This is a genomic window from Dongia sp. (assembly GCF_041905885.1).
GTDB lineage: Bacteria > Pseudomonadota > Alphaproteobacteria > Dongiales > Dongiaceae > Dongia.
This window is the reverse complement of sequence record NZ_JAYRKD010000034.1, coordinates 1-53319: the sequence shown is the minus strand read 5'-3', so window position 1 is coordinate 53319 and position 53319 is coordinate 1. Positions and strand designations below refer to the sequence as shown.

62 protein-coding genes and 1 tRNA gene (1 of these 63 only partly in view) are annotated in these 53319 nt (G+C 66.9%); 23 read left to right on the top strand and 40 right to left on the bottom strand.

The genetic code is table 11. From position 1 onward, the window contains the following. The 5 genes from ACH2CY_RS24845 to ACH2CY_RS24825 all read right to left on the bottom strand — a co-directional run. Positions 1-466, bottom strand: partial view of a sugar-transfer associated ATP-grasp domain-containing protein gene (locus ACH2CY_RS24845; RefSeq protein WP_395022504.1) — the beginning only. The gene continues 809 nt to the left of window position 1, outside the view; 466 of the gene's 1275 nt are visible here — the first part of the coding sequence; it begins with the start codon at positions 464-466; its stop codon lies beyond the left edge, outside the window. A gap of 32 nt (positions 467-498) precedes the next feature. Further along, a tRNA-Lys gene (locus tag ACH2CY_RS24840) sits at positions 499-573 on the bottom strand. A 59-nt stretch (positions 574-632) separates the two neighbouring features. Further along, a complete protein-coding gene (gene coaD, locus ACH2CY_RS24835) occupies positions 633-1151 on the bottom strand; it encodes a pantetheine-phosphate adenylyltransferase (RefSeq protein WP_395022502.1) in 519 nt (172 codons plus the stop codon). Further along, positions 1138-3918 (bottom strand): DNA gyrase subunit A, encoded by a 2781-nt coding sequence (gene gyrA, locus ACH2CY_RS24830; RefSeq protein ID WP_395022500.1) that lies wholly within the window; start codon positions 3916-3918, stop codon positions 1138-1140. Before gyrA ends, coaD begins: the two co-directional genes overlap by 14 nt. A gap of 215 nt (positions 3919-4133) precedes the next feature. Next, the gene (locus ACH2CY_RS24825; RefSeq protein WP_395022498.1) at positions 4134-4403 is read right to left on the bottom strand and encodes a hypothetical protein; all 270 of its coding nucleotides are present in this window, start codon (positions 4401-4403) and stop codon (positions 4134-4136) included. 275 nt (positions 4404-4678) lie between these two features. On the opposite strand from ACH2CY_RS24825, the gene ACH2CY_RS24820 reads away from it, so the two are divergent. Then, positions 4679-5572: a LysR substrate-binding domain-containing protein gene (locus tag ACH2CY_RS24820; protein ID WP_395022497.1), complete on the top strand. Its 894-nt coding sequence runs from the start codon at positions 4679-4681 to the stop codon at positions 5570-5572. 190 nt (positions 5573-5762) lie between these two features. On the opposite strand, the gene ACH2CY_RS24815 is transcribed toward ACH2CY_RS24820, so the two are convergent. Further along, positions 5763-6602 carry a hypothetical protein gene (locus ACH2CY_RS24815; RefSeq protein ID WP_395022496.1) on the bottom strand — a complete coding sequence of 280 codons (840 nt, stop codon included), beginning with the start codon at positions 6600-6602 and terminating at the stop codon, positions 5763-5765. 462 nt (positions 6603-7064) lie between these two features. On the opposite strand from ACH2CY_RS24815, the gene ACH2CY_RS24810 reads away from it, so the two are divergent. Beyond that, on the top strand, positions 7065-7430 hold the full coding sequence (locus ACH2CY_RS24810; RefSeq protein WP_395022494.1) for a hypothetical protein: 366 nt from the start codon (positions 7065-7067) through the stop codon (positions 7428-7430). Positions 7431-7475: 45 nt separating this feature from the next. Here the strand turns inward: ACH2CY_RS24810 and ACH2CY_RS24805 are convergent, their stop codons facing one another. After that, the gene (locus ACH2CY_RS24805) at positions 7476-8975 is read right to left on the bottom strand and encodes a hypothetical protein (RefSeq protein WP_395022493.1); all 1500 of its coding nucleotides are present in this window, start codon (positions 8973-8975) and stop codon (positions 7476-7478) included. A gap of 185 nt (positions 8976-9160) precedes the next feature. Further along, a complete protein-coding gene (locus ACH2CY_RS24800; RefSeq protein ID WP_395022492.1) occupies positions 9161-10438 on the bottom strand; it encodes a cystathionine gamma-synthase family protein in 1278 nt (425 codons plus the stop codon). 185 nt (positions 10439-10623) lie between these two features. Here ACH2CY_RS24800 and ACH2CY_RS24795 point away from each other — a divergent pair, with 185 nt between their 5' ends. Both ACH2CY_RS24795 and ACH2CY_RS24790 read left to right on the top strand, forming a co-directional pair. Next, on the top strand, positions 10624-10962 hold the full coding sequence (locus ACH2CY_RS24795) for a hypothetical protein (protein WP_395022491.1): 339 nt from the start codon (positions 10624-10626) through the stop codon (positions 10960-10962). Positions 10963-11094: 132 nt separating this feature from the next. Beyond that, positions 11095-12402 carry an NAD(P)/FAD-dependent oxidoreductase gene (locus ACH2CY_RS24790; RefSeq protein WP_395022490.1) on the top strand — a complete coding sequence of 436 codons (1308 nt, stop codon included), beginning with the start codon at positions 11095-11097 and terminating at the stop codon, positions 12400-12402. Here the strand turns inward: ACH2CY_RS24790 and ACH2CY_RS24785 are convergent. The 5 genes from ACH2CY_RS24785 to ACH2CY_RS24765 form a co-directional block, all read right to left on the bottom strand. Continuing rightward, positions 12399-12677, bottom strand: a complete 279-nt coding sequence (locus ACH2CY_RS24785; protein ID WP_395022489.1) for a DUF2277 domain-containing protein — start codon at positions 12675-12677, stop codon at positions 12399-12401. The genes ACH2CY_RS24790 and ACH2CY_RS24785 overlap by 4 nt on opposite strands. Before the next feature lie 12 nt (positions 12678-12689). Beyond that, positions 12690-13031, bottom strand: a complete 342-nt coding sequence (locus tag ACH2CY_RS24780; RefSeq protein WP_395022488.1) for a YciI family protein — start codon at positions 13029-13031, stop codon at positions 12690-12692. A gap of 107 nt (positions 13032-13138) precedes the next feature. Continuing rightward, positions 13139-15154 (bottom strand): amidase, encoded by a 2016-nt coding sequence (locus ACH2CY_RS24775; protein ID WP_395022487.1) that lies wholly within the window; start codon positions 15152-15154, stop codon positions 13139-13141. Further along, positions 15154-16035 carry a polysaccharide deacetylase gene (locus ACH2CY_RS24770; protein WP_395022485.1) on the bottom strand — a complete coding sequence of 294 codons (882 nt, stop codon included), beginning with the start codon at positions 16033-16035 and terminating at the stop codon, positions 15154-15156. The genes ACH2CY_RS24775 and ACH2CY_RS24770 overlap by 1 nt, the downstream gene beginning before the upstream one ends. A gap of 69 nt (positions 16036-16104) precedes the next feature. Next, entirely contained in the window at positions 16105-17358 is a 1254-nt protein-coding gene (locus ACH2CY_RS24765) for an Hsp70 family protein (RefSeq protein ID WP_395022484.1), read from the bottom strand. 165 nt (positions 17359-17523) lie between these two features. On the opposite strand from ACH2CY_RS24765, the gene ACH2CY_RS24760 reads away from it, so the two are divergent. After that, on the top strand, positions 17524-17883 hold the full coding sequence (locus ACH2CY_RS24760) for a hypothetical protein (protein WP_395022482.1): 360 nt from the start codon (positions 17524-17526) through the stop codon (positions 17881-17883). Between the two features lie 19 nt (positions 17884-17902). On the opposite strand, the gene ACH2CY_RS24755 is transcribed toward ACH2CY_RS24760, so the two are convergent. From ACH2CY_RS24755 to ACH2CY_RS24730, 6 genes are all read right to left on the bottom strand, one after another. Next, positions 17903-18310: a DOPA 4,5-dioxygenase family protein gene (locus ACH2CY_RS24755; RefSeq protein ID WP_395022480.1), complete on the bottom strand. Its 408-nt coding sequence runs from the start codon at positions 18308-18310 to the stop codon at positions 17903-17905. A 54-nt stretch (positions 18311-18364) separates the two neighbouring features. Next, positions 18365-18565, bottom strand: a complete 201-nt coding sequence (locus ACH2CY_RS24750) for a hypothetical protein (RefSeq protein ID WP_395022479.1) — start codon at positions 18563-18565, stop codon at positions 18365-18367. An 8-nt stretch (positions 18566-18573) separates the two neighbouring features. Then, positions 18574-18732, bottom strand: coding sequence for a hypothetical protein (locus tag ACH2CY_RS24745; protein WP_395022478.1), 159 nt, complete (start codon positions 18730-18732; stop codon positions 18574-18576). Between the two features lie 106 nt (positions 18733-18838). Then, a complete protein-coding gene (locus ACH2CY_RS24740; RefSeq protein ID WP_395022476.1) occupies positions 18839-19018 on the bottom strand; it encodes a hypothetical protein in 180 nt (59 codons plus the stop codon). Then, entirely contained in the window at positions 19015-19197 is a 183-nt protein-coding gene (locus tag ACH2CY_RS24735) for a hypothetical protein (protein WP_395022475.1), read from the bottom strand. Before ACH2CY_RS24735 ends, ACH2CY_RS24740 begins: the two co-directional genes overlap by 4 nt. Before the next feature lie 104 nt (positions 19198-19301). Beyond that, entirely contained in the window at positions 19302-19493 is a 192-nt protein-coding gene (locus ACH2CY_RS24730) for a hypothetical protein (RefSeq protein ID WP_395022474.1), read from the bottom strand. A gap of 217 nt (positions 19494-19710) precedes the next feature. Between ACH2CY_RS24730 and pyrB the strand changes: the two genes are divergently transcribed. Beyond that, positions 19711-20757: an aspartate carbamoyltransferase gene (gene pyrB / locus ACH2CY_RS24725; RefSeq protein ID WP_395022472.1), complete on the top strand. Its 1047-nt coding sequence runs from the start codon at positions 19711-19713 to the stop codon at positions 20755-20757. Positions 20758-20764: 7 nt separating this feature from the next. Here the strand turns inward: pyrB and cax are convergent, their stop codons facing one another. Then, entirely contained in the window at positions 20765-21823 is a 1059-nt protein-coding gene (cax, locus tag ACH2CY_RS24720) for a calcium/proton exchanger (RefSeq protein ID WP_395022470.1), read from the bottom strand. Further along, positions 21820-23544 carry a SulP family inorganic anion transporter gene (locus ACH2CY_RS24715; RefSeq protein ID WP_395022469.1) on the bottom strand — a complete coding sequence of 575 codons (1725 nt, stop codon included), beginning with the start codon at positions 23542-23544 and terminating at the stop codon, positions 21820-21822. The genes cax and ACH2CY_RS24715 overlap by 4 nt, the downstream gene beginning before the upstream one ends. Positions 23545-23715: 171 nt before the next feature. Between ACH2CY_RS24715 and ACH2CY_RS24710 the strand changes: the two genes are divergently transcribed. Next, positions 23716-24615 (top strand): DMT family transporter, encoded by a 900-nt coding sequence (locus tag ACH2CY_RS24710; protein ID WP_395022468.1) that lies wholly within the window; start codon positions 23716-23718, stop codon positions 24613-24615. Positions 24616-24730: 115 nt separating this feature from the next. On the opposite strand, the gene ACH2CY_RS24705 is transcribed toward ACH2CY_RS24710, so the two are convergent. After that, a complete protein-coding gene (locus ACH2CY_RS24705; protein WP_395022467.1) occupies positions 24731-24985 on the bottom strand; it encodes a DUF1127 domain-containing protein in 255 nt (84 codons plus the stop codon). A 164-nt stretch (positions 24986-25149) separates the two neighbouring features. Between ACH2CY_RS24705 and ACH2CY_RS24700 the strand changes: the two genes are divergently transcribed. Next, entirely contained in the window at positions 25150-26094 is a 945-nt protein-coding gene (locus ACH2CY_RS24700; RefSeq protein WP_395022466.1) for a LysR substrate-binding domain-containing protein, read from the top strand. Positions 26095-26103: 9 nt separating this feature from the next. Here the strand turns inward: ACH2CY_RS24700 and ACH2CY_RS24695 are convergent, their stop codons facing one another. The 3 genes from ACH2CY_RS24695 to ACH2CY_RS24685 all read right to left on the bottom strand — a co-directional run bounded on the left by ACH2CY_RS24695 (position 26104) and on the right by ACH2CY_RS24685 (position 28409). Next, a complete protein-coding gene (locus ACH2CY_RS24695; RefSeq protein WP_395022464.1) occupies positions 26104-26568 on the bottom strand; it encodes a PAS domain-containing protein in 465 nt (154 codons plus the stop codon). Positions 26569-26660: 92 nt separating this feature from the next. Beyond that, positions 26661-27800 (bottom strand): FAD-dependent oxidoreductase, encoded by a 1140-nt coding sequence (locus ACH2CY_RS24690; protein WP_395022462.1) that lies wholly within the window; start codon positions 27798-27800, stop codon positions 26661-26663. A gap of 3 nt (positions 27801-27803) precedes the next feature. Continuing rightward, entirely contained in the window at positions 27804-28409 is a 606-nt protein-coding gene (locus ACH2CY_RS24685) for a HupE/UreJ family protein (RefSeq protein ID WP_395022461.1), read from the bottom strand. A gap of 183 nt (positions 28410-28592) precedes the next feature. On the opposite strand from ACH2CY_RS24685, the gene ACH2CY_RS24680 reads away from it, so the two are divergent. Genes ACH2CY_RS24680 through ACH2CY_RS24670 form a run of 3 tightly spaced genes read left to right on the top strand, consistent with a single transcriptional unit; the run spans position 28593 to position 29773 of the window. Then, a complete protein-coding gene (locus ACH2CY_RS24680; RefSeq protein ID WP_395022460.1) occupies positions 28593-28886 on the top strand; it encodes a hypothetical protein in 294 nt (97 codons plus the stop codon). Between the two features lie 12 nt (positions 28887-28898). Further along, on the top strand, positions 28899-29306 hold the full coding sequence (locus ACH2CY_RS24675) for an OsmC family protein (RefSeq protein WP_395022459.1): 408 nt from the start codon (positions 28899-28901) through the stop codon (positions 29304-29306). Then, the gene (locus ACH2CY_RS24670; RefSeq protein WP_395022458.1) at positions 29303-29773 is read left to right on the top strand and encodes a TspO/MBR family protein; all 471 of its coding nucleotides are present in this window, start codon (positions 29303-29305) and stop codon (positions 29771-29773) included. The genes ACH2CY_RS24675 and ACH2CY_RS24670 overlap by 4 nt, the downstream gene beginning before the upstream one ends. A gap of 14 nt (positions 29774-29787) precedes the next feature. Here the strand turns inward: ACH2CY_RS24670 and ACH2CY_RS24665 are convergent, their stop codons facing one another. The 3 genes from ACH2CY_RS24665 to ACH2CY_RS24655 form a co-directional block, all read right to left on the bottom strand. Then, a complete protein-coding gene (locus ACH2CY_RS24665; protein WP_395022456.1) occupies positions 29788-31230 on the bottom strand; it encodes a methyl-accepting chemotaxis protein in 1443 nt (480 codons plus the stop codon). 168 nt (positions 31231-31398) lie between these two features. Beyond that, entirely contained in the window at positions 31399-31698 is a 300-nt protein-coding gene (locus tag ACH2CY_RS24660; RefSeq protein WP_395022454.1) for a hypothetical protein, read from the bottom strand. A 12-nt stretch (positions 31699-31710) separates the two neighbouring features. Continuing rightward, positions 31711-36051 carry a DEAD/DEAH box helicase gene (locus ACH2CY_RS24655; protein ID WP_395022453.1) on the bottom strand — a complete coding sequence of 1447 codons (4341 nt, stop codon included), beginning with the start codon at positions 36049-36051 and terminating at the stop codon, positions 31711-31713. A 137-nt stretch (positions 36052-36188) separates the two neighbouring features. Between ACH2CY_RS24655 and ACH2CY_RS24650 the strand changes: the two genes are divergently transcribed. Together ACH2CY_RS24650 and ACH2CY_RS24645 are read left to right on the top strand one after the other, a co-directional pair. Then, the gene (locus ACH2CY_RS24650; protein WP_395022452.1) at positions 36189-36506 is read left to right on the top strand and encodes an ArsR/SmtB family transcription factor; all 318 of its coding nucleotides are present in this window, start codon (positions 36189-36191) and stop codon (positions 36504-36506) included. Next, positions 36503-36976: an SRPBCC family protein gene (locus ACH2CY_RS24645; RefSeq protein WP_395022451.1), complete on the top strand. Its 474-nt coding sequence runs from the start codon at positions 36503-36505 to the stop codon at positions 36974-36976. The genes ACH2CY_RS24650 and ACH2CY_RS24645 overlap by 4 nt, the downstream gene beginning before the upstream one ends. Before the next feature lie 27 nt (positions 36977-37003). Here the strand turns inward: ACH2CY_RS24645 and ACH2CY_RS24640 are convergent, their stop codons facing one another. The 5 genes from ACH2CY_RS24640 to ACH2CY_RS24620 form a co-directional block, all read right to left on the bottom strand. Continuing rightward, positions 37004-37615, bottom strand: a complete 612-nt coding sequence (locus ACH2CY_RS24640) for a hypothetical protein (RefSeq protein WP_395022450.1) — start codon at positions 37613-37615, stop codon at positions 37004-37006. Between the two features lie 65 nt (positions 37616-37680). Further along, entirely contained in the window at positions 37681-37893 is a 213-nt protein-coding gene (locus ACH2CY_RS24635; RefSeq protein ID WP_395022449.1) for a hypothetical protein, read from the bottom strand. A 117-nt stretch (positions 37894-38010) separates the two neighbouring features. Further along, positions 38011-39468: an aromatic amino acid lyase gene (locus ACH2CY_RS24630; RefSeq protein ID WP_395022448.1), complete on the bottom strand. Its 1458-nt coding sequence runs from the start codon at positions 39466-39468 to the stop codon at positions 38011-38013. A 137-nt stretch (positions 39469-39605) separates the two neighbouring features. Continuing rightward, the gene (locus tag ACH2CY_RS24625; RefSeq protein WP_395022446.1) at positions 39606-39764 is read right to left on the bottom strand and encodes a hypothetical protein; all 159 of its coding nucleotides are present in this window, start codon (positions 39762-39764) and stop codon (positions 39606-39608) included. Positions 39765-39866: 102 nt separating this feature from the next. Further along, positions 39867-41447: a UDP-N-acetylmuramoyl-L-alanyl-D-glutamate--2,6-diaminopimelate ligase gene (locus tag ACH2CY_RS24620; protein WP_395022445.1), complete on the bottom strand. Its 1581-nt coding sequence runs from the start codon at positions 41445-41447 to the stop codon at positions 39867-39869. Between the two features lie 62 nt (positions 41448-41509). Between ACH2CY_RS24620 and ACH2CY_RS24615 the strand changes: the two genes are divergently transcribed. Together ACH2CY_RS24615 and ACH2CY_RS24610 are read left to right on the top strand one after the other, a co-directional pair. Continuing rightward, a complete protein-coding gene (locus ACH2CY_RS24615; RefSeq protein WP_395022444.1) occupies positions 41510-41674 on the top strand; it encodes a hypothetical protein in 165 nt (54 codons plus the stop codon). Positions 41675-41779: 105 nt separating this feature from the next. After that, complete coding sequence (locus ACH2CY_RS24610; protein WP_395022441.1) at positions 41780-42238, top strand: hypothetical protein; 459 nt, start codon at positions 41780-41782, stop codon at positions 42236-42238. A gap of 19 nt (positions 42239-42257) precedes the next feature. Here the strand turns inward: ACH2CY_RS24610 and ACH2CY_RS24605 are convergent, their stop codons facing one another. Beyond that, positions 42258-43331 carry a hypothetical protein gene (locus ACH2CY_RS24605; protein WP_395022439.1) on the bottom strand — a complete coding sequence of 358 codons (1074 nt, stop codon included), beginning with the start codon at positions 43329-43331 and terminating at the stop codon, positions 42258-42260. 82 nt (positions 43332-43413) lie between these two features. Here ACH2CY_RS24605 and ACH2CY_RS24600 point away from each other — a divergent pair, with 82 nt between their 5' ends. Next, on the top strand, positions 43414-44382 hold the full coding sequence (locus ACH2CY_RS24600; RefSeq protein WP_395022438.1) for an isopenicillin N synthase family dioxygenase: 969 nt from the start codon (positions 43414-43416) through the stop codon (positions 44380-44382). 3 nt (positions 44383-44385) lie between these two features. Here the strand turns inward: ACH2CY_RS24600 and ACH2CY_RS24595 are convergent, their stop codons facing one another. Further along, entirely contained in the window at positions 44386-44829 is a 444-nt protein-coding gene (locus ACH2CY_RS24595; RefSeq protein ID WP_395022436.1) for a DUF1330 domain-containing protein, read from the bottom strand. Between the two features lie 163 nt (positions 44830-44992). Here ACH2CY_RS24595 and ACH2CY_RS24590 point away from each other — a divergent pair, with 163 nt between their 5' ends. Beyond that, positions 44993-45631: a hypothetical protein gene (locus ACH2CY_RS24590; protein ID WP_395022434.1), complete on the top strand. Its 639-nt coding sequence runs from the start codon at positions 44993-44995 to the stop codon at positions 45629-45631. Here the strand turns inward: ACH2CY_RS24590 and ACH2CY_RS24585 are convergent. Continuing rightward, positions 45628-46830: a DUF2336 domain-containing protein gene (locus ACH2CY_RS24585; RefSeq protein WP_395022433.1), complete on the bottom strand. Its 1203-nt coding sequence runs from the start codon at positions 46828-46830 to the stop codon at positions 45628-45630. The two genes, ACH2CY_RS24590 and ACH2CY_RS24585, sit on opposite strands and share 4 nt — an antisense overlap. Positions 46831-47045: 215 nt before the next feature. Here ACH2CY_RS24585 and ACH2CY_RS24580 point away from each other — a divergent pair, with 215 nt between their 5' ends. The 3 genes from ACH2CY_RS24580 (at position 47046) to ACH2CY_RS24570 (ending at position 48383) form a co-directional block, all read left to right on the top strand. Further along, the gene (locus ACH2CY_RS24580) at positions 47046-47345 is read left to right on the top strand and encodes a hypothetical protein (RefSeq protein ID WP_395022432.1); all 300 of its coding nucleotides are present in this window, start codon (positions 47046-47048) and stop codon (positions 47343-47345) included. 235 nt (positions 47346-47580) lie between these two features. Next, the gene (locus ACH2CY_RS24575) at positions 47581-47793 is read left to right on the top strand and encodes a cold-shock protein (RefSeq protein ID WP_395022431.1); all 213 of its coding nucleotides are present in this window, start codon (positions 47581-47583) and stop codon (positions 47791-47793) included. A gap of 281 nt (positions 47794-48074) precedes the next feature. After that, positions 48075-48383 carry a hypothetical protein gene (locus tag ACH2CY_RS24570; protein WP_395022430.1) on the top strand — a complete coding sequence of 103 codons (309 nt, stop codon included), beginning with the start codon at positions 48075-48077 and terminating at the stop codon, positions 48381-48383. 15 nt (positions 48384-48398) lie between these two features. On the opposite strand, the gene ACH2CY_RS24565 is transcribed toward ACH2CY_RS24570, so the two are convergent. Then, complete coding sequence (locus ACH2CY_RS24565; protein ID WP_395022428.1) at positions 48399-48935, bottom strand: PAS domain-containing protein; 537 nt, start codon at positions 48933-48935, stop codon at positions 48399-48401. Between the two features lie 107 nt (positions 48936-49042). Further along, entirely contained in the window at positions 49043-49885 is an 843-nt protein-coding gene (locus tag ACH2CY_RS24560; RefSeq protein ID WP_395022427.1) for a substrate-binding periplasmic protein, read from the bottom strand. A 110-nt stretch (positions 49886-49995) separates the two neighbouring features. Here ACH2CY_RS24560 and ACH2CY_RS24555 point away from each other — a divergent pair, with 110 nt between their 5' ends. Next, positions 49996-50529, top strand: coding sequence for a hypothetical protein (locus tag ACH2CY_RS24555; RefSeq protein WP_395022426.1), 534 nt, complete (start codon positions 49996-49998; stop codon positions 50527-50529). Between the two features lie 2 nt (positions 50530-50531). Next, complete coding sequence (locus ACH2CY_RS24550) at positions 50532-50729, top strand: hypothetical protein (RefSeq protein WP_395022425.1); 198 nt, start codon at positions 50532-50534, stop codon at positions 50727-50729. Here the strand turns inward: ACH2CY_RS24550 and ACH2CY_RS24545 are convergent. Then, a complete protein-coding gene (locus ACH2CY_RS24545) occupies positions 50726-52012 on the bottom strand; it encodes a flavin-containing monooxygenase (protein ID WP_395022424.1) in 1287 nt (428 codons plus the stop codon). The genes ACH2CY_RS24550 and ACH2CY_RS24545 overlap by 4 nt on opposite strands. Positions 52013-52234: 222 nt before the next feature. Here ACH2CY_RS24545 and ACH2CY_RS24540 point away from each other — a divergent pair, with 222 nt between their 5' ends. Next, on the top strand, positions 52235-52615 hold the full coding sequence (locus ACH2CY_RS24540) for a hypothetical protein (protein WP_395022423.1): 381 nt from the start codon (positions 52235-52237) through the stop codon (positions 52613-52615). Between the two features lie 7 nt (positions 52616-52622). Here the strand turns inward: ACH2CY_RS24540 and ACH2CY_RS24535 are convergent, their stop codons facing one another. Then, positions 52623-52934 (bottom strand): hypothetical protein, encoded by a 312-nt coding sequence (locus tag ACH2CY_RS24535; RefSeq protein WP_395022422.1) that lies wholly within the window; start codon positions 52932-52934, stop codon positions 52623-52625. Between the last annotated feature and the right edge of the window lie 385 nt (positions 52935-53319).

Here is a 53319-nt window from a genome sequence, read left to right as displayed (position 1 = left end):
GCTTGTCGTTGATGCGCACGAAGCTCGACCGGTCGCCGCGCTGCTTCAGCGCCCGGTAGATCCCGCTCTTGGTCTCGACCCGGGTCAGATACTCGGCCGCGCGCCACCGCAACGCCGGCCGGTGCAGCTCGAAGATGTAGTAGTAGCGCGGCGAGATGCGATGCCAGAGCGAGATCCAGGCCTGCTCCAAGATCTGCCGCGCGACACCCGGCCCGCCGCTGCGCGCGATCGGTCCGCCGAGGCGCTGACCCGTCCGCACCGCGAAGCCCAGGCTGATGAACGGCCAGAGCAGCCAGCCGACCGCCGTTCGCAGAAAATCATGCGGGCCGAACCGGCGCTGCCAGGCGGCGCGATAAGCGCGGCGCAAGCGCGTGATCGGCCATCCGTCTGCAAGGCCCCACAGCACGAGATGCGGCGGTGGGAACTGCGGCACCTTGATCGGGACAGTCTTGTCCTTGTCGGTCACGGAAAGAACCTGTCGCGCATCTGCTGCCGCGTTGGTGAGCCGGGCGGGGTTCGAACCCGCGACCTACTGATTAAAAGTCAGTTGCTCTACCACTGAGCTACCGGCCCATTCGCGGGCGTTGAAATCCCAAATACCGGGCCAAAAAGCAAGCCTTTAGTCCCCCGCCTCAATCCTGGGTCTCGGCGAACTTGCGTTTCAGGGTCTGGACCACCCGGGGCGAGACGAATTGGCTGATTTCGCCGCCCAATTTCCCGATTTCCTTGACGAAGCGGGAGGAGATGAACTGGTGGCGCTCCGAGGCCATGAGAAACACGGTCTCGATCGCCGGGTCCAGCCGCGCGTTCATGCCGGCCATCTGGAACTCGTATTCGAAGTCGGAGACCGCCCGCAGGCCACGGATGATGAAGGTCGCTTTCACGCTGGCCGCGAACTGGATCAGCAGGTTGTCGAACGGCACCACCTGGACGTTGCCGCCGTTCAAGCCGTTCTGCGGATCCTTGATCTCTTCCTTCACCAGCCCGACCCGCTCCTCGATCGAGAACAGCGGGCCTTTCCCAGCATTGGTCGAGACCGCGACGATCAGCCGATCGACCACCCGGCTGGCGCGCCGGATAATGTCGAGATGGCCGTTGGTGATCGGGTCGAACGTGCCCGGATAGACCCCGATGCGGTCACTTGCCGCCATTGCCCTCTCCCCCGGACTCTGACTCGTCGCCGCTGCCGTTCTCGCCGCCCCCGTTATCGTCCTCACCCTCCTCCGCCATGCCGGAGAGATGAGCGACCGCAACCACGCGCTCGTCGTCGGCGACCTTGAAGATGGTGACGCCTTGCGTCTGCCGCCGGGCAATGCGGATGTCGTGGACCTCGGTGCGGATCAGCTTGCCGGCATCGGTCACCAGCATGATCTGGTCGCTCTCCTCGACCGGGAAGGACGAGGTCACGTTGCCGTTGCGGCTGGAGACCTCGATATTGGCGATGCCCTGCCCGCCGCGGCCCGCGGTGCGATACTCATAGGACGACGAACGCTTGCCGTAGCCCTTCTCGGTGACGGTCAGGATGAACTCCTCGGCCGCCTCGAGCTGGGCGATACGCTCGATCGAGAGCGCGACGTTGGAGGTGTCAGCACCCACCTCGCCGCCGGTTTCTCCGTTGCTGTCATCGTCGACTTCCTCGCCGACGCTGCGGCGCTTGGCGGCCGCATAGCGCAGATAGGCGTCGCGTTCCTCGGTCTCGACGTCGATGTGATGCAGCACCGACATGGAGACGACCTCGTCGTCGCCGTCCAGCTTGATGCCGCGGACACCGGTCGAGGCGCGGCCGGCGAAGACGCGAACGTCATCGACCGGGAAGCGGATCGCCTTGCCGCTCTTGGCCGCGAGCAGGATGTCGTTGGCATCGGTGCAGACCGCGACGCCGATCAGGCGCTCGCCCTCGGCCAGCTTCATCGCGATCTTGCCGTTGGCCTTCACATCGACGAAATCCGAGAGCTCGTTGCGGCGGACGTCGCCGCTCGAGGTCGCGAACATGACGTTGAGCTGTGCCCAGCTGCTCTCGTCCTCCGGCAGCGGCATGATGGTCGAGATGGTCTCGCCCTCTTCCAGCGGCAGCAGGTTGATGAGCGCCTTGCCGCGCGCCTGGGGATTGCCGACCGGCATGCGCCAGACCTTGGACTTGTAGACCATGCCGCGGGTCGAGAAGAACAGCATCGGCACATGCGTGTTGGCGACGAAGACCTTGGTGACGAAATCCTCGTCCCGCGTCGCCATGCCGGCGCGGCCCTTGCCGCCGCGGCGCTGGGCGCGATAGGCCGAGAGCGGCACGCGCTTGATATAGCCGCCATGGGTCACGGTGACGACCATGTCCTCGCGCTGGATCAGATCCTCGACATCCTCCTCGAACTCGAGGTCCTGGATGGTGGTGCGGCGCGGGGTGTCGAACTGGGTTTTGATCGCGACCAGCTCGGCGCGCATGATCGCCTGGCGCTTCACCCGGTCGTCCAGGGTCTCCAGGTGATCGGTGATCAGCTTGGCGAGCTCGCCCAGATCGTCGGCCAGCTTCTCGCGCTCCAGCCCGGTCAGGCGCTGCAGGCGGAGATCGAGGATCGCCTTGGCCTGCGCTTCCGAGAGCTTGTAGGTCGTGTCCGGCGCATCGGAGAAGTCCGGATTGTCGATCAGGCGCACCAGCGGCACGATGGTCGAGGCCGGCCAGGCGCGCGCCAGCAGCTGCTCGCGCGCGACATCGGGATTAGGCGCGGCGCGGATCAGCGCGATCACCTCGTCGATATTGGCGACCGCGAGCGCCAGGCCCAGCATGGTGTGGGCCTTGTTGCGGGCCTGGGCCAGCTCGAAGATGGTGCGGCGGGTGATGACCTGCTCGCGGAACTCCAGGAAGGCGACCAGCACGTCGCGGATCGACATCACCTGCGGCCGGCCGCCGTTCAGCGCCAGCATGTTGACGCTGAACGAGGACTGCAGCGGCGTGAAGCGGTAGAGCTGGTTCAGGACCACGTCGCCCATGGCGTCGCGCTTCAGCTCGACCACGACCCGGACGCCGTCGCGGTCGCTCTCGTCGCGAAGATCGGCGATGCCCTCGATGATCTTCTCGCGCACGCATTCGGCCATGCGCTCGATCATGCGGGACTTGTTCACCTGGTAGGGCACCTCGGTGATGACGATCGCCTCGCGGTCCTTGCGGATCTCCTCGATCGTCGCGCGGCCGCGCCTGGTGATCGAGCCGCGGCCGTTGAGATAGGCGCTCTTGATGCCGTTGCGCCCGAGGATCAGGCCGCCGGTCGGGAAATCCGGACCGGGGATATGCGCCATCACCCCTTCGATATTGAGCGAAGGATCGTCGATCAGCGCGCAGCAGGCGTCGATCACCTCGCCCAGATTGTGGGTCGGGATGTTGGTCGCCATGCCGACCGCGATGCCGCCGGCGCCGTTGACCAGCAGGTTCGGGAAGCCGGCCGGCAGCACCGACGGCTCCATGTAGGCGCCGTCATAATTCGGCTGGAAGTCGACCGTCTCCTTGTCGATGTCCTCGAGCAGGCTTTCCGCGACCTTGTTCAGGCGCGATTCCGTGTAGCGCATCGCCGCCGGCGGATCGCCGTCCATCGAGCCGAAATTGCCCTGGCCGTCGATCAGCGGCACGCGCATGGAGAAATCCTGCGCCATGCGCACCAGCGCGTCGTAGATCGCGCTGTCGCCATGCGGGTGATACTTACCCATGACGTCGCCGACCGCGCGCGCCGACTTCTTGTAGCCGCTGTTGGAGGCAAAGCCGCTCTCGCGCATGCCGTAGAGGATCCGGCGGTGCACCGGCTTCAGCCCGTCGCGCACATCGGGCAGCGCACGGGAGACGATCACGCTCATCGCGTAGTCGAGGTAGGAGCGTTTCATCTCCTCTTCGATCGTGATCGGCGCGATGTCGGAAGGCGGGTTGCCGGGGGGCACTGCGGGCGGGTTCGTAGGCGCGTCGGACACTTGCGGGTTACGCTTTCAAATCAATGAGTTATGGCTGGGCCCTGGCATCACAGGGCGGCAGGGGAATCGACCGAAAAAAGATAGCAGATTCCGCCCCTGAAACCAAGCAAATCGGGGACGGAATCGCGTGCCATAACCAACTGAAAAGAAACGCGTTTTTACGCCTTTTTCCGACCTCTCCGGCGTTACTCGCGGAGGAAGAAATGCGGATGCCAATCCGGGCTCCGCAACGGCAGCCGGCGCAGCCAGCGGAACAGCCCCGTGACGGCCTCCAGCAGCCGCTGCGGCTGGCCCGGGCCGACCGGCTGCGACGGGTCCTCGGCCAGCCGCAGCGAGCCGTCCGCGGCCCGCACCAGGCCGATATCCAGCAGCTGCCGGGCGTCGGCATGGCTGAGCTCCAGGGCCAGGCTGCGGCCATGGATCTCCAACTCGAAACTGTTGCGAAAGGTTTGCATCTGAGCCTCCAGCTAAATCCGCCGCCGGACTGAAAATCCTTGTCCGGCGTTCCATAAGCTGTAATTTTGGCGGCTCTCGATGCGAAATCAGCGCAGAAGTCCTGCGATCCGGATTTAGATAAACTAAATCCGCTTTTGAAAAGGCAGTGATCTTGTCGGGGTCCGGTCGGGGTCAGCGAACTAAGAAGGCCCGCGGCAGCTACCAGCCGAGGGAGCGGACGGATCGTGGCCCCAGCCACAAGGCGATCCTCGCCCACCCGACGCGGATGCCGCCCTTGAGCACGCTGCGTGCCTTCGAATCCGTGGTGCGCCTGCAGAGCATTAAATGGGCGGCGGTGGAGCTGCATGTGACACCGGGTGCCATCAGCCAGCAGGTGAAGGCGCTGGAGGCCGATCTCGGCGTGCAGCTGATCGCCCGCCGCGGCAACCAGCTGGTGCTGACGGAAGCTGCGCTGCGGGGCCGCGACTACCTGACCGGCGGGCTGCGGCTCCTGCAGCGGGGCGTCGAGCGGATGCGCCTCAGGCCGCCGCTCCGGCGGATGCGCCTCACCGTCGAGCCGGCTTTCGCGGCGAACTGGCTGATCAAGCGCCTGCCCCAGTATCGTACGCTCCCCGGCGCGCAGGATGTGCTGCTCGACCCGGCCAAGGCGCTGGTCGATATCGCGCGCGGCGAGGCCGACCTCGGCATCCGCTTCGGCCATGGCCGCTATCCCGGCCTGGAATCGATCAACCTGTTCGAGGACGAGATCTTCCCGGTCTGCTCGCCGGGCTATCTCCAGCTGAACCCGCTCGGGGACTTGAAAGACCTGAAGCATCATCATCTGCTGCGTCTCGATTGGAAGGCGACCAGGCCCTGGCCGGACTGGACGGAATGGCTGCAGGCCGCGGGCCTGATCGATGAGAGCGACCTCGCCGACCTCGAGCGCCGCGGCACGGTGATGGGCGATTCCAGCCTGCTGCTCCGCGCGGCGCAGGAAGGCCAGGGCATCGGCCTCGGCCAGGCCTCGCTGGTCGCGGACCTGATCAAGGACGGCAAGCTGGTGGCACCCTGCGCGCCGCGCCTCAGGACGGGCTTCGGCTACTACCTTGTCTTCCCCCACGGCGCCGACGCGAGGCCGGAGATCAAGCTGTTCAAGGACTGGATCGTCGCGGAGGCGAAGACGGGGTAATGCCGCGCCGACAGTATATCACGTTCTGCGATTTCCCCTGACGCCGTTGTGTAAGATCCGCGCGGTCATATCGGCGGCGGAAGTCGGCTCAGAGTCTCGCGCAGAATTCCCCTAGGATTTTAGATGTCTCATGCAGGGACAAGAATTCCAAATGGTCTGCATGACCTGACGCACCCAGTCGATCTATCCGCTATAGGCCAAGCCCCAGGGTAGGCCGCGGATAGTGCGACCATTGCGGATACTCAAAGGTAGGGGTTCCGTAGGCTACGGCTATGGCGGCCAACGCCGCCATTGCGAGAGCGAGCCGTCGCGGAAGGCGTTGTGAGCGCGGCACGAGCAGGATGCCGCAACAGATAACCGCCGCCAGCACCATCGGCAGGTAAATCAGGCGCGGAACCAAGTCAGGGCTTGGTTGCGGCAAGAATCCCAAAATGCCTCGATCCCAGAACGGGTAAGGATTCGGGCCGAGGAAGAAGCGGCCGCCGCAACCATTGGGACCGCAGGTCTGACTCTCGACGGCGAGCTGGAATTGCGCCTCGACCGCCAACACGGCGGCAAATCCCACCATAGCCAGCTTGAACCGATAATCCTTTCCATCGGCATCGACGTACCGGCGCCGGCGAGTTTCGAGAAACCAACATAGAAGCCAGACCGTCACTGCCGGCCCGATGACCGGCCCGTAGTCGGACGGCCAGACCCAGGTGAAGGCAGTCGCTGCGAACCAAGCGCCGCCAATGGCGACGATCGGCACGACGACGCTGCTTCTCTTGAACATTTCCCTGTCGATAGAAGCCGGACCGAATGGCCACAATCGGACAATTCCGGCGACGACAGCCCCGACCATCGTGCCGATGAAAGCAAAGACCAGCGAACCGTATGCGATGCGGCCCGCATCGATTTCGTACCGATAGATCAGGACTCCACCCTCCAGCAGAGCCGCCAAGAGCGCCAGGGTGGGGACGATCAGGAACAGCCACCACCCGTTGCGGAGCTTTGCAGCTGCCGCGCCACTTCCAATAATAATGACCAACCAGTCGATCGCGGAATTCCTCCAAATGGGCCGCCGTAATCTTACGGAGTCGGCGCAGATCCGGAAAGGGCATGCGTCAAGTCTTTCCCAATCATTGGTTGATCTCATTATGCGCGTCCCCCATCGATGCCAACTGCACGCCGAATAGTTTCGAATTTTCGACAATTGCGGATAGGAATGGCCTCTCGCGCCGCAGCACGCTTTTACGTTTGCGCAAGACTTCGGCCATAGGCTGGTCGCCTGGGCTCTTATCACGGGCCGCAGCGCAAGCGGGAGACGGCAGTGGCACGGAATGGCGGACGAGCGGCGGCGGCGTTGGATCATGGGCGTGCCACCAAACTCCCAGCGCGATCACGCCGGAGCGCGACGGCGGCCCCTCAGCCGCGCGGCAGCGTCGCCGTTGTACCGGAGCCCGCGGCTGCACCGGTCGAAGCCAAGCCTGCTTTCCTCGAGCGCTCGCTCATGGCCGAAGGGCTGTCGGCGGCGTTTCGGGTCGATGCCGGGAGCGGCTGGGCAACGGGCAGCCTGCCGGCCGGCGCCAACGACAACGAGATCGCGAAGTTTCTCGGCGAGGCGATGAGCTTTGCCAAGCAGATGCAGGCCGCCATGGGTGGTCCAGCCGGCAGCACCGCGGTCGAGATCCTGGTGGCGGATTCAGAGGCGGGCCCGTCGCGTCAGAGCGCGATCAAGGTCTCGGTCGAGCCTGCGGGCGGAACGGTGGTGACCTTGCAATCGGGCGCCGGCGGCCACCTGGTCTCCATGCTCCAACATTTCCTGATCGCACTCAATCCGACGCCGCGCGCGAGCGGCGCCGCCACCCGCCCGTAGCCGGATCGGCGGCGACGCCCTCATCTCTTCAGCCTCCGCCGCCGGTCACGGCTGCGGCGTGACGCCCGGCTGGTTGAGGATGGCCGGATTGAAGGTGAAAGTTCCCGGCTGCGGCATGACCGGTGCGCCGGCCCCGGCGCTGCCGGGCTCGGTGGTCGCGCCGGCGACGCCGCCCGGGGCGATGTTGGTGCCGGTGGCGACGCTGGGGTTCGGCGGGAAGATGTGCAGCTTGTTGTAGGTCAGCGCATAGACATGGCCGAGCGGCCCGATCGCCGGCTGCCAGCGTCCGCCATGCTGCCAGGCATAATTCTCCACCAGCGCCAGGTCCTCGACCCGATAGGTCTGGAGATATCCCTCGGTCGTGGAATAGAGGTAGTTGCGGCTGGCGGTGGGGGAGACAAGGCCGCCAGCCTGCGCGGGGCCGGCAGCACCCCCCGCCTCGTCCAGGCGGTTGGTGATGATGCGCCCGCTCGGCAGCACCGCTGGCGTGGCGTCGGTGTAATGGCTGATCTTGCGGCGCTGGTCCGTGCCGTCGGTCTGCAGGATCAGCACGTCGTTGGGCCGGTCGAACAGCACGGCGCCGTTGAGCGCGACCACCGGCGCCGAGACTGCCGGATCCCGATCGCCCTGCTTCCAGCGCTCGATCTCGGTGAAGCCGCCGGCGAAGCGCCCGCCGAAACGATAGCGCGCCACCGACCCCATCCCGTCGTTGACCACCACGATCGAGGAGTCGAGCCCGCTGCCATGCGGGACGGCGGCGCCGAGCAGCGGCGGCTGAAAGGGCGGAAGCTCGGCGGGATCGCGGTCGAAGTTGATCTGGAAGTCAACGCCCCACCAGGGATCGTTGCCGATGCTGCCGACCAGGCTGCCGACCCGCACATCGCCCTCCACCACGCCGAAGCGGCTGAAGGCCATCAGGCGGACCTCATGGAAATAACCATCTTCGGAGGCATAGCGCAGCGGAAACACGATGAACTCTTCGTTGGCCGGACCGCGCACGAGGTTCAACGGCGCGGTGGCAACACCGCCCCGGCCCCGCAGCGGCACCGACGCCTGGAACAGCAGCGCACCACCGTCGGCGAAGCCCAGCAGCCGGCTTTCGATGCGCGTGACCTCCATCTCGCCGCGATGATCCTTCATGACCCGCGAGGCCAGCACGAAGAGTTCGCCGCGGCTGTTGACGGCGGGCGTCGAGCGCACCACCCAGCCGGGTTCCAACGGGTGCTCCCACCACCGGGTGCCGTCGGCGCGCAGCGCGATCACCTTGCCTTCCTGGGTGCCGAGGAAGACGTTGCCCTCTTTCGAGACGATCGGGCTCAGCCCATCGGCGAAGGTGCCGAGACCCTCCACCACCCGGAGCGGCGCGGTCGCCGGCGCGGTCACGACATTCTGGTAGCTGGTGTTGGCGGGATTGCCGTGGGCCACCGGCCAGCCATCGGCGGCGGCCGGCCCGGCGGCGAGCGCGCCGAAGAGCATGGCCGGAACCACCCGGCAGCGCAGCGTATGGGACAGGCTGGAAAAGGCCACTGACAGAGATCGATGCATCGCACGCCTCCAGGGTTTACAAGCCAGGCGTGCATCAAGTCGCCGCAAGCTCGCGATCCGCAAGGGAGGAAAGTCCGCATCGGCGCCTTCCGTGAGGACCGTCACGGCGCCGATGGGTCGACTACAAATGCCGGTGTGATGGTCGCGCGAAAAGCTGAACGGCGAGTCTCAACGGCCGGTCCGCGTCACACCTTCTCCATGGCCTCCGCGAGGTCGGCAATCAGGTCGTCGGCGTTTTCCAGGCCGACCGAGACGCGCACCAGGCCGTCGGTGACGCCGACGCTGTCGCGGATCGCCTTGGCGACGCCGGAATGCGTGGTCGAGGCCGGGTGCGAGATCAGCGATTCCGAGCCGCCGAGACTGACCGCAAGCGTGAAGAGGTGGAGATCGTTGAGGAAGCGGAAGGCGCCCGCCTCGCCGCCTTCCTTGAAGGTGAAGGCGAAGGTCGAGCCGCCGGCCTTGCAGGTCCTTTTGTAGACCGCCTGGTAGTTGCCGCGCCCGATCAGCTCCGGGTGATGCACCTCGGCGACCTTGGGATGCTCCTTCAGCCAGCGGGCGATCTTCGAGGCGCTCTGGCTGGCGCGCTCCATCCTGAGGTGCAGGGTCTCCAGCGAGCGGCCGAGCATCCAGCTCGAATGCGGGTCGAGCTGCATGCCGAAGGCGCTGCGGATCTTCTTGATCGCCGCCAGATCCTTGGCCCGGCCGATGACGCCGCCGGCCACGAGGTCGCTGTGGCCGCCGACATATTTGGTCAGTGAATAGACCACGATGTCGGCGCCGTGTTGCAGCGGCGCCTGGAAGATCGGGCCCAGCATGGTGTTGTCGACGATGATCAGCGGCCGCGTGCCCTGGCGCTTCGCGATCTCGTCGGCGGCCTTCACCATCAGCTCGAAATCGACCAGGCCGCAGGTCGGGTTGGCCGGGGTCTCGATATAGATGATCGGCACGTTGCTGCCCGCCGTCTTCGCCACCGCCGCCTCGACCGCCCCGGCGCTCAGCCCATCGGTGAAGCCGACCGCCTTGAGGCCGAAGGGGGCCAGCGTGCCGACGAACAGGGTCTCGGTGCCGCCGTAGAGCGGCTGGCTGTGCAGGATGGTGTCGCCGGGCCGCGCGAAGGCCAGGATCGCCGCGGTGATCGCCGCCATGCCGCTGGCGAACATCAGCGCGCCCTCGCCGCCTTCGAGCACCGCGAGCCGCTCCTCGACGATCTGCAGGTTCGGGTGGTTGAAGCGCGAATAGACCAGGCCCGCATCCTGCGCGTTGGGCGGTGTCTTGCGGCCGGAGACGTAGTCGAAGAATTCCTTGCCGTCCTCGGCGGAGCGGAAGGCGAAGGTCGAGGTGAGAAACACGGGTGGCTTGACCGAGCCTTCCGAGAGGAAGGGATCGTAGCCGTAGCTGGTCATCAGCGTTTCCGGATTGAGCTTCCGGTTGCCGATCGAACGCTGGCGATAGCTGGATTTCATGGCGCGACTCCCTTTGGAGAAGGACGGCGTTGCCATCATTCTGCCGCGCTCGTCGCCTGAAAGAGAAGTGACATTGCGCACAAGGCACAGGAGTGACATTGCGCACAAGGCGCGGGGCGGCATTTGCGGCGGCTTTCGCGATCCTGTCGCCGCCTGTATCATGGCGGGTAACCGGGAGGCTTGCGATGAAGGCCTGGCTGCGCTCTGCGTTGATCGTCCTGGCGTCCTGCGTTGCCGCGGCTCCGCCGCCGGCCCTGGCGCATGGCGATGCATCCTGGATCGAGCAGAATCCGAAGACGCGGAGCTGCTGCGGCCCCCATGACTGCCGAATGATGGCGCCCGGCGAGGTGATCGAGGAAGGGCGCGGCTGGACCGTGGTCGCGACCGGCGAGCATGTCGAAGGCATCACCACGCGGCTGCGCGACAGCATCGACGGCAACTTCTGGATCTGCCGCAACGAAGGCCCGGGCGGCCCCGGCACCGGCGAGCTCCGCTGCCTGCTGGTGCCGCGGGTGGGGCTGTAAGCGCAGCCATCGATTCCATAAGCCAGCGGCATTGGCCGCGCGCGTCCGACTTTGGTTTGAATGGGCAGGTTCGTCTTGCGCCCCCGGCGGATGTGCTAGAGCTTGGACGAGACGTGGAATCCGGAGTTCATCTTGAAGACTCAGATCGTGGTTGTCGGCGGCGGGGCCGGCGGGCTGGAGCTGGTGCGGCGGCTGGGGGCGAAGCTCGGCCGCGAGGATTTCGACGTCATCCTGCTGGAGCGCAACCGCACCCATATCTGGAAGCCGCTGCTGCATGAAGTGGCGGCGGGCTCGCTCGACGCCAATCTCGACGAGGTCGGCTATCGCAGCCATGGGCACCGCTGGCGCTACCGCTATTTCTACGGCAGCCTGGAAGGGATCGACCGCGAGGCGCGCCAAGTCATCGTGGCGCCTGTACCCGATGAGGACGGCACCGAGCTGATCGGCCGGCATCGGATTCGCTACGACTACCTGGTGATCGCGATCGGGGCGATCTCCAACGATTTCGGCACGCCGGGCGCCAAGCAATTCTGCCTGTTCCTCGACGACCGCGACCAGGCCGATCGCTTCCGGCAGCGGCTGCTCAATCACTGCCTGCGGGTCTCGCGCAGCTTGAGCGAGAATCCCAACGCCGATGCCAAGGTCGAGATCGCGATCGTCGGCGGCGGGGCGACCGGCGTCGAGCTGGCCGCCGAGCTCTACAACGCGGCCGCGGGCCTCCGGCATTACGGGCTCGAAGTCTTCGACGAGAGCCGGCTGAAGGTGACCCTGATCGAGGCCGGGCCGCGCATCCTCCCCGCCTTGCCCGAAAAGCTCGCCCAGGCGGCGCATGAGGAGCTGGAGGCCTTGGGCGTGCGGGTGCTGACCGGCACCGCGATCGTCGAGGTGACGGCGGAGGCGATGCAGACCAAGGGCGGCGAGACCATCCCGGCCGACCTCAAGGTCTGGGCCGCGGGCGTGCGGGCGCCGGAGATCCTGAAGGAGATCGCCGGGCTGGAGACCACGCGCGGCAACCAGCTGGTGGTGCGCCCGACCCTGCAGACCACCCGCGACGACCGGATCTTCGCGATCGGCGATTGCTGCTTCTTCGTGCCCGAAGGCGAACAAAAGCCGGTCCCGCCTCGCGCCCAGGCCGCGCACCAGATGGCGGTCACCGCCTATTGCAACATCCTGGCGCTGATCGGCAACCGTCCGCTGGAAGCCTTCGTCTATCGCGACAAGGGTTCGCTGGTATCCTTAAGCCGCTATTCGACCGTCGGCAGCCTCATGGGGAATCTCATCGGCGGCCGCATGGCGATCGAGGGCCGGCTGGCGCGGATGGTCTATCTCTCGCTCTACCGCCTGCACCTGATCGGCATCCACGGCTGGCTGAAGGGCATGACCCTGATCGTCATCGGCCATGTGAACCGGGTGGTGCGGCCGCGGCTGAAGCTTCACTAGGCCGTCGGTGCGGTGAAGCGCAGCCGCGTGCGCTCGCGGGCCTTCTGCGCCTCTATCTCGCGGTCGCGGGCTGGCGCGGTGGTGTGCAGCGAAGCGAGCAGCCGGCGCGCCGCATCGCCGACCTCGATCACCGCGCGGTCGAAGGCCTCGGCATTGGCCTGCGAGGGCTTGTTGAAGCCCGAGAGCTTGCGGACGAATTGCAGCGCCGAGGCCTGGATCTCCGCCTCGGTCGCCGGCGGCTCGAAGTTGAACAAGGTCTTGATGTTGCGGCACATGATCCGGACTCCTCAGTGAAACGGGCGCACCTCGACCGGCGCGCGGCAGGCGATGGCGGCCTTGCGCCCCCAATCCAGCGCCTCGTCCAGGCCGGCGCATTCCAGCACCCAGAAACCGCCGATATGCTCCTTGGTTTCCAGATAGGGCCCGTCGGTGATATGCAGCTTACCATCGGGTTGGGTGCGTAGCGACCGCGCCCGGCCGGCCGGCTGCAACCCGCCGACGAAGACCCGGACGCCGGCCGCGACCATCGCCGCGTTGAGGACGTCGATGTCGCGGTCCATCTGCGCATCCTCGGCAACCGCCGGGTCGTAGTCGTCGGGGTGATGAATGGCCACCAGATACTGGGTCATGATGTCTCCTCAGCGCGCCGCGGGCGGGCGAATGCCCTGCCCTTCCCCCAGACGTCGAGCGGCCGGGCGGAGAATCGACAGGGCGTCCGCGAATTATATCGACGGCCCTATTCCACCCCATCCACAACGCGATAGTCGGCGATCGGCAGCGACGCGCCGCCGTCTGCGACCATCAGGACGAGATGGCCGTAAGCCCCGCGCCATTCGCTGTGGCGGGGGCGGTTCGCCTGGGCGGGTAAGCTGCAGCTTGCCGTGAAGCGGATGCCGTCGCGGGCGACCTCCAGCGGCACGCCGTCGACGAAGATCCGGACCCGCGGCGCCTGGGTTTCGCCGGCGACGCGGATCTCGACCCTGCCGTCCGGCCGGTCCACCGCGGTCGCGCCGAAGCTGGTGCCGGCGGACGCGGCCCGGGGCGTTGCCGGGCGCGCGGGAAAGACGTCGCTGGGCAACGGAGGCGTTCGCGGCGGGGCTACACGCCAGGGGCCGGATTGCTCGAAGGCATAGGCGTAGCCGAGCAGCTTGGTGTCCTCATAGGGCTGCGCGGCGAAGGTGAGGCCGATCGGCATGCCGATATCGGCGAGAATGCCCATCGGCACGGTCACCGTCGGAATGCCGAGATGGCGGATGATCAGGTTGCCGTTGGCGACCCAGGTGCCGTTGCGCCAGGCGATGCGTTGCGAGACGAGATTGGTGTCGGCATCGGCGGGCGCGACATCCGCCAAGGTCGGGAAAACCAGCGCGTCGAGTCGGTTCGCCTGGAGCCAGGCGTCGTAGCGTTCCCGGCGGAAGCGCTCCAGCCCGCGGATGCCTGCGGCGAGATCGGGAATCTCAGCCAGCGGCGTGATGCCCCGCTCCTTGGCGAGGCGCGTGTATTCGCTGAGGTCGATCGCGATGTTGCGCTCATGCATCGGGTCCGGCACGGCGCCGGTCGGATGCGGAAAGATCTTCTTGCCCTCGACATCGGCCAGCGCGTCGAGCGCGGGATCGGCATTGGCTTTCAGAAAATCGTCCCAGGCGAACATGCAGAGGGTCCAGAGCTCGGCATGCGGATAATCCTTCGGAACCACGCCGGTTCGCACCAGGGCCTCGCCGCCGACGCCGTCGCGCTCGTATTCGGTGAGCGCCGGGAAATCGACCTCCACGACCTCCGCGCCGAGCCGCTCCAGGGCCGCGCGCGCCTGGCGCCACTGGGCGAGGACGCTGTCGCGGGTCTGGATCGGCTCCCATGAATCCGGGTTGCGGTCGGCGTTGATGAACGCCCTGGGCACGCCGAGGCGGCGGCCGCGCAAGGCCGCGGGGTCGGCGAGATCGCGGTAGCGCTTCGGGCGATGCGCGGTCGCGGCGGGGATCTCCAGCACCTTCTGCATCCGCCAGAAATCGCCGCGCGGCTCGGGGTCGTCGGCAACGATGGCGTCCAGGATCTCGAACAGATCCGCCATGCTGCGCGCATGCGGCACCACGACATCCATCGTCGGCACCAGGGGCCAGTTGCCGCGCATCGAGATGACGCCGCGCGACGGCGTATAGGCCGCCAGCGCATTGCAGGAGGCCGGCGCCCGGCCGGAGGACCAGGTCTCCTCGCCGAGGCCGAAGGCCGCGAAGCTGGCCGCGGTCGCGGTGCCCGAGCCGTTGGACGAGCCGGAATAGAAGGCCGAGGTGAGGAAGTGCGCGTTATAGGGGCTTTCGGCGCGGCCATAGACGCCGCGCTCCATGCCGCCATTGGCCATCGGCGGCATGTTGGTGAGGCCGATCAGCACGGCGCCCGCGGCGCGCAGCCGCGCGATGGTGAAGGCATCGTCGCCCGCCAGCAGATGCTCGAAGGCCGGCGAGCCGGAAGCCACGGTCAGGCCGCGCGCCTTGTAGCTGTCCTTGGCGGTGTAGGGAATGCCGTCCAACGGCCCGATCACCTGTCCGGCGGCGCGGCGCTGGTCGGAGGCCAAGGCTTCCGCAAACATCGCGGCGTTCAGCACCGGGACGGCGTTGAGCTGGATGCCGGACCGATCATAGAAGGCAATGCGGTTGAGATAGGCGGCGACCAGTTCCACGCTGGTGACGATGCCCTGCTCCAATGCATGGCGGAGGGCGGCGATATCCGCTTCGACGATGTTGAAGGCGGACGACATCAGTGGCCCCGGTCCCGGCTCGGCTGGGCGTGGATGGCGCCGGAATTGCGCCAGGCTTCCAGCGGATTGGCATTGCGCCATTGCGCGGCATAGCCGGCCAGGGTGGTGAAGGTCACGCCGGGCTGGCTCTTGAAATACTCGATCAGGCGTTCGAGCATCATCAGGCGGTGGCCGCGGCCGATCACCTGCGGGTGCATGGTGAGATTAAAGAGCCCGCCCGGCACGTTCTTTCGGCCGTAGTCGAACTCGGCGCGCCAGATCTCCTCGACCTTGGAGGGCGCGGCCAGGCCCTGGGTGTCGCCGGCAAATTCGAAATGCGGGAAGTCATCGAGGATCCAGGTCACCGGGAGCTCGACCAGGTCGATGTTCGGCCCGAACACATAGGGCGACTTGTCGTCGAACTTGTCGCCGATCCGCGCGTAATAGGGCGTGAAGTCGCTGCCCATCAGGCTGGAGTCATAGAGGAAGCCGTAATCCTGCAGGATCTTCACGGTGTTCTCGCTGAAGTCCCAGGCCGGCGAGCGGTAGCCCCTGGGTGTCACCCCGGCGACGTCTTTGAGCGCCTTCAACCCATGATCGAGATTGGCGCGTTCGCCGGCTTCGTCGAAGTCGGCGGGATTCTCATGCACCCAGCCGTGATGCGCGATCTCGTGGCCCTCGTCATGGATGCGCTTCACCAGCGCGGGATAGGCCAGCGCCGTATGACCCGGCACGCAGAAGCTGCCCGGCACGCCGTGGCGCTTCAGGATATCCAGGATCCGCGGCACCGCGACGGCGCCGAACTCGCCGCGCGAGATTACGCTCGGATTGCGACTCTTGTAGGAGCCTAGCCAGACCGACATGGCATCGAAATCGAACGTCAGCGCACAGGCAAATGTCACCGGATCCCCCGCCCCTGTTTGGCCGCATGGTATCGGCGGGGCCGGCTGCCGTCGATGGGAGGAATAGCGTTACCCGAACCGGCGATGGGCGTCGATCGCGAGGCCGGTACCGACGCTGCCGAACATGTCGCCCGGCACCGCCTTGGCGTTCGGCAGATGCGCCAGGATGCGTGCGCGCACCGCCGGGATGCCGGTCGAGCCGCCGGTCAGAAAAACCGATTGGATCTGCTCAGGCTTGACGGCGGCGGCCCGGGTGCAGCGCGTGATGGTCTCGATCAGCCGGCCGGTGTCGTCACGCACCGCGCGCTCCATGTCGCGGCGTGCGACATCGACGGTGACCGGCGGATCAAGCGGCAGCGCGAAGGACGCCGCCTCGGCATCCGAGAGCGCGATCTTGGCCGCCTCGACCTCGCCGGCGATGCGATGGCCGTTGCGGTGCGCCAGCACATCGATCAGGCGGCGCAGCAATTCCGGCCGGTCGGCGGTCAGCACGATGCTGCGTAGATAGTGCAGGTTCTCGGAGGTGTAGAGGAAAGGGATCTTGTGCCAGGTCGCGAGGTCGTGGAACAGGTAATGCGGCATCGGCAGCCGCTTCTCGCCCAGCCGCACCCCGGTGCCGAGATGCGGCATCACCTTGTCGATGCTCAGGCGCCGGTCGAAGTCGGTGCCGCCGATATGGATGCCGCTGCGCCCCAGGATGTCGCCGGCGCGGTCGGCCTGCCGCGCGCGTTCGGGCGAGAGCCGCGCGACCACGAAGTCCGAGGTGCCACCGCCGAGATCGACGATCAAGGAGAGCTCTTCCCGGTCGAGGCTCTGCTCATAGGCCAAGGCGGCCGCGATCGGCTCGAGCTGGGTTTCAACATGGCGGAAGCCTTCCGCCTTGGCCGCGGCGATCAGTTCGGCCTCGGCCCGGCGATCGGCTTCCTCGTCGTCATCGACGAAATGCACCGGTCGGCCGAGCACGACGCTGTCCAAGGCCGCGCCGTGATGCGCCTCGGCGGTGCGTTTCAGGTGGCGGATGAACATGCCGATGATGGCGCGCATGGCGACGCGCTTGCGCTGGATCAGCGTGGTCTCTTCGATGAGGCTGCTGCCGAGCACGCTCTTCAAGGCGCGCAACAGCCGGCCCTCCACGCCTTCGACATAGTGCCGGATCGCGTCCCGGCCGAAGCGTACCGAATGGTCCTCGGCATCGTAGAAGACGGCGCTCGGCAGGGTGACCGATCGACCCTCCAGCGGACAGAGGAAGGCGCGCCCCTCGGCGTGCAGCGCCAGGGTCGAATTGGACGTGCCGAAATCCAGTCCGCAATACCCTGTCGCCATGGCCGGTCCGTCGCTGGCTGCTTTGGAAGGGGCCGGACAATATGGACCCGGCCGACGCGACGCAAGTCCCGCCGCGAATTGTCCGGGAATACCCAGCTTCCGGCCCGGGATGGAACAGCCCCGCCTCTGGCACGTTGGCTGCCAGGCGAAGGCGGAGGGTGCGTCATGTGGAAAGCTGTTGCGATCACGCTCTTCGGACTGGCCCCGATCCTGGCGAGCGGCGGCGCGTCCTGGGCCGCCGGCAAGACCATCGACATGGGCTTTATCGATCAGGCCACCATCACGCGCGCCTGCCAGCAGCAGCTGGGCACTGTCCCCCGCGCCGGCGGCGAGGAATATGGCTGTCGCGCCAACGGCGTAAGCATCACCTGCAATGCGGAGACCTGCACCGCGACGGGTCGCGATCTCGCGCCGGTGATCGGAAATTCCCTGCAGGCCGTCATCGACGCGATGGACCGCCGGGCCGGACAGCGGATTCTCCCGGTCGATACGCGGGTCGGGCCGGTCAATTCACGGGTGCAATAGCCTCGCCAGCACCGTGCGTCTAAGGCGTCAGCTTCGGATCGGTGTTGAGTTCGATGGCCGGCTCCGGCGCTTCGTCAAGCTCCGGCAGCGGCGCCGCGTCGAGGTCGAGAATTTCGCCCAGCCAGAGCGCATGCAGCAGGTGGTCGGCTTTCGGCTGGCCAGTGTTGGGGTGGATCAGCACGGCAAGCCCGCGCCGGTTGATCATCAGCCAGGGAACGAGACGCGGAAACTCGCCCGGCGCGAACGAGACCTGGTACATCGGCCGCGTATGCGGGCCAACCAGGTGGTCATGCCAGCGGCCGAGCCGGACCGAAAAGCGAGCGCCGATCTCCTCGCGCAGGGCCTCGGCTTGCCGGCGTTGCTCCGGGCCGTCGAAATAGACATGGGCGTGGTAGCTGCGGATGGTGGCAAGCTTCTGGATGGTCATGGCCGGATGGTAATCGGCCGAACCGTCCCCCGTCGACGGGCCGCCAAGCTTTTTCTAGCGTCTGTCCTGGGCCCGGTTCTTCATTTCCAGGAACCTGGCGAAGGCACGCGGATCCTGATCGATGTCGATCCCCATCTGGTCGAGCGTTTCGAGACCGAAGGCCGGCGAGAGCGAACGCCGCGCCGGAGGCCACAGGCGCGGCCGGTCGGCCGGGCCGGCGGCGAATCGGGTCCGCCCGGCGCTGGTCTTGCGCATGGCCGGCCTCAATGCCGGCGCGTCGCCGCGACCACCCGGTCCACGGCGCGGGCATCGCGGTCGGCGATCAGCTTTTCCAGGAGGTCGGTCGCGACGAAGGTCGGGACTTCGCGCTGCGACTCGGGATGCAGCGGCTGCGGGCTGGATTTGCTGGCGGCTTGGCGCATCGATGTCCTCCTTCGGCAGGCGTAGGTGCACTGCTTGGAGGAATAAACCGCAGGTCTTTCTTGTGTTCCCTCGAGTCGCGCGACCCGAGGTCGGTCGAAGGCGGCATCATTGCAGCCGGTCGTTGGTCATCTCCTGATACTTCATCTTCTGGATATAGTGCTTCTGGCCCCAGGTCAGATTGGGATCGTTCGGGTTGGGCGGCGTGGCCGGATACTGGTTGCCCCCGCAGCCGGCGAGCCACAGGCCGAGAGCAAGCAGCGCGGAAAGGGGGCGGCGAGAGTTCACTGTCGTTGCCCCTCGCCCCACTGCCGGTACTTCTCCTTGCGGCGGTAGTATTCCTCCTGCCAGCTGCCCGGCGCGGGCGGCTGTTGCGGCGCGCAACCGGCGAGCAGAAGGCCCGCGACCGTCACCGCCAGGCCGATCACCCGGCGGCGCGGGAGCTTTGTCGAAAGCAACGTCTCCATTTGAATCCCGATCATAGGCTGGGGTCCGTTCTGCGTCATCGGGTACGAGAGGCCTAAGCCTTTGGATGCAGATCCCGGCGCCGCGCCGCAAGTAGCAGGCGCCGTCAGTTGAACGGCGCATCCGCGCCCGGCGACGGGCTGAGGTCGATGATCGCCTGGAGAATGCGGAGCCAGGCGGCGCGGCTCTCGGCATCGCCGACTTCGAGCGCGCGCTGCGCCGCCCATTGCTTCGCCGCCTCGGCGCCGCGACGGTGGATTAAGAACTTCGCCGAGCGCGCTGTTTCGACTTCATCCATCGCCTGAATCTAGGACTGCTTCCCGCCGCGAAAGTTATCCACGCAATCCCCAGCATGCGAGTCCTAGTTAAGCACGTTTCATGCGGCAATACGGAAGAATCCTGGGTCACTTGATCTGGCGTCGAGGCCGATACTGCGGAACGGCACAGCGTTCGGCTGCAAAGCGATTCGATCGCCGTCGCCCCGATCCCAAAACCGAATCCGGAGAGGTCACATCATGACTGCTCAACCTTCCCATCGGGCTTCCCATCGGGCAAAGCCGGCCTTCTCGCCCTTCACACCGCGCGACGTGAATTGGGCCGATCCCCCGCTTCACCCCAACCATCCGCTGGAAGCATTCCGCAACGCCGACGTGCTCAGCATGCGCGGCATGCCGCGGCACGCCATCGAGGCGCTGATCGACAGCGCCGCGGCGATCAAGGCACAGTTCAAGGACGTGGTCGCGGCCAAGCCGCTCGCCGGCAAGATCCTCGGCAGCCTGTTCTTCTCGACCAGCACCCGCACCCGCCTCTCCTTCGAGGCGGCTATGATCCGCATGGGCGGCGGCGTGGTCGGCTTCAGCACCAAGGAGGCATCGCGCCTTGGTGCCTTGCAGCCGGAGAGCCTGGAGGATACCGCCACCTGCATCTCGGCCTACTGCGACATCGCGGTGATGCGCCATCCCGACGTCGGCACGCCGAAGCTCTTCGCCGAACATTGCGGCGTGCCGGTGATCAACGGCGGCGACGGCATCGGCGCCGGATCCGAGCACCCAACCCAGACCATGATCGATCTCTTCACCATGCAGGAGCGCCTGGGGCGGATCGACGGGTTGAAGATCCTGATGATCGGCGGCCTGCATCTGCGCGCCGCGCATTCGCTGCTGCATGCTCTCTGCGCCTTCGACAAGGTCAAGGTCTATCTGCTCTCGGACGCGCCGGGCCGCTTGCCGGATGCCGAGCAGCACGCGATCGACGCTGCGGGCCTGGACTGGGAATGCGTCTCGGACGTGGCCGACGTCGCCGCGGAGGTCGATGTCATCTATCACAACGCTATGGGCGAGCACGCCTACTACATCGTGAAGCCGCAGTTCCTAATCGACCACGCCAGCGTCGCCCGGGCCAAGCCGGAGCTCATCGTCATGCATCCGCTGGACCGGCGCTGCGAGATCCCGGCAAGCTTCGACAACAGCCCGCATTCGGTCTACTTCCAGCAGGCGGCCAACGGCGTGCCGCTGCGGATGGCGCTGATGAACGCGATGATCGGCGATCCGCTGGCGCTCTGACCTGGCGTCAGGGGATCGGCGCGATCGGGAGGAAAAAGAAAGCGAGGCCGAGCACCAGGTAAACGGCCAGCAATTGGACGCCCTTCAGCCAGTCGGAGCGTCCGTCGCCGGCGACCTGGCCGGTGATCAGGACCGAGAGCAGCACGATCAGGACCAGGCCCGCGGGGAAGGCCAGGTCCATCGGCGCCGGCCCCAGGAACAGGCTGGTCAGCACCAGGAACGGCGCCACGAACAGCGCCACCTGGACGCTGGAGCCGATCGCGATTGAGAGCGAGAGATCCATGCGGTTCTTCATCGCGGCGCTGATCGCGGTCGCATGCTCGGCGGCGTTACCGACGATCGCCACCACGAAGACCCCGACGAAGACCGCGCTCAGGCCGAACTCGTGGGCGGTCGGCTCGATCGCCCCGACCATGATCTCGCTGATCCAGGCGATCGCCGCGGTGGAAAGGGCGAGTTCCAGCCCGGCGCGGGCCACCGAGGCGGGTGGCTTGCCCGCCTCCGCCGCGTGGGAACCGGCGAACAGCGCCGAATGCGTGACCAGGCTGAAGCCTAGGAAGCAGGCATAGACCAGGAGCAGCACGACCGAGATCGAGACGCTGAGATAGCCGAGCGTTTCCGGCGTGGTGCCGGCCGCGACCTGGAAGGCGGCCGGCAGGATCAAGGCGATGGCGGCGAGGGTCAGCATGGTCGCCTGGGAGCGCGCGCCGACCGGGTTGTAGCTCTGCTCGCGGTGGCGCATTCCGCCCGCCAGCATGGCGGCGCCGAGCACCAGCAGGATGTTGCCGACGATGGATCCCGCGATCGAAGCCTTGACCACGTCGTAGAGCCCGGCGCGCAAGGCCGCGAGGGCTATGATCAGCTCGGCCGCATTGCCGAAGGTGGCGTTGAGCAGCCCGCCGACGCCTTCGCCCATGCGCTCGGCCAGGGCCTCGGTGGCATGGCCCATGCGCGCCGCCAGCGGCAGGATCGCCAGGCAGGCGGTCGCGAAGATCAGCAGATAGCGATCGGGTGCCAGATGCTCGAGGCCGATCGCGACGGGAACCAGGACCAGAAGCCAGTTCATCGATCCTCCCAATCCACCCATTCGACGTCGTCGTGGGCCTTGAGGTATGCGTTGACGGCGGCGCCGAGCGTGGGGAAGAAGGCCGCCTCACCCAGCTCCGCGTAAAAGCCGAAGCGCTTCAGCTTGTCCTTCACCGGGTCCTTGAGCTCGGCGAAGCGCAGCGCGACGCCGGCCTCCTGCAGCGACTTCACCAGCTCCGCGAGGCTGTCATTGGCGGTCACGTCCACGCTGGTAACCGGCTCGGCGGCGATGACCAGCCAGCGGGTCGGGGTCGGCGCGGTTGCGATCACCTCGAGGACGCGCTCGCGAAAGAGCTCGGCATTGGCGAAGAACAGCGGCGCATCCCAGCGGAACAGCACCAGGCCGGGAACGCGGCGGGCATCGGGATAGCGGGTGATGTCGTGGTAGCCCTTGATGCCTTCGGCCCGGCCGAGGATCGCCGAATGCGGCCGCCAGCCGTCCCACAGGAACTCGATCACGGCCAGCACCACCGCGATGCCGATGCCGGGAATGGCGCCGAACACCGCGACGCCGGCGAAGCAGACGATCGAGAGCCAGAATTCCCAGCGCTGGATGCGATAGATCCGCACCAGGTCGCCGAACTCGAACAGGCCGATCGCCGAGGCGATGACCACGGCCGCCAGGGCCGCCGATGGCAGGTCCGCCAGCAGATTCGGTGCGAACACGAGCAGCAGCGCGACGGCGATCGCACCGACCACGCCGGTCAACTGGGTGCGGGCGCCGGCCGCCTCCGCCACCGGCGTGCGGGACGAGCTGCTGCTGATCGGAAAGCCCTGGAAGAAGCCGGCGGCGAAATTGGCGGCGCCGAGGCCGACCATTTCCTGGTTGGGATCGACCGGGCTCTTGAGGCGCGCGGCATAGGTGCGGGAAAGCACGCTGGTATCGGCGAAGGAAACCATGGCGACGGCGGCCCCGCCCAGCAGCACCGGGACCAGGTCGGCGGACGTCAGCCAAGGGATCGCGAAGCCCGGCAGGCCTTGCGGCAAGGGCCCAAGAACGGAGATGCCGGCAGTCGCGCCGAGATCGAGCACGCCGGCGATCACCGTCGCGCCGATCACGGCCAGCAGGATGCCCGGCACGCGTTTGAACCGCTTCAGCGCCAGGATCACGATCAGCGTGCCGGCGCCGATCGCGAACGCGGTCAGGTTGACCTCGCCATCGAAAATCGCCCGGACAATCGCGATGATGTTGCGCAAAGGCCCATCGCCTTCGATCTTAAAGCCGAGCAGCTTCGGGACCTGGCTGATCAGCACGGTTAGGGCGATGCCGTTCATGTAGCCGTAGCGGATCGGCTTCGACAGCAGCTCGGTGATGAAGCCGAGCTTGGCCAAGCCGGCGATGATGCAGATCACGCCGGAGACGATCGCCATGCCGCCGGCCAGTGCAACGGCGCGCATCGGGTCGCCCTGCGAGAGCGGCAGGACGACGCCGAGGATCAGCGCCGCCAGCGAAGAATCCGGCCCCAGCACCAGGATGCGGCTCGGACCGAACAGCGCATAGGCCAGCAGCGGCACGATGGTCGCGTAGAGACCGTAGATGCCGGGCACGCCAGAGGCCGCCGCATAGGCGATGCCGACCGGCACCAGCATGGTCGTCAGGACCAAACCCGCGACCAGATCGCGCGGCAACCAGTCAGCCTGGTAGTGCCGCAGAGTCACGAGTCCCGGCACCCAACGCATCCAGCCGATCTCTTTCGTCATTCGCGGAGTCCCGCCCCCACCTCTATCCCCACTTTGACCGTGAGTAGGCGCCGGGGGTTTGCGGCCGGTCAAGTTGGGCCAAAGGACCTGACAATTCCGCCGGCCTCCGCTACCTTTCAGGAAGTGCAATAACTCCACGACGGAGCCGCGGGACCCCGCCGGCAGATTTTCATGTCCACTGCGACTTCCAACGCCCGCGGCATCGCCGGGATGCTGTTTGCGACCGCGTCCTACGTGGTCTGCGATACCTTCATGAAGCTGGTGACCCTGGCCGGCGTGCCGCCGTTCGAGGTGCTGTTCGTGCGCGGCATCTTCGCCGTCGCCTGGTGCGCGGGACTGGTGCTGGTGCTGGGACAGTGGCGGGGCGTTGCCCGCGGCTTCACCCCCGCATCCCTGGCACGCGCCGCGTTCGAAACCGCCGGCGTCATGTTCTATATCGTCGCGCTCTCGATGATGCCGATCGCGGATGTGGTAGCGATCGAGCAGATCGCGCCGCTGATCTTCATCCTGATCATCGCCACGATCGGCCGCGAGCGCATCGGGCTGGTGCGGTTCGGGCTGATCGCCGCCGGCTTCGTCGGCGCGCTCCTGGTCGCCCAGCCGGACGCCAGCGGCTTCTCGACCGCGGCCCTGCTGGCCTTCGCCAGCGCCCTCTTCCTCGCGCTCCGCGACGTGGCCGGACGCAAGGTCTCATCGGATATCCCGGCGCTGGTCGCGACCCTCGCCACCAACATCGTGGTGCTGGCGGCATCCGGCATCGGCATGGTCGTCACCGAAACCGTGGTGCTGCCGAGCGCGCGGAACACCCTCTATCTGGTCGCCTCCGGCTTCTTCGTGACCCTGGGACATTTCGGCGTGTTCATGGCCTACCGGCTCGGTGCGCCGGCGGTGATTGCGCCGTTCTTCTACAGCTTCGCGGTCTGGGCGATGCTGTCGGGCCTGATCGTGTTCAACGAGTGGCCCAATCCGCTCGCCTTGCTCGGGATCGCGACGATCGTCGCCAGCGGGCTGGGCATCATCCTGGTCGACCGGCGCAAGCCGCGCCCGATCGAGCCGATCCTGCCCGAATGAACAAAGCCCCATGAAAAAAGCGCCGGGGGGACGACCCGGCGCTCAGAAGGTTTGGGCTGGTCGCTGCAAGCGACCGCCAGCCGCCCCGCGATCGGGGCGGCCGGCGGGTGAAGGATCAGGCCGCTTCCTGGGTCAGGATGACCGGGCCGCTGGCGCTGGTGTGGAAGGGAACCGCGCGGACTTCGCGCAGGATCGAGCGGATGGTGGCCATCACGCCGGAGAAGGCCTGGTCGGCGACGGCGTAACCGGCCGGCAGCGCCGGATCGGCGGCGAGACGCAGGGTCCCGTCCTCGCCACGCACCAAGCCGATATCCATCAGCTGGCGGTCGTCGTGATCGGCCAATTCGCGCACCAGGGTCCGGTTGTTCATGATAGTCACTCCTTCTAAACAGTCGGCGGGGTCATCTCGTTCGCCCTCGCTCCATAGCTTGCATATTTAGCTGGTTCGCTGGGATTTTCGACTGAGTTCGGGTGTGATTTCTGTTAAGCTGGGCTAAACAGACGACTTAACCTCCCGTTAAGGGATAACCGGCCATGGCGACACCCCCGGAAACCAAGAAGCCGGCCCAGACCCGCATGCCGGCGCTGGCGGCGCTGCGCGCCTTCGAGGCCGCGGCCCGGTTGGGCTCGGTCAGGCGCGCAGCCGAGGAACTGCATGTGACCCCGGCGGCGGTCACCCAACAGATCCGGGCCTTGGAGGCCGATCTCGGCCTCGCTGTGGTGCAGAAGCGCGGCAACGCGCTGGAGCTGACCGAGGCCGGCCTGCGCGGTAAGGATCCGCTGATCAACGCCTTTCGCCAGATGCAGCAGGCGGTGGAACGGATGCGCCAGCGCAAGGCGCCGCGCCGGCTGCGCCTCAGCGTCGAGCCGGCCTTTGCCGTCAACTGGCTGATCAGCCGCCTGCCCCGCTATCGCGAGCTGCCCAATGCGCTCGACGTGCTGCTCGACCCGACCAAAACCGTTGTCGATCTCGCCGGCAACGAGGCCGATCTCGCGATCCGCTTCGGCCGCGGCCATTACCCCGGCCTGGAATCGATCGATCTCTTCGAGGACGAGATCCTGCCGGTCTGCGCGCCGGACTATCTGAAACGCCACCCGATCTCCAAACCGAAAGACCTGGTGCAGCACCAGCTGCTGCGCCTGGACTGGTCGAGCCGCGAAGGCCTGTGGCCGGACTGGCCGGCCTGGTTCGAGGCGGCGGGCGTTTCCGATCTCGGTTCGGAAAGCGACCGCCAGCGCGACATGACCTTCCCCGACAGCAACCTCCTGCTGCGCGCCGCGGTCGGCGGCCAGGGTGTCGCGCTCGGCCAGACCTCGCTGGTGAAGGATTTCATCGACAGCAAGCAGCTGGTGGCGCCGATCTCCAAGCGGCTGAAGACCGGCTTCCGCTATCACCTGGTCTATCCGCTGGGCGCCGACCAGCGGCCGGAGATCGCCCTCTTTCGCGACTGGATCGTCGGCGAGGCGCATGGCAAGTGAGATGGCCGGCTAGGCTGTGCTCCTCCGCAGGAAGTCCACGAAGACCATCATCATCTCGATCTCGCCGCCCGCCGGACCCAAGGGCAGCTGGGCGGATTCGATGAACTTGAACTCCTTGAAGGGGCCGAGATAGGCCGGGCGGTAGAAGCGCGGCATCCGGTGCTCCAGCACCCAGAGGTGATGCTGCCAGATCGGGTTGGGTGACCGCTGCATCGGGATTTCGGACATCCGCTTGCCGGTCCATTCCGCGCTCATGTTCTCGCGCACGCGGGTGCCGATGTAGCGATAGCGGAAGTCGAGCGGATCGCGCTCCACGTCGACCAACACCATGTTGCGCGAGAGCTTCGGCTCATCCAGCAGCGGGTCGAAATCGGCGCGGGCGGGAAACACGCGGTCGCCCTTCTTGCGCAACCAGTATTCATAGCCCGCGCGCGTGATCGGCGACCGCAGATCCGCGGCTTCGATGGCCGCCAATGCTGGATCGCCGATGGCCGACAGAGCTTGCCTCCCAGAAGGCCGGGACATCCCGGCACGCCCGCCAGCCTAGTCCTTGATGGCCGCCGCCGCTAGCGGACGATGGGCGCGGTGGCCGAGGCCTGGCGTTGCAGCGCCGGACGATCGAGGCGCAGCTCGGGCGGGTGAAGCGCGCCGTCCATCACGTCGGCGACCAGGCGGCCGAGCGCCGGGCCGAACTTGAAGGCATGGCCGGCGCAGCCGCAGGCGAGCGTGACGGGTCCTCGATTGTCGACGATGAAGTCGGCGTCCGGAGTCATGGTCCAGGGATGGCGCTGGCTCAGCCTCGCGCGTGCCGGCATGCCGGGCAGGCGCTGCTTCAGCCAGTTGAGGATGCGGCATTCCTCGTCCGGATCGAAGCTCCAGTCGGTGACATCCGGTTGCCAGCCGGTGCTGCCGGCATCGAAGGCGATCTTGTAGCCGACGCCCGGCACCGGATGACCATAGACGCCGCCTGCCGCCGAGGTCTCCCATTCGGCGATGCCGGGACGCCCGACCTGATCCGGCGCGTCGAGGAAAGTCACCTGGGCCACCGAAGGCGCCAGCGGCAGGTCGATGCCGATCGGCTCCAGCAGCGCAGTGCTCCAGGGGCCGGCGGCGATCACCACGCGCTCGGCGCTGATGCGCCGCGGTCCGGCGACGACGACAGGCCGCGCCGCGCCGAGTTCGATCGCGGTCACGCGTTCGCGCTGGTGCAGAACCGCGCCCGCCTGCGCCGCCGCCGCGGCCAGCGCCAGCATCCCCTGCTCCGCCAGCACGGTGCCGCCATCGGCATGGTAGAGGCCGATCTCGCCGGCCAGCGGCTTGAGCTCGGGCATCAGGCGGCGGAGTTCCGTGGCATCGGCGGCGCGGATCGCACCGCCTTGGGCGCGCACCGTGTCGTGGATCGCCTGCAGCTTGGCGGCGGGACCGAGATCGATCTGGCCGGTCAGATGCAAGATGCCGCGGCCGGTCGCGGCTTCGAGATCGCGCCAGGCGCGCAAGGCATCCTGCGCCAGCTTCACGTAGAAGGGCTGGTCGTAGGCGATGCGGATCGAGCGCGACAGACCGGTCGATGAGGTGACCGGATGGCCACTGCCCAGGCGATCGAGCAGCACGGTCTTGCGCTTGCGCCGCGCCAGTTCGAGCGCGGTCGCCAGGCCGAAGACGCCGCCGCCGATGACGGCGCAGTCGAAAGTCTGCGCGGGAGTCAAATCTCAGATGACGCCGGTCAGGATCGCGACACCTGCCACCGCCATGGCGCCGCCGCCGAACCGGATCACGCGCGGCGAATAGCTCCGGCCGAACCTGGCGATGCCGATCCCGAGGCCGACGCCGGTGCCATGCAGCAGTGCGGTCGCCAGCATGAACCCCAATCCGTATTCGAGGCCGGAAACATCGATCGGCATCTCGGCGCCGTGGGCATGGCCGTGGAAGATCGCAAAGATCCCGACCAGCGCCATCGCCGCCGCGACCGGCCACTTCCGTTGCAACGCGACGGCAAGGCCGAGGAAGATGACCGAGGCCGCGATGCCGGCTTCGACGGAGGGCACGGCGATCCCGGCAATCCCGAGCGCGCCGCCGATCGCCATGACCGAAACGAAGGTCAGCGGCACGGCCCAGAGCACGCGGCCGCCGAGATTGGCCGCGAACATGCCGACCGCGACCATGGCGAGGACATGATCGATGCCGGTGACCGGATGGACGAAGCCATGCACGAAGCCGGAGGTGGAGCCGACACCGACATGCGCCCAGGCGGCGGTCGGAAGAAGAACGGCGACGCTCGCGACGGCAGCGCGCAGCATGGTCCGGCCACTGGGCATCGAAGACTCCCTGTTGCAGTTCATCGCGCTTTTCTCAAATCTTCCATACGGGTCGGGACTGGTCAACGATTCCGAACGCAACTGCACAACGAACTTCGCCCAAGCGGCGGACGCGGCGCGGGGTTGGCCGATCATTTGCCTACCAATGCGGCACCGAGCGCCGCGCTTTTGAGCAGGAATACGATGGCACAGCGCAAGCGGTCGAACCTGGTGGCGCATCTGCTGCGCGGCAATTCCATCGCGACGCCGCCCGTGGTCGTGTTGAACCCATGGATCGGGCATAACGGCGGGCCGCTGCCGGACGATCTCGATCCGAACGGCTCCTGGCGGCTCTACTGCTGGACCAAGGCGCATAATGAGGCCTGGAAGACGCCGCCGAAGGAGATCGCCTTGCGCCGGCTGGCCCGTGCTGAAGAGCTCGGCATGAGCTACCGCGACTACACTGCGGTGATCCTCGACAGCGGGAAGTTTCTCTAAGGGACCCATGCCATGACGCAGATGACGGTCGAGTTGCGCAACATCGGCGGCACCGAGGCGGCGCTCGGCTGGGCCGGTGCGCATACCCTGGTCGTCGATCGCCCGGAGGGCAAGGCGGGCGGCCAGGGGCTCGGCTTCAATGGTGGGCAGCTGCTCGCGCTTGCGATCGGTGGCTGCTTCTGCAACGACCTTCGCTATGTCGCGCATGCGCGAGGCATCGCGCTCGCCGGCATCTCGGTCCAGGTAACGCTCGATCTCAGCGGCGAACCGCTGCTGGCAACCGGCGCGACGATGCTTGTGGAGTGTGAACTGCCGGAGGGTGGCGACGTCCGGGCATTGATCGCCGAGGCCGAGCGGATCAGCACCGTCGCGAACTCGCTGAAGATCGGCGTGCCGGTGCGGATAAGCGTCACGCCATGAAGCGCGATCTGGGATATGCAGCGATCGCGGCGGTCAGCGTCGTCGCCGTTCTGGTCCTGGGGCAGATCGCGACCTTTCCGCACCTGGAGCCCTGGTATGCCGGCCTGGCGAAGCCGACGTTCAATCCGCCGAACTGGGTGTTCGGACCGGCCTGGACCGCACTCTATGCACTGATGGGTTTCGCGCTTTGGCGCGTGCTGCGTTCGGCCGACCGGTTGAGGCGCGTGGCGGTGTTGTTGTTCACCGTGCAACTGCTCCTGAATGCGGCCTGGTCCTGGATGTTCTTCGCGGCGGAGAATCCCGGCGCCGGCTTGGTGAACATCATCCCGCAATGGATCGTGATCGTCGCCACGGCCGCGGTTTTCTGGCGCGTGGATCGGATCGCGGGACTTTGCCTGCTGCCGCTGATCGCATGGGTGGGCTTCGCGACCGCCCTCAACTTTGAGATCTGGCGGCTGAACGGCTGAGCGCGCTGCCGTCCCTAGCTCTGCCGGAAGCCCATGCGGAAGGCGCCCCAGCGGCGGCCCTTGACATGAACCGGGGCCGAGAGGTCCTTCATCAGCACGAACTTGCCGCCGCCCATGTCGCGGCGATAGGTCTGCAGCAGGAAGGGCTTGGTGTTGTTCGCGGTCTTCTGCACCGCGCGGTCCTTGAAGATCCGGCGGTTGCGGCAGTTGGCTGTGTTCCAGACCGGATCGGATCCCTGCGGCTTGCTGTATTGCGGGTTGTGGGTCGGGAGATAGCCGCCGCTGGTCCAGGCGACGCAGAAGGCGATGCGCGGGTCGAGTGCCAGCAGCGGGTCCTGGATCGCGGGCAGCACCCGGTCGGTAAAGGAAGTGTACTTGGTGAGGTACTGCTTCGGGTTGGAGTTCGGGACCTCGCGGTAGTTCTCGTCGAACAGGTCCTCGAGCGTAATCTCGCCGCTGTCGATCGCCTGGTTGAACACCGCTTCGACCTTCTGTGCGGCTTCAAGCACGGCGCGGATCAGCGGCGTGTCCGGCGTCTCGACGCCGCTCTCGGCGATATACTCGATCAGGGTCTCGCTGAGCTTCAACAGGCCTTCGACGCGTTCCTCCGCCTGCTTCAGGTTGACCGAGGAAGCCTCCACGCCCTTGGTGAGGTCGTCCAGCGCCAGGATCACGGTGTCGCAATGCTGCAGGTTGTCCGCAGCGGTGGACGCGATCGAGTTCACTTCCCGATCGGCCGCCTCGAAGCCGTCATGCACCCGCTCGATCACGCCCTGGATCTGGCTGGTGCTCTGCCCCACCTGTTTCGCGCGCGAGGTCGCGACGCTGCTCTCGGTGATGACGTTGCCGATCTGCGAGGTCAGGTCATGCACCGTCTCGTTGATCTGGCGCGTCGCCTGGCGGGTCTGCTCGGCGAGACTCTTCACCTCGCTCGCCACCACGCTGAAGCCGCGGCCCATGGCGCCGGCCCGGGCGGCCTCGATTGTGGCGTTCAGCGCCAGGAGATTGGTCTGCTTGGCGATGGTCTCGATCGTGCCGGAGAAGCCGGCGACCTGCTCCAGCACGGTGTTGACGGTGTTGAGGCGCTCGGCGATCCGGCCGACCGCGGAAATCAGCTCGGAAATATCCGAAACAGCACCGTTGACGGCGCTGCGGGATTCCGCGACTTCGGCGCCGGCGATCGAGGCCGCCGACTGCGCGGCCTTGGCGGCCCGGTCGATCTCGTGGTTGGTCGCGACCATGGCCTTGGCGGTCTCGTCCAGGGCTTTGAACTTCTGTGCCTGGTCGGTGACCCGGCCGGCGACGTCCTCGACGTTGCCGGCGATGTCCGCCATCTCGACGCCGAGCGTGCCGATCCGGTCGGCCATCTCGGTGATCAGCCGGTCCTTGTCGATTTCCTTGGTCGCCGTGTGAGGTTGTTCCGGGGTCGGTCGGGGGCTGGACCGTTCGCCTGTCATTGACGCATCGCCCGATATGGCGCGTTTGCGGTCATTTTTCCTCCCAAAGATCAATGCTGGCGCCATCTGCATAGCGGCATCTTCGTTGGGAAAGTTTACCAATCCGTTTTCATAGGGCGTCAATTCGACCAAAGATCGATATGTGTAGAATTGTCGCAGCAGGCCGGGTCAGCGATGCGGGCCCATATGGAGCTCGAAGGTCCCGACCGCAATTTCCGGCGAATTGTGCCACTGCAGGTCGTGCACCTTGGATTCGGGTGTCAGCTGCCGCGCGCTGTCGATGCGATTGATCCAGCCGTCGATGTTGAGCCGCGGCGTCGGGTACTTCGCGTCGAGCGCCGCGATGAGGTCGGCCAGCTGCTGATAGCGGTGCGACTTGTCTTCCGACAGGAATCGGATCTTGAGCGACGCCGGCTTGCCGGCGGCGATGTCGGCCAAGGCTTTCGCCGCAGAATCTTCACGCTCCAAGCGTCAACCCTCCTAACCGAGATCGGCGAAATGGCGGGGAGCAGCGGAGCGGAGCAGCTTCTTCTTCGCCTCCCAATGCTCGGCGGGCTCGAGGCTCGCGGTGTATTCGACCTTGCCGCCGGATAGCGTCGCCATCGGGATGCCGTCCTTGAACAGAATCCGGTTGCCGGTCAATGCACTGAGCTTGTTGCCCGGCGTCAGGATGCCGACCAGATTCAGCGGATCGGCGCCGGAGATCGAGACCCACTCCCCGCTCGGCGCCTTGCGGCGCATCTCGCGCAACGCGCCAACCGCGTCGGGCAGCGCATATTGCTCGCCGGAGAATCCGGCAACGAAGCGGCCGCCGCGAATCTCGCCGCGCGCTTCCATGCGGCGATAGACCTTCAGGAGCTCGCGCCAGGGCGGCAGGAAAGCCGCCTCGCGGCCGAGCAGTCGCCAGAACACGACGCCGTAGCGGCGCAGCAAGGTGCGCGCCATATGCTCGACCGCGGCGTCGCGCAGCTTCGGGTCGGCGGATTGCGTGGCGCGGCGCATCAGCGCCCAGCGGCCGCCATTGTCCATGTCGAAGGGCAGCACATGGCCGCGCCGCCGCCCGCCGCCGATCGGCTTCCGCTTCTCCTGCGGCACCAGCAATGCCCGTAAGCCGCCGAAGCTGTCGGAGTTCACCAGGCCGAGATTGACCAGCTCGCCCAGCGCATCCTCGACCTGCGGTCGCAGCAGGCCGCTTTCGGCGACCAGCTCGTCGAAGAAGGAAGCGCCGTGGGCTTTCAGCGCATCGAGCACGGCCTGGGCGCGCGGGCTCGGCTCGAGATTGGATTTCGTCTCGCCCACCAGCGCCATCCAGAGCGGCGCCGAACGGCGCTCCATCACCGCGATCGGCGTGGTGCGCACGGGCGAAGCGACGCGGTCCTTGTCCTTGCCGCCGACCGCGGGCGTGAGGCGGGCCCACGAGAGACGGCCGGAGAGGCAGAGATCGTCGAACCAGCTGGGCTCGTAGGCCTTGATGCGCGCGGGCAGGATCTCGGTTTCCCAGGCCCCGGCCGGCGCCTCGAAGCCTTCGAGCCCGGCCACGGCAACGGTCATGGCATCCGGGCCTTCGAGCCGCGACTCTCCGGCAACGCGCTGCCATTGGAACAGGAAGCGCAGGAAGTCCTTGGCCGCCACCGGCTCGATCTCGGCACGCAGACGCCGCAACGTGTAGTGATGGATGCGCGAGAGCAGGCGCCGGTCGCACCATTCCTCCTCGTTGCCGCCGGCGGTGAAGCGCCCGCGCATGACGAAGCCTTCGATCTCCAGCGCGATCAAGGCGGCCTCGACATCGGCGGCTTCGAGTCCGAGCGGCATGGCGAGCGATGTCGCCGTCACCGGGCCGAGGCCTTCGAGCCGACCGCGGATGATCTCGACCAGGGCTTCCTCGCGGGTCTGGGCGAAGACTTCGCCGCTGCTGACCGGCGGCACGCTCGGCGCATCGGGCCAGACCAGACGGAACTGGTTGAGCCGCTCGGTCGCGATCCAGAGCCGCGTGGTGCCGGTCTCCAGCCGGGTCACCCGCTTGTCCGCCGCCAGCGCGCTCAGCCAGTGCAGCCAATCCGGCCTTGCGCGCGCCTCGTCATTGGTGACCGACGAGAGCCAGAGCAGTGAATCATGCAGCTCCTCGGCATTGGCCGGCTCCGGCCAAGCCTCTTCCTTGACGCGGGTGATGGCTTCGCTGTCGAGGCGGCCGAGATCGGCGGCGCTTTCCGCATCCATCCAGCGGCGGCCCATGACGGCCTGGGTGCGGCGTTCCTCCAGCGGCGCGTCGTCGAGGAAGGCATAGGGTCGTGCGGAGAGCACTTCGAGCGCCAGCGGCGAGGGCTGGGTCAGATCGACGGCGACGATGCGGATCTCGCCCGCCTCGATGCGCCTCAGCAGTGTCTCCAGGCCCTCGATGTCCATGGCCTCATGCAGGCAGTCGTAGATCGCCTGGTTGGTCAGCGGATGATCGGGGATCTCACGCTCGCCGACCAGGTTCTCGGCGCAGGCGATCTGGTCGGGGAAGACCGCGGCCACCAGATCCTCGGCCTGCATGCGCATGAATTGCGGCGGCACCTTCTTGCCGCCCTGAAAGCGCGGCAAGGCCAGCGAGACCCCGGCAACCCAGCGCCAGCGCACGTTGAACATCGGCGCGTCGAGCAGCGCCTGGGTGAGGATCTGCCGCACGCTGGAGGAATGGAGATAGCGCGCGACCTCGGCCAAGTCGAAGCTGTGCGCGGAAGTCAGCGACAGAACGATGTTGTCCTCGGTCGCGGCGGCTTGAAGTTCAAAGTTGAACTTGCGGCAGAAGCGTTTCCGCAAGGCGAGGCCCCAGGCGCGGTTGATCCGGCTGCCATAGGGCGTGTGGATGACCAGCTGCTGCCCGCCCGCCTCGTCGAAGAAGCGCTCCAGGACGATGGTGTCCTTGCTGGGGATGGCGCCGAGCGCCGCCTTGCCGGCGGCGAGGTATTCGACCTCCTGCTCGGCCGCGGCCTCGGCGACGCCGACTTCCTCGATCAGCCAGGGCAGCACGGAATCCGGCTTGGCTTCCAGGCGCTGCGCGATCTCCTTGCGGAGCCGCGAGACGGAATCCGAAAGCTCGTCGCTGCGGCCCGGCGCCTCGCCGAGCCAGAAGGGAATGGTCGGCGGCTGGCCATGCGCGTCCTCGACCCGCACCTGGCCGCGCTCGACCCGGATGATCTGGTAGGAGGCGTTGCCGAGCTGGAACACGTCGCCGGCCAGACTCTCGATGGCGAAATCCTCGTTGACCGTGCCGATGACGTGGTTCTCCGGCTCCAGCAGCACCTGGTAGTCGGCGGTGTCCGGGATCGTGCCGCCGGAAGTGAGCGCGGTCAAACGCGCGCCGCGCCGGCCGCGCACGACCTTGTTGATCGTGTCCCAGTGGATCAGCGCACCACGCCGGCCGCGCCGCGTGGTGAAGCCCTCGGCCAGCATCTTCAGGACTTCGTTGAACTCCGGCCGCGTGAGGTCGCGATAGGGCCAGGCGCGGGTGAAGCGCTGGAAGAGATCGTCCTCGCTCCAGTCCTGCGCCGCGCATTCCGCGACGATCTGCTGGGCGATGACGTCGAGCGGCTTCAAGGGCACCTCGAGCTTGTCCAGCTCGCCGCGGCGCACGCTGTCGAACAAGGCCGAGCATTCGACCAGCTCATCGCGCGAGAGCGGGAACAGATGCCCCTTCGGCGTGGCGCCGACCGCGTGGCCGGAACGGCCGACCCGCTGCAGGAAGCTCGCAATGCTGCGTGGCGAACCCAGCTGGCAAACGAGATCGACGTCGCCGATATCGATGCCGAGCTCCAAGGACGCGGTGGCGACCAGCGCGCGGAGCTGGCCGAATTTCAGGCGCTGCTCGGCGGCGAGCCGGTGCTCCTTCGCCATGCTGCCGTGATGCGCGGTGACCGCGGTCTCGCCGAGCCGTTCCGAGAGCGCGCGCGCCACCCGCTCCGCCATCCGCCGCGTGTTGACGAAGACCAAGGTGGTGCGATGCGCCTCGATCAACTGCTGCAGCCGATCGTAGACGTTGAGCCAGCATTCCGCCGACATCACCGCTTCCAACGGCTGGCCCGGAACTTCGATCTCCAGTTCGCGGTGGCGCTGGTGGCCGGTATCGACGATGCGCACCTTCGGCGCGCCACCCGATCCGCCGGTGCCGGCGAGGAGATTCATCACCGTGTCGACCGGCTTCTGGGTCGCGGAGAGTCCGATCCGCAACAGGTTGTCGCCGCAGAGCGCCGCGAGCCGTTCCAGGGACAGCGCCAGATGCGCGCCGCGCTTGTTGCCGGCCATGGCGTGGATTTCATCGACGATCACCCAGCGCGTGGTCTCCAGCATCTTCCGCCCGGATTCCGAGCCCAGCAGGATGTAGAAGGATTCCGGCGTGGTGACGACGATATGCGGCGGGCGCTTGGCCATCTTCGCGCGTTCGGAGGACGGCGTGTCGCCGGTCCTGACCCAGGTCCGGATCTCGACATCGGGCAAGCCGCGCTCCTGCAGCGCGGCGCGGATGCCGGCGATCGGCGCTTCGAGATTCTTCTGGATGTCGTTGGAGAGCGCCTTCAGCGGCGAGACATAGACGATCTGGGTCTGGTCGGTGAGCGTGCCGTCGAGGCCCTGGCGCACCAGCCCGTCGATCGCGGCGAGAAAGGCCGCCAAGGTCTTGCCCGACCCGGTCGGTGCCGCAATCAGCGTGTGCTCGCCGGCCTTGATCGCGGGCCAGGCCTGGGCCTGGGCCGGCGTCGCTTCCGGGAAATGCCGGGCGAACCAGTCCGCCACGGCAGAATGGAAGAGATCGAGGGGCAGCATTGTCGGGGATCGAAGCTCCATGCGGGGCTCGGCAGTCTCTGCATATGGGATCTTGAGAACTATTTGGCAACAGAAGCACCGCCACGTCCAGCGGGCTTCTCATGACAACCCCGTTTTCGGGGTTGATTTTCACCGTAAGCTATAGCTTACTGTTAGCCATGACTTACGGAACTGCCCTGGCCGCGCTCGCCGACCCAACCCGCCGAACGGTGTTCGAGCGTCTGGGTTCCGGCCCGAAGCCGGTTGCCGATCTCGCGCGCGGCCTCACGGTCAGCCGACCGGCGGTGTCGCAGCATCTGAAGGTGCTGAAGGAAGCCGGACTGGTGAGCGACCGGACGGAAGGCACCCGGCGCATCTACAGCATCGACCCGAAGGGGCTTGGCGCGTTGCGCGCCTGGCTGGACCGGTTCTGGGACGAGGCCTTGGAGAATTTCCGGATCGCAGCGGAGGCCAGGAAACCGGGGGACGCGCCATGAACGACGGCCGCGTGATCACGATCGCACCGGTGCGCAAAAGCATTCTGGTGCGCGCATCGCAGGCGCGCGCCTTCGAGGTCTTCACCGCAGGGCTCGATCGCTGGTGGCCGAAATCGCATTACGTCGGGCCGACCCAGGTCACCAAGGATATCCTCGAACCCCGCGTCGGCGGTCGCTGGTACGAGATCGGCGAGGACGGCGCCGAGACCACCGTCGGCCATGTCCTGGTCTGGGAGCCGCCGCGCCGCCTCGTCTTCAGCTGGGAGATCAACGGCGACTGGAAATCGGATCCTTCGGCCGGCAGTGAGGTCGAAGTGCGCTTCATCGCCGAAAGCGACGAGAGCACGCGCGTCGAGCTCGAGCATCGGCTGTTCGAGCGCATGGGCGTCGAGGGCACCAAGATGCGCAACGCCGTGGACAACGGCTGGCCCGGCATCATCGAGCTCTTCAGGCAGGTGGCCGAACAGTAACGCGGCCGGCGCAGCATTTCGCCGCGGTCAGCGCCGGCGGCTCATGCGGCGCTGCGCCGGGGAACTGGCGAGGTAGGCCTCGCGTTGCTCGTAGAACTCCAGCGTGAGCACGAGCTGCCGGCGCATTTCGACAAGATTGACGAACATGTGTCCAAGCAGTTCTTCGGCTTGCTCATTGGCCCTGCAGCGCCCTCGTCCCTCCGTGATGCGGGCCTTCAGGGCGTGGTAGCGCCGCTCGGCGGCCGAGATGCGACTGCGGGCGTCGGCAATCTGTTTGCGGAGCCGGCCACTCACGAGACTGTGTCTGAGATCGACCAGTTGGCCCGCGGCATCGATCCTGCTATTCGCAGCGGCCGCGCGGCGACCATCCGCGGTCAGCGCGAGGACGATGCAGGATCTCTGCGGGTCAGTAGAAACCGTTTCGACCAGGCCCTCCGCCCACATCGCGGTGAGCAGGCCGACTGACGGCGGCCTCGGCACCTCGATCTCAAGCGGTTCCAGGTCGCTGGAGCCGAAGCGCACGCCGTGGCGGACGTCGTGCACGATCACACGACCATGCCTGGCCATGAAGATCAGCACGCGATTGATTTCCACGACCGCGCCGTCGCGCTCCATAAGACCCATCTGCTCACTGCCCATGCACCAATCTCCGGCAATTGAGCCAGGATCGGGCGGTGACGGCAAGCGCCCGGCAGTGGGCGAAGCTAGGCGCTGCGGCCGGCGTGGATGACCAGCGACTGCTTGGCCAGGCCCGGGTGTTGCGCCAGCCATTCCGCGGCGCGGGTCTGCGCCTCGATGAAGGCCGACATGGGATTGACGCTGCCGTTGATCAGCATCTCATGGGTGCGGCAATCACCCGGCGCAGACACGCCCGAGGCGGAAGCAAGGCAGGCGACCAGAACTGCGGTGTACAGCACGCGAGTACCCCTTCTTTCTGTTGCAGCCGCGCCCTGACGGCTCCGACAAAGGTAGCCCGCAGCACGTTAAATATGCGTGTATTTGTGCGCCGCAGCAAGAGCCGTATTCACAAGAGCTTAGATACGCAGAGTCATCCCAAAGACTGAGACGCCAAAATAGGCGCTGAGAGCCTGAAGTTGGGGGCCCAGGACCCGGTCCGCAGTGACCGGCGGGACGCTCTCGCGCACCTTGCCGAGCAGGTTGCGCAACGGATCGGACGAAGGCTTGCGGTGGGTCAGATGCAACGCCTGCGAGGCAACGACCGCGAGCACGGCCAGCGCGCGGTCGAGCGTTTCCCCCGCCTTCTCCGCCTTCGGCCAGGCCAGGAAGACCGGCGAGGCGACATCGTCCTGGCCGAAGACCGAGGCATCGACCGCCGGGATGAAGCTGCGCTGCGCCAGCGCGCGCGCCTCCTCGACGAAACCGGCGATCGCCATCGGCAGATAGCCGAGGGCGCCATGGCCGTCGCTCTCTGAAGGGTCGCGGCCGTCGAGCAGGAAATCCGGGAAGCCGGAGACGCGTCCATTCAGCAAGCCGGCGACGAGCCGCTCGCAGAGCAGGCAGAGGTCGGCCCAGACGCCGGCGATGTTGTCCATCGCCGGCGCCGCCAGCGCATTGTGGAAACCCCCGGTACTGATGCAGCGGCCGAGCGGATGGTCGTCGTCCGGCTCGAGATAGGTCGGGTTATGCGTGACCGAGGACAAGGCGGTCTTGGCGATCGCCTCGGCCTGCCCGACCGCCCAATGCGCCTGGGCCAGCACCGCGGGAATGATGCGATAGCTGACCGGCGCCTGATGGCTGCGCTGCTCGCCCGTGGGTACGCCGAGCAGCGCATCGAGCGCATCGAAGGCCAGCCGATGATAGGGCCCGCCCCAGAGCTCGCCGAGCGCCGGGTCATAATGCTCGCGTGGCGCGCCGAAGGCGAAGATCGCCAGCGCCAGCACCTGCTGCACCAGGTCGAGCCGGCGCCGCGCGGCCAGCGCCACATCAGCGACCAGGGCCGCGGCGCAAGGCGCGCCGTTGATCAGCGCGCCGCGTTCGCCGGGCTCGAGCGTGAATCGCTCGGACAAGGCGGCGAACAGCGGATAGGTCGCGAGGATCTCCCCCGCCCCGCCCTGCCCGCTGCGGGCGACCGGCGGCAGCGTATCGGTGTTCAGCAACGAGACCAGCGCATCGGCCAGGCGCGGCGTGGCCGCGGCATGGCCGTCGAGGATGTTGGCAAAGCGCGCCAGCACCATGGCCCGCACCACGCGCGGCGGGAAGTGATCGCCGAAAGAGACCGCGGCGGGAAAGGGCTTCAGCTGCGCCAGCCGCGCAATCTGCTTCTCGGTCAGGCGATGGCGGATCATTTCGCCCTGACCCTGATTGACGCCATAGATGCCCTGGCTCGGATCCTTCAGCAGAGCCTCGAAGTCGGCGCGGCGCGCGGCGATACGCGCACGCGCAGCGGCGGAAAGCTCTACCGGCTCGTTGCGCCAGGCGACGTGATGCACGAAGTCGAGGGTCAGGTCTTCACGCGCATTGAGCTGCAGCACGACAATCTCCCCATGGCGGCGATGCCGGGAAGATAACAGCATTCGCAGCGACGACCGCACCAGCCTTGACGGCGTCAGCCCTCAATCCGGTGCGGCGCGTGTGAAGTGAGTTGGGTGATCCGCGGGCAGGTTGCGGGTCAGCCGCCGGCCAGCGGCTCCTTGGTGTTGCCGATGCTCGACGGCCGGCCGCCGGCCACCTTGTCGAGTTCCTTGGCATCCAGCTCGCGCGATTTCTGCGGCGCGCCCGGGCTGGCCTTCTTGCCCTGGGCCTGATCGGGGATGTTCTTCTGCGTCATGCGAGTGACTCCTTGGTCAAAGGGGTGGCCTTGGTCAAAGGTTCTCAGCATTAACAGTTTGTGTGAAATCACACATAAACTGCCCGTTCCCACACATCGATTCTATCGAAGCGGAGGGGAGATGCAACCCGATTCGGCAGACAACCGGGCCACCACCGTGCGGGCGACCACTGCATCCTCGAACGGGTGATCGACGCCGGCGATGGTCTGGGTGGTCTCATGGCCCTTTCCCGCGATGACCAGGGTATCGCCGCGAGAAAGGGCTTCGATCGCCTGGCCGATCGCTTCGCCGCGCCCGGCGATCTCAAGCGCCGCCGGTGCACCGCCGCGGATCTGCGCACGGATGCGCGCGGGGTCCTCGCCGCGCGGATTGTCGTCGGTGATGACGACGGTATCGGCATGCGCGGCCGCGATTTCGCCCATGAGGCCGCGGTTGCCGCCATCGGCCTCGCCGCCGCAACCGAAGAGAACCACCAGCCGGCCGGGGGTGCGCGGGCGCAAAGCCTTCAACACCGCTTCGAGCGCCCCGGGCTTATGCGCGTAGTCCACATAGACGGTGCCGCCCGAAGGCGTGACCGCGATCGGCTCGATGCGTCCGGGCACGCCGGCCAGATGCCCGACTTGTGCCAGGGCCGAGTCGGGATCGCCGCCGGTTGCGATCACCAGGCCGAGTGCGACCAGCAGGTTCTCGGTCTGGAACGCGCCGAGCACGGGGAAGTCCACGCCCGCGCGGCGACCGAACAGGTCGAACTCGAGCCGATGACCATCCTGGGTGGCTTCGTCGCGCAGCAGGCGAATCTCGTCGCCGCCGCGCCCGACCCGGATCAGCCGATGGCCCCGGCGCCGCGCGATGGCGATCATCGTCGCGGCAACATCGCTGTCGGCGTTGACGACCGCCGGCGCTCCCGCCGGCAGCAGTTCGGTGAACAGGCGCTGCTTCGCGGCGAAATAATCCTCCATGGTGCCGTGATAGTTCAGGTGATCGCGCGAGAGATTGGTGAAGGCAGCGGCGCTCAACGGCAGCGCGTCGATGCGATGCTGATGCAGGGCGTGACTGGTCGCCTCGATCACCAGGCGATCGACCCCATCCGCGACCAGGAACGACAGCGCCGGATGCAGGTAATAGGGATGCGGCGTGGTCGCTGCCACTTCCGCCACGCGCCAGTCCGGCGAGATCAAGCCGATGGTGCCGATGCTCGCCGCGCGATGCCCGAGCCCGGTCCAGAGCTGCCGCACGAAATCGGAAGTCGAGGTCTTGCCGCAGGTGCCGGTGATCGCGACGACGGTCTTCGGCATCCTGCCCGCCAGCGCCGCTGAAAGGAAGGCGACGGCGCGGCGCGGATTGGTGGTCGTGAGCCGGGCGACGCCTTCAGGCAGCGCCACGTCCTGTTCTTCCGGCAGCAGCACCGCGACCGCGCCGGCCTGCAAGGCCTGCGGGATGCGCGCGATTCCGGATTCCCAGGCGCCGGGAATGGCGGCGTAGAGCATGCCCGGGCGAATGCCGGATGCCTCGGCATTGATTGCGGTGATTTCGGCGTCGAGCGGACTCGCGGCGGTGACGCGTTCCGCGCCCGCAAGACGGTTGCTCGCTGCGATGAGATCGCTCAGCTTCACGCGGAAACTGTAGCCATTCCGGCCATGCTCGGCAATTTCCGGCGCGAGGCCGATGGTGACCAAGCTCACTCGCGGTATCGAGACGCCTTGGACATCTTCTCCTCACCAACCTCGAACCCGGAGAAGACAAATTGGCGAAGACCCCATCCAAGAAATCCACGCGCCCCGCTGACGAACTCGTGAAGCCGGTCAGCCGGCAGCTCGAGCAGAACGAGCTGGAGCAGGTGTCGGGCGGCAAGGTCACGATGAGCGACTTCAGCTTCACCAAGAAGATGGACAAGGCCTCGCCGCAGTAAACGCAGCGCGCCATGGCAACGAGCGCAATCGGGCGTGAACCTTCCTATGCCGGCAGGGTTGTCGGATCAGCGGAATAGTCCGCGTCACGACGCGAGGAGAGGCCGATGAAGATCACCTTGATTGTGCTCGGCGCCGGTGCCGGGTGTTTGCTGATGGCAAGCTCGGCGATGGCCGGGAACTGCACGACCCAGATCGATGCGCTGAGCAGGCAGCTGGCATCGACCGATGCCGGCATGGGGCCGACCGGCAACAGCGGCAGCGGCACAATGCAACAGAGCACAGCCAATCCAGCGAGTCCCAGCGGCCAGCCGCAAACCACGCCGGCCACCGGTGCGATGAACGAGGCGAGCAAGAACAAGGCCACTTCGCCGCAGGACGTCCAGAACCAGAATACCGGCCAGGGCACGCTGGCCGACCAGGCCAACAACACTGCGACCACGACCGGCAACCGTAGTCCGGCGGCGGCTTCGCTGGAGCGGGCGAAGATGCTCGACCAGGCCGGCGACGAATCCGCCTGCATGGACGAAGTCACCAAGGCGCAGAAGGCGCTGACTCAGCCCTGAAAGACCACGGCCTGAAGGACTACGGCCTGACCGCCGCGACCAGCTTCTCGGCGAGGCTTTGCGCGTTGGGCGGTCGCAGCCGCTCGACTCGTTCGCCGAGCAGCGTCTCGAAGGCCGCGATGCCGCGCGGAGCGTAGATAACGGTGCCGTCCTTGTCCAAGGCGGCGATGCCGTCATAGGCGAGCGCGGTGGCGTTGATGCCGAGCGCATGTTCGAGATCCCAGGCCGCGGGCAGATCGACCTCTGCGCCGCGGCGGTTGATCTTCACCGGATAGCCGCCAAGCAATCCGTTCGGCGCCGGCACATGCAGATCGTGCAGGCGATCGTCGCCGAGCGCCGCCAGCAGATCCAGCGTCGCCGATGCCGCGATACGCGCGTGATCCGGCTCGGCCAACGGCGGCACTTTCGCCTTGAGCTTGTCTTTCACCGCGAGCGTGATGTCCTCGCCGTGCCAAGTCACCTTCAGCAGGAAAGGCGGCAATTCCTTCACATTGCCCTCGCCCGCGAGGCAATCGGCGAGCGAAGCGCCGGCCACCAGCCGCACGCCGATTTCCTGCACCGGCGCCTTGGCTTGTTGCGCGGCGAGGAAGCGGATGCGCGGGATGCAGGTCGCGATGCCGCCGCTGCCCGCGGTGGGCCCGGCGCCGGTCAGATGCAGGATCGCGTTGACCAGATCCGGCGCGCTGGCCGCGACCCAGGGCGCGCTGAGGCCGGACTTGGTCCAGCAGTCGCGCAGCCGCAGCATCGGCGCCAGGTGGCAGGCCAGCCAGACGCCCGCAGGCATTGCCCGGAGCTTGGGATCGGCGGCGCGGATGCGGCGGTGCGAGAGCAAGCTGGGCGCCGCGAAGGCGACATCCGGCGCGATCTTCTTCAGCGTCTCGGGCGCCGTCGCGGTGTTGAAGTCGAAGGGCACGAACTCGATCCGCGGGAACTCGCCCTCGAGCGCGGCGCCGACCCGGGCCGCCAGGACCTTGGCCCGCCCCTGCTCGGCATCGCGGGCGGCGACGACGATATGGGCGAAGCGCCCGTCGCGGGCGACCGCATCCAGGACCGCCCCGGTCAGCGCGCCCAGACCGATCAAGAGAAGCTTCATGGCCGACCCCGAAAACCCCGGAGAGGCCTACCCTGTCTGACCGGGCTCGGCAAGGGTCGGCGCCTGGATTAGGATCGGCGGCATGATCCCTTCGATTGACGTCAGCGCCCTGTTCCTAGGCCCTGCCCTGGCGCGCGATCCGGTCGATGCCGCGCTCGCTGCCGCGGCCCGCGAGACCGGCTTCATGACCGTGACCAGCCTGCCCGGCAACGCGCTCGCCGCGGATCTTCGCAAGCAGCTGCTGGCGATCTTTGCGCTCAGTAATGCGCAGAAGCGCGCGCTGTGCCGGCGCAGCTTCGCGCCGGAGAATCCCAACGTCTATCGCGGCTGGTTTCCGCTGCAGGACGGCCATCCCACCTATAAGGAAGGAATCGATATCGGCCCCGACCTGGTGCGCCCGCTGCCGCACGATCCCGCGGATCCCTTGACCGAGCCGACGCCGCTGCCGGACCTGCCGGAATGGCGCGCGGCGGCAGCCACGTACTACCGGGCGATGGAATCCACCGGCGCCAAGCTGATGCAGGCGCTGGCGCGCGGCCTCGGCCTGCCGGAAACGGTCTTCGATGCGGCCTTCCGCAACGGCATCTCGACCCTGCGGCTGATCCGCTACCCGGTGCGGCCGATGGCTGCGCTGGACCCGGCGCACCGGGTCGGCAGCGGCTACATGCTCGGCGCGCCGCATGTGGATTCCGGCTTGGTGACCTTGCTGGCGCAGGACGGCGTCGCCGGACTCGAGGTCGAGGACCGCGCCGGAAACTGGATCGGCGTCACGCCGACCGAAGGCACGCTGGTGGTCAACTTCGGCAAGCTGCTGGAGCGCTGGACCGGCGGCAAGCTGCGCGCGACCCGGCATCGCGTGGTCGGCTCAGGGGCGGAGCGCTTCTCGATCCCGTTCTTCTACGAACCGGCGGTCGATGCGGTGATCGCGCCGCTCGGCCTCGGCGACGCCTTCGCGCCGGTCGCCTATGGCGATCACCTCTGGGAGGCGACCACCCAGTTCATCGAGCAGCGCGGCATCGCCCATCTCCGCAAGCCACAGGCCGCCCGATAAGGCTCACACCGGCAGTTCCGCCAGCGGCAACAGACGGGAGTCTTCCAGCGCCGCCGTGCGGTGGCCGAGGCCGGCCAGATAGCCGGCGTGTTGGGCGAAGGCCATGAAGGACTGGACGCTGGCCTGGCGCACCAGCATGGCGCGGTCCCAGCGCTCCTCCGGCGGGCCGATCAGCAGCTCTCCCCCGCTGCCGAGGAACAACAGGTCTCCACCGCTTTCCTTCAGGTAAGGCAGGGTATGCGCGACATAGCGGTCAAAGGCCGCCTCGCCGCTGATCGGCACGGCCGGCGCCAGTTCCGGATGGGCCGAATAGTCGGCTATCGCGCGGAAGCGGATCAGGTTCAGCATCACCACCGGCCCGCCGGCTCCCCGCTGCCAGAAGGCGCGGCCGGCTTCCTGCGTCGGCTCGAGGTAGGTCGTTAACGGGGTTTGGGGGCCGCTGTTCACCACGTTCTTCCTTGTCTCATATGTCGAACCGGCGCAATGAGTCCGGCAGGGCGCGACAATCTGCGTTAATTTTAGGGGGATTGGCAGCGTTGGAAAACCGGCCGACGATCGTTATCTAGGGGACTTAGATCGGCGCAAGGGCGCGAAGATTCTGTCGATACGAATGCCAGACCAGAAGGAAGTGCAGCGGTTGCTCGGCTTTGCGCGAGAGCACGCACGGGCCGCTTTGGCCAAGCCCGAAGTCCAGCGCGAGTCCTATCTGGCCTTCTGCAAGCTGAACTTCATGCGTTATGCCCGCGGTATCTCGAAGAGCGCCGCGGAGGCCGAGCGTTTCGCCGCGGCGCTGGATCAGGCCACCCGGGACATCATGGCCGAGATGCAGGACCCGGCCGCGGCGCAGCACCCGGAGCGCGTGTCCCCCTGGTACCCCTTGCGCGACGATGCGGTCGAAGGTGCGCTGGATTCCGTCACCGTCTATGAGGCGGCGCTCGAACCCCAGCCACCCAAGCCCGAAGAACTGCCCCCGCAAGACCCGAGAAGCGCGCTGCTCATCGCCGAGGAGCGCTACCGCGTCGACCACGAGCGGCTCCATATCCCGATCGAGGTCCCGGTCCAGCATCAGGAAGCGGTCGCGGCGGAGGAAGAAGACCGACACGCGGCGAAGTTCGGGTTCGGCGGCCTGGAACGGCCGCAGCCGTTGCAGTCCGCCCCGGTGCCCGAGGCCGACCCGGAATTGAAGCGCAAGGTGCGCGACATGCTCAAGGCACGCGCAGCGGCGGCAAAGACGGACGAAGAGTCCTAGGCGCCGTTTCCGAGGTAGAGCCCGAGTTGCCACTCCATGTCGGCGTGGGCGATCGGATAGCCGCCGCTCATGGTGGGGGCGAGCGCTGTTTGCGGCGAGATGCCGCCGACGCTGGTCTGCAGCGACTGGGCCTGTGCGGCGGTGAGGCCCGCCTTCCAGGCCAGCGCCAGCAGCGCCTTCGGGTTCTTCGAGGTGAGGATCCGCATGGTGACGTCGGTCGGGATGCCGGCGCGCAGCGAGATCGCCGCACCCACCGGGCCGACCTTGCCGCCCTTCATCACCGTGGTCAGGAACTTGTCGGCGGCCGGCTTCACCACGGGCGCTTCTTCCTCGCGTTTCTTGGTGAGCTCGGCCATGCGGCGCGCCACCATGCTCGAGAGCGCCGCCATGGCCGCATCGTCGAGATCGCTGCGCGCTGACAGGGTCTCGGCGATCGCGTCGGATTCGATCGAGGCGACGCGGCGCATGTGGTCCGAGGTCAGGTCCTTGCGCGCGGCGAGCGGGCCATGCCAGTGGTCGTAGTCGGGGGCGACGTCGATGATCTTGTGCATCGTGCCGGCGCCGATCTTCGCGGTCTCGTTGGCGAGCAGGTCGGCAACGGCGGATTCTTCGCCGGGTGTCGCGATGGCGCGGTTGACCAGCAGTTCGGTCACACCCTGGCCGACGTTGCGCCGCTTGGCGATCGCGTTGAGCACGCCCTTGATCGGGCCGCTGTTCATGATGTCGACGAGATCGTGATCGCCGAGCATCGGCGAGTTCTGCAGGATCGGCGCCGCGACCTTGACCTCGATGTCGCGGGCCAGCGCCTGCACCACATGCGGCGGCGCGTCGATCGACTGCTTCAGGGCGCGCGCAATCGCCTCGCGGACCCGGCCGGAGTTGTCGATGGCGAGCGCCTCGATGGTCTCGATGGTGAGGGCTTGCTTCTTGGCACTGAGCGCCGGCAGATCGAGCGGACGTAATTCGCCGAGCTTCTCGCCCACCCGCGTGCGCACGGCATCGTCGGAATCGCGGGCCAGCTCAATATCGGCTTCGCGCGGGGCATGGTGATTGGCGGCGACCGCCAGCCGCACCCTGGCGTCCTGGTCGCGGCAGAGGAAGAACAGGATCTCGGGCGCCACATCGTCCCGAGCGGCCAGGGCGCGGCGCGCGTCGACATCGGCGCTGCTCGCCAGCCGTTTTGCTTCCTCGTATTGCATTCCCTCTCCGGCGCAGCCCGACTCCGCGCTTGGGCGGGTCCGCGGGACCGCCCGCCACTATTAACCGTATCGGGCGTTAAAATCGTATTACTAAGCCGTTCCAACCGTCTAGGCCGGACCGCCTAAGGGACTGAGTGCTATCGTCTTTCACCAGCCCCCGACCCGTGCTAGAGACCTGCCTGAAATCCGGCGCTGACATCTCGATTGGAGTGATCTTGAGCGACGACCTCCGACTTTGGACCACCGACGAACAGGGCCAGCGCGTGCTGCGCGGGCTGACCGTCGAGCAGACCGAATGGTACGAAGAATATACCGAGAAGGAGCTGGCGCAGCGGCTCGGCGTCTCCAAGCCCTGGGCCACCCCGGAGGCCTTCGAGGCGGACAAGGCGCGCTGGAAGGAGCTCAACCGCACCCATGAGCTGGCCCGGGCCGAAGTGATCCACAGCGACGACAACAAGCGGATCGCCGAGGAGGAAGCCAAGCCTGGCTACAAGAAGATGAAGCGCCGCTATTAGGCCAGCTTCAACCTGCCGCAGGTTGGGTTTCACCCACCCCTTGCAATCTGCCCGATTCATCTCTATATCACCGGCTGTCGATAGACGGCCGGAATGATTTGGGCCCGCGCTGAAGACCCCTTCCTCGGAAGCTGCTTCACGCCACGCTGATATCTTCTCTCCTGAAAAACGCAAATTCGACGGCCGGCATTCGTGCGGGCAGCATTAGACAATTGTTTGAGAAAGGGTTTCCCATATGGCTTCGGGAACCGTGAAGTGGTTCAACGTCCAAAAGGGCTTCGGCTTCATTACCCCCAATGACGGTGGTAAGGATGCCTTCGTCCACATCAGCGCCGTCGAGCGCGCCGGGCTTGGCAGCCTGCGCGAGGGCCAGAAGGTCAGCTACGAGCTGGTCTCCGACCGCAAGACCGGCAAGATGTCGGCCGACAATCTGCAGGACTTGGACTAACCATCCGAGATTCCGGAAGGGCACAACCGGCAATCTTTCGCTCGCGCCGACCACGGATGTACTGGCGGCAGAGCTGAAGGTTGAAACGGCAGCCTGATCCGGAGGGTGCACGCCGCGCTTCTCCTCTCTCAGGGAAGACAGGCGAGGCGCTGCACCATGGGAGCCCCGCGCGCGGACCCGCCAGGGTCGGTCGCGGGGTTTTTCGTTCGAGACGTCCTCATGGGAGGGCGGCCAGTCTTTAAGGAAGGAATGGCATCATGATGGCCAGAGGAAGACAGAGCATGCGTTATCTGGGCGGCCTGCGCGGCGCGGGCACTTTGCGCTGCAAGGGCCAGGACGTGGCCCCGGCGGATTACGCGCTGGACGGCTACCTGATCCCGCCGGCGGGCGTCGCCGGCAGCGGCGAGATTCGCATGACCCCGGAAGTCCTGAAGAAGGTGTTCGGCCGCCGCGACCTGGAGCTGGTCACCGAGAACGGCCGCGCCCTCGCCTTCCGCTTCTCCGACAAGAAGCTGCATGCCGGCGACGACGCCGCGCATATCGATGTGACCGGCGGCCTCCCCGAGGCGAAGAACTGGCGCGCGGCCTGAGCGCCGCGCCGCCGCCTATTCCTCGTTCTTGCGGCTCTGGGTGCGCAGCAGCACCGAGGACGGCTCGACCCGCGGGTGGTCGCTGTAGTCGTGATAGAACAACAGGATCATGTTGACCTTGTCGTCGTCCTCCGAGAGCGGCAGGAACACCACATCCTCGTTCTCGACCGAGCCGTCCGCGACCTCGAAATCGCCGCGGTAGCAGAACGGGGCCCGGTGCTCGACCGGATACTGGTAGTGCTGGAAGGCGAGCTCGCGGTTCGGGCCGAAATAGCCCTCGCCCACCGAGCGGCCGGTGGGATCGTAGCCGCGTAGCGCGGCTTCCTCGGTGCCGACCAGGCGATAGACGAAGCGGCGCTCGTCCGCCACCACGTCGATCAGGCTGACCCGCGGCAGATAGGGTTTCATCTCCGCGGGATCGATGTCGGCGCGCGCCGGCATCCGGCGGGTCCCCGCCTTCGCGCGCCAATAGGCGACCACCGCCCGCACCTCCGGATGGCACTGGGCGATCAGCGCCTCGATCTCGGCCGCGGTGGGAACCTTTGAAGCCAAGGAGGGACCTTTCCTCGCGCGGGAATCGGCGTCGCGCGAAAGCGACGCAGCAAACTGTACAATCTCAGCGGGAACGGCAAGGGGTTTAGGGAAACCGGCGGCGGTTCCTATGGGCCCTGCCAATACTCGGGCGGGATCGCGCGGGTCGCGTCGGTCAGCAGCGGGTTGGGGATGTCGAAGCGGCGGCGCTGCTCGATATGGGTCTGCTCGAAGATCGCCTTGATGGCCGGATGATTCTTGAAATAGGCCATGAAGCTGCCGTCCTCGTAGGCCTTCTTCAACCCGTTCTCGAGGTCCTCGGCCAGCGCGGCATTCTCCTTGTTGACGAAGAAGAAGCTGGTGAAGGGATAGACGATCAGCAGATCGTTCTCCACCGCCAGGCCCGGATGCTTCATGACCTCGGTCGGCGCTTCATGGGCGCCGCGCAGGAAGCAGTCGAAGCGGCCGCGATCCACCATCTCGAACAGGGAGTCGTAGGGCGCGGTCTCGAGCTTGAAGCCGGCGGCATCCAGCACCTTCACATCCGACCAGCCGGGATCCTGGCCGATGGTGAGCTTGCGCAGGTCGTCGAGACTGCGCACCGCGCTGAACGCGGCCTGCCGATCGGGGTTGATGACACAGATGCGATAGCCGTCGAGGCCGCGCATCACGGGGATGCGGACCGCGCGGAAGCGCTGCTCGTAATCGGCCGAGGTGCCGGTCCAGATGAAATCGATATGGCCGAGCTCGAGCTCGCGGGCGGCGCGGGTCTGCGACATCTCCTCGCTGGTGGGTTTGAGCTGGGTGTCGCGCCCGGATTCCTTCAGCGCCAGTTCGATCAGGCCAAGCGCATAATTCCAGCGCGGGCTGTCGGGACGCTTCGGATAGGTGAGCACGGCGGGATCGGCGGCGGCCCCGGCCGCCAGCGCCAGACCAGACAGGACAAAAGGCAAAGCCAGGCGCAGGCGCATGATTTCCCCCTTTGGAAGGAGTTTACTCCCATGGTCCGCTGCGATGCCAGCGGGAACCAAGCGCGCGGGAAATCGCTGATCCAGGAGGACGACTGGTGGAGCATCCCGCTATGCAACGCAACCGGAGCGGACAACGGATCGGCATTCTGGCGGCGCTGCTGCTGGGCGGCTGCGGCACGGCCGGCGCACTGTTCGGCGGCAGCGCGGCCGACAATGCCGGCAGCCTCGCCAGCAACGCCGGCACCATCGCCGACGCCTACGACTGGATGACCGAGCCCGGCGACAGCTTCTGCCGCAAGCAGGCCGGCGGTGCCGGCGCCGGCACCGACGGCAGCGGACTCATTCCCGTCTACAAGGTGACCAAGGGCGATTGCGCCGAGGGCGACACCGAGCTCAAGGAATACGAATACAACGAGGCCGTCGCCCAGAACGAGGCGAAGACCTGGGAGAAGCTGCACACCGCCGCGGCCGCCGAAGCCGCCAAGCCAACCTACTGCCGCACCGTCATCAAAGGCATCGTCTATCGCGCCTCTTCGAAGACCTGCCAGGACGGCGAGGCGGCGATCAGCGAAGAAGAATACGACGCCGCCAAAGCCGAAGCCGCCGCCGCGGCGACCGAGCTGCCGGGCGCCGGCGGGAGCTGAGCATGCAGGACGATATCTTCGAAGGCTCTGAACATGTCTTACACGGGCTCCTGACCCAGGTCGATTTCTGGAAGAACCTCGACGGCCACGACGCGCAGAAGCAGGACATGGTCACCGCCCTCACCCACGCCGCCGAGACTTTGCGCGCCGCTCTGCAGCGGGCCAAGGCGCGCGAAGCCGAGGCCGGCGGCTCGCCCTAAGCCTCCTTCGCCTGCACGGCTTTCACGTCCATGGGCGCGGGCGGCTGGTAGCCTTCATAGGCGCGCTGGATGCCGATCTGGTCGGCGATGAAACGCGCGTCGTGCCAGACGCCCCAGATGAAGCTCGAGCCGCGACGTGAGAGCCAAGGCAGGCCGACGAAATAAAGGCCGGGCACTTCCGAGATGCCGCGGCTGTGCCTGGGCTTGCCGTCGGCGCCCAGCACGTCGAACTTCAGCCAGGAATAATCGAGCGCGAAGCCGGTCGCCCAGATGATCGTGGTGATGCCCTCTTGGCGCAGGTTGAGGGCGCGGATCGGCGTGGTGACGCAGGCGGGATCGGGCAGGATCGCGCGGGCCGCGGGCTCCGGCGGCAGGTCCATGCCGGTGCGCGCGACATAGGCATCGGCCTCGTCGAGCACCGCGAGATAATCGGCGTCGCCCTTGGCGATGTTGGCGGCGATGTCCGGCGCGAAGGTGAGCACGCCGTCCTGATAGGCCGTCGTCGTGCCGACCAGGGTCATGCCGCGCGAGGCCAGCCGGCGGAAGTCGACGGTGTTGCCACCGTAAGCACCGGAGACCGCGATCGTCACATGCTCGGCGCCGGCGGGCGGCGTGGTGATGTCCCACTTGCCGAGCACGCCCAGCCACCAGCAGTAATCGCGGCCGCGATAGGCGCGTGGCGGCCGGCCATGCGGGCCGACCGAGATGAAGACGCGGCGGCCGGCGCGCAGCAGTTCGTCGGCGATCTGCGTGCCGGAGCTCCCGGCCCCCACCACCAGCACCGCGCCTTCCGGCAGCTCGGCGGGATTGTGGTAGCTGGTCGAATGAATCTGCTTCAGGCCCGGCGTATCGGGCACGATCGGCGGGATGATCGGGATCTGGAACGGGCCGGTGGCGGAGACCACGCGACGCGCTTCGATGACGCCCTTACTGGTTTCGACGCGGAAGCCGGGCTTGCCTTGCAGCGCCGAGACCGAGGTGACTTCGACGCCTTCGCGGATCGGGGCGGCGAACTTCCGGGCATAGGCGACGAAATAGTCGGCGACGGCCTCCTTGCCGGGGAAGCCTTCGGGGTCGCTGTCATGCTCCAGGTTCGGGAAGCGGTCGTGCCAGGCCGGGCCGTTGGCCACCAGCGAATCCCAGCGCCAGGAGCGCCAGCGCTCGGCGATGCGGCCGCGCTCCAGCACCAGGTGCGGCACGCCGGCCTTGCCGAGATGCTCGCTCATGGCGACCCCGGCCTGGCCGGCGCCGATCACGAGGGTGTCGATAATTTCAGTCGCCATCGCAGGGATCCTTCAGGGCGGAGCGGATGATCAGCAGGCTACGGCAATCGCCTGCATAGGAAAAATATGAAATTTCGAAGCGCTGGTTCGGTTTCCTCTAATCAGTAGCAGATTCGGAACTTTTCCGAGCGGACCGGCGTTTCGAACGCTCCGGTGGCTTGGGGTCCCACCGCAGCGGGGATCTCGCGCGCACCAGGACATTGGGGGCATCAGGGGAATGCCATGGCCAGACGCGCACGCAAGAAAACTCCGCCGCCGCCTCAAGAAACGCCCGTCACCGAACCCGCGCTGCCCGACCCGCTGCGGCGCGATGCGGACTACTTGACCGCGATCGCCCGCCGGCATGCGGCGATCGCGCTGGCGGGTCCGGTCGAGACCCAGGCCGCGCGGCTCGAAGCCTGCCGCCTGGTCTGGGTCAACTATGCGGCGGCCTTCAATGCCAGCGTCGCGACCCAGCAGCGTTTCGCCGACGATCTCCAGGCCATCACCCGCACGCTGATGGCCGAGCAGATCGACAGCGGCAGCACCTTGCCGGAGGCCGGCGCCTCGATCCTCACCATCGAGGAGCTGCGGCCGCTGCTGCGGCAGATCATCGGGCAGTAACGCACCCTCACCGGCCGCGCTTCTTCTCCAGCGCCTTCAGGCTCGCCATCAGCGGCAGTTGCAGCTCGTTGGGGTCGTGCTTCTTGCCCTTGGCTTTCGCGGTGCCCTTCGCGGCCTTCGCCGGCGCGCCGACTTCACTCATGCTCGCGCCGAAGGCGGCGCCGGATTGGAGCACCTGGCGCACCGCCTTGATGAAGCGGTTGCGGATCCGCACGTTGGTCTCGTCCCAGCCGGTCTCGTTGCCGCCGGGGCCGAGCTTGTCGGCGCGCAGCGATTCCCAGAGTGCCGCCATGAAGGGATCGGTCGACTTCTTCGGCATGAACTCGCTCAAGGTTGCGACGGGCGATCGGGCGGCGATTTCCGGCCGGGACACCGGGACCTTTACCACCCCGCCGTTTCGAGCCCGGTTTTTGTGCGATAAGTCTTTGAGGATCGGGCGCAATATCCTGGTCGTTCGGATGAAAGCGATTCCGCCTGGCGTAAAGGCCCTGTAAAGGTTCCGCTGCATTGGTTCCGGGTTTTACGAGGAAGCATTATACCGCATTTCATGCGCTTGCGACATCCGGGCTTGCGGTTGGGTGACGTAAGAGATTTTGTGTCAGGGCAAGGAAGGGGTACTCCAGATGTGAACTGCCAAGCACACAAGAGGAGCACCCCCATGCCACAGCAAGCTGCGACGATCACGAGTTTACCACTGGCTTTTG

Excerpts from the sequence above, each read along its gene's own strand:
- ACH2CY_RS24600 (WP_395022438.1), top strand. The coding sequence starts at position 43,414 with ATGATCCCTTCGATTGACGTCAGCGCCCTGTTCCTAGGCCCTGCCCTG.
- ACH2CY_RS24590 (WP_395022434.1), top strand. The coding sequence starts at position 44,993 with ATGCCAGACCAGAAGGAAGTGCAGCGGTTGCTCGGCTTTGCGCGAGAG.
- ACH2CY_RS24680 (WP_395022460.1), top strand. The coding sequence starts at position 28,593 with ATGGCACAGCGCAAGCGGTCGAACCTGGTGGCGCATCTGCTGCGCGGC.
- ACH2CY_RS24775 (WP_395022487.1), bottom strand. The coding sequence starts at position 15,154 with ATGTCGTCCGCCTTCAACATCGTCGAAGCGGATATCGCCGCCCTCCGC.
- ACH2CY_RS24800 (WP_395022492.1), bottom strand. The coding sequence starts at position 10,438 with ATGAAATCCAGCTATCGCCAGCGTTCGATCGGCAACCGGAAGCTCAAT.
- ACH2CY_RS24665 (WP_395022456.1), bottom strand. The coding sequence starts at position 31,230 with ATGACAGGCGAACGGTCCAGCCCCCGACCGACCCCGGAACAACCTCAC.
- ACH2CY_RS24540 (WP_395022423.1), top strand. The coding sequence starts at position 52,235 with ATGGCCAGACGCGCACGCAAGAAAACTCCGCCGCCGCCTCAAGAAACG.
- ACH2CY_RS24780 (WP_395022488.1), bottom strand. The coding sequence starts at position 13,031 with ATGACCCAGTATCTGGTGGCCATTCATCACCCCGACGACTACGACCCG.
- ACH2CY_RS24570 (WP_395022430.1), top strand. The coding sequence starts at position 48,075 with ATGCGTTATCTGGGCGGCCTGCGCGGCGCGGGCACTTTGCGCTGCAAG.
- ACH2CY_RS24555 (WP_395022426.1), top strand. The coding sequence starts at position 49,996 with ATGCAACGCAACCGGAGCGGACAACGGATCGGCATTCTGGCGGCGCTG.
- ACH2CY_RS24545 (WP_395022424.1), bottom strand. The coding sequence starts at position 52,012 with ATGGCGACTGAAATTATCGACACCCTCGTGATCGGCGCCGGCCAGGCC.
- ACH2CY_RS24645 (WP_395022451.1), top strand. The coding sequence starts at position 36,503 with ATGAACGACGGCCGCGTGATCACGATCGCACCGGTGCGCAAAAGCATT.
- ACH2CY_RS24670 (WP_395022458.1), top strand. The coding sequence starts at position 29,303 with ATGAAGCGCGATCTGGGATATGCAGCGATCGCGGCGGTCAGCGTCGTC.
- pyrB (WP_395022472.1), top strand. The coding sequence starts at position 19,711 with ATGACTGCTCAACCTTCCCATCGGGCTTCCCATCGGGCAAAGCCGGCC.
- ACH2CY_RS24750 (WP_395022479.1), bottom strand. The coding sequence starts at position 18,565 with ATGCGCAAGACCAGCGCCGGGCGGACCCGATTCGCCGCCGGCCCGGCC.
- ACH2CY_RS24585 (WP_395022433.1), bottom strand. The coding sequence starts at position 46,830 with ATGCAATACGAGGAAGCAAAACGGCTGGCGAGCAGCGCCGATGTCGAC.
- ACH2CY_RS24730 (WP_395022474.1), bottom strand. The coding sequence starts at position 19,493 with ATGGATGAAGTCGAAACAGCGCGCTCGGCGAAGTTCTTAATCCACCGT.
- ACH2CY_RS24745 (WP_395022478.1), bottom strand. The coding sequence starts at position 18,732 with ATGCGCCAAGCCGCCAGCAAATCCAGCCCGCAGCCGCTGCATCCCGAG.
- ACH2CY_RS24795 (WP_395022491.1), top strand. The coding sequence starts at position 10,624 with ATGAAGGCCTGGCTGCGCTCTGCGTTGATCGTCCTGGCGTCCTGCGTT.
- ACH2CY_RS24610 (WP_395022441.1), top strand. The coding sequence starts at position 41,780 with ATGAAGATCACCTTGATTGTGCTCGGCGCCGGTGCCGGGTGTTTGCTG.
- ACH2CY_RS24685 (WP_395022461.1), bottom strand. The coding sequence starts at position 28,409 with ATGCCCAGTGGCCGGACCATGCTGCGCGCTGCCGTCGCGAGCGTCGCC.
- ACH2CY_RS24550 (WP_395022425.1), top strand. The coding sequence starts at position 50,532 with ATGCAGGACGATATCTTCGAAGGCTCTGAACATGTCTTACACGGGCTC.
- ACH2CY_RS24560 (WP_395022427.1), bottom strand. The coding sequence starts at position 49,885 with ATGCGCCTGCGCCTGGCTTTGCCTTTTGTCCTGTCTGGTCTGGCGCTG.
- ACH2CY_RS24755 (WP_395022480.1), bottom strand. The coding sequence starts at position 18,310 with ATGACCATCCAGAAGCTTGCCACCATCCGCAGCTACCACGCCCATGTC.
- ACH2CY_RS24675 (WP_395022459.1), top strand. The coding sequence starts at position 28,899 with ATGACGCAGATGACGGTCGAGTTGCGCAACATCGGCGGCACCGAGGCG.
- ACH2CY_RS24765 (WP_395022484.1), bottom strand. The coding sequence starts at position 17,358 with ATGGCGACAGGGTATTGCGGACTGGATTTCGGCACGTCCAATTCGACC.
- ACH2CY_RS24575 (WP_395022431.1), top strand. The coding sequence starts at position 47,581 with ATGGCTTCGGGAACCGTGAAGTGGTTCAACGTCCAAAAGGGCTTCGGC.
- cax (WP_395022470.1), bottom strand. The coding sequence starts at position 21,823 with ATGAACTGGCTTCTGGTCCTGGTTCCCGTCGCGATCGGCCTCGAGCAT.
- ACH2CY_RS24810 (WP_395022494.1), top strand. The coding sequence starts at position 7,065 with ATGGCCGAAGGGCTGTCGGCGGCGTTTCGGGTCGATGCCGGGAGCGGC.
- ACH2CY_RS24605 (WP_395022439.1), bottom strand. The coding sequence starts at position 43,331 with ATGAAGCTTCTCTTGATCGGTCTGGGCGCGCTGACCGGGGCGGTCCTG.
- ACH2CY_RS24650 (WP_395022452.1), top strand. The coding sequence starts at position 36,189 with ATGACTTACGGAACTGCCCTGGCCGCGCTCGCCGACCCAACCCGCCGA.
- ACH2CY_RS24705 (WP_395022467.1), bottom strand. The coding sequence starts at position 24,985 with ATGAACAACCGGACCCTGGTGCGCGAATTGGCCGATCACGACGACCGC.
- ACH2CY_RS24625 (WP_395022446.1), bottom strand. The coding sequence starts at position 39,764 with ATGACGCAGAAGAACATCCCCGATCAGGCCCAGGGCAAGAAGGCCAGC.
- coaD (WP_395022502.1), bottom strand. The coding sequence starts at position 1,151 with ATGGCGGCAAGTGACCGCATCGGGGTCTATCCGGGCACGTTCGACCCG.
- ACH2CY_RS24735 (WP_395022475.1), bottom strand. The coding sequence starts at position 19,197 with ATGGAGACGTTGCTTTCGACAAAGCTCCCGCGCCGCCGGGTGATCGGC.
- ACH2CY_RS24715 (WP_395022469.1), bottom strand. The coding sequence starts at position 23,544 with ATGACGAAAGAGATCGGCTGGATGCGTTGGGTGCCGGGACTCGTGACT.
- ACH2CY_RS24805 (WP_395022493.1), bottom strand. The coding sequence starts at position 8,975 with ATGCATCGATCTCTGTCAGTGGCCTTTTCCAGCCTGTCCCATACGCTG.
- ACH2CY_RS24825 (WP_395022498.1), bottom strand. The coding sequence starts at position 4,403 with ATGCAAACCTTTCGCAACAGTTTCGAGTTGGAGATCCATGGCCGCAGC.
- ACH2CY_RS24710 (WP_395022468.1), top strand. The coding sequence starts at position 23,716 with ATGTCCACTGCGACTTCCAACGCCCGCGGCATCGCCGGGATGCTGTTT.
- ACH2CY_RS24655 (WP_395022453.1), bottom strand. The coding sequence starts at position 36,051 with ATGGAGCTTCGATCCCCGACAATGCTGCCCCTCGATCTCTTCCATTCT.
- ACH2CY_RS24785 (WP_395022489.1), bottom strand. The coding sequence starts at position 12,677 with ATGTGCCGCAACATCAAGACCTTGTTCAACTTCGAGCCGCCGGCGACC.
- ACH2CY_RS24640 (WP_395022450.1), bottom strand. The coding sequence starts at position 37,615 with ATGGGCAGTGAGCAGATGGGTCTTATGGAGCGCGACGGCGCGGTCGTG.
- ACH2CY_RS24760 (WP_395022482.1), top strand. The coding sequence starts at position 17,524 with ATGTGGAAAGCTGTTGCGATCACGCTCTTCGGACTGGCCCCGATCCTG.
- ACH2CY_RS24535 (WP_395022422.1), bottom strand. The coding sequence starts at position 52,934 with ATGCCGAAGAAGTCGACCGATCCCTTCATGGCGGCACTCTGGGAATCG.
- ACH2CY_RS24700 (WP_395022466.1), top strand. The coding sequence starts at position 25,150 with ATGGCGACACCCCCGGAAACCAAGAAGCCGGCCCAGACCCGCATGCCG.